The following is a 48,991-nucleotide window of genomic DNA, read 5'->3' as shown; positions in this document are numbered from 1 at the left end:
CAGGGGGAGTAGGGGGAGTAGGGGAAGATAAGGGAGAAGAGTTTTCCCCTCTGCCCCCTGCCTCTTTTCAATCCCCAATCCCCATTTACCGTTGGTCAATAGGGATATAAGTAACTTCGTGCCGACCGTTGTAAACCTGGGTAGGACGGAAAATTCGGTTTTCTGCTAGTTGTTCTTTCCAGTGGGCTAACCAACCAGCAACGCGAGCGATCGCAAATATTGGCGTAAACAAGTCTGTGGGAATTCCCATCTTCCTATACACCAAACCAGAGTAAAAGTCAATATTGGGATAAATCCCTTTGCTACCCAGTTTTTCCTCTACCACGCGTTCCATCTCTAGGGCAATATCATAGAACTTGTCATGCCCAAACTTTTCAAACAGCTGTTCTGCTAGACCTTGTAAGATTGTGGCTCGTGGGTCTTTCACTTTATACACACGATGTCCAAAGCCCATAATCTTAGATTTAGTTTCCAGACAATGCTCTATGTAAGGACGGACATTCTCTACAGAGCCAATTTTTTCCAACATCTGAATTACTTCTTCATTGGCTCCACCATGCAAGGGCCCTCCCAAAGTTCCCACGGCACTAGCAACCACAGCGTAAGGATCAGTCAAGGTGGAAGCTGTCACCCTGGCACTGAAAGTGGAAGCATTCATTGTATGCTCGACCTGAAGTATCAAGCAGATATCAAAAACTCGCGCCATCAGAGGATCGGGTTCTTTCTCATCGAGCATGTATAGAAAGTTGGCGGAGTAGTCTAAGTCATCACGGGGACGTATCGGGTCATTGCCTTTTCGCATCAGTTGGAAAGCAGCTACCATCGTGGGAATGGTTGCTATCAGGCGCACCACTGAATCTCGAATGTAGGCAGCATTATGTAAATCCCGGAGCGAATAAAACAAGCCTAAAGCAGCAGCAGAGGCTTGCAGCGCATCCATTGGGTGACCGCTTTCTGGAAAGCATTTCATCATGTCCCGAATGCGGTATTTTATCCGCCGGTGGTAACGAACTTCATGCTCAAATGCTTTCAATTCTTCGTTGCTTGGCAGTTCGCCCCAGATTAAGAGATAAGCAGTTTCTAGGAATGTACTTTTCTCTGCTAGTTCCTCAATCCGGATGCCACGATATTCTAGTATTCCCTTTTGCCCATCAACATAGCTGATACTTGATTGGGCGGCGGGAATGCCTTCTAAACCAGGCTTGTATTCGCACACCATCATGGCACCACCATTCGCTTTGTGAAATATCTGATCAAGCTAACTTACCAGAAATTATTGTCGCTATAACAGTAGCCCTTCTAACAACAATTGGAAATGTTGAAAAACTGTTATAACAGGTACTTAGGTGGTGTCAACCAAAACATCTGACTCCGACCTAGAGGAGAACCTGTTTCTGGTAGTTTTATCCCAATCATACCTGCTTTTTTCAAGACTAAGCTTGCTTTGACTTCCCCCCATAGGAGAATTTCTGCCCAATTGGTCAAATCAGGTTCGTGTCCAACCAGCGCCAGTTGGGTATTTTGGGAATAATTTCTTGGCTCTAACCAGTCTTTTAGCCAACTAGAAATTTGACCCTGGTGGGCGAGGTAGCTAGATTCCTCTAACTGGGAGCTTAATTTTTCTGCTATAAGAATGTCAGCCGTTTGGCGGGCCCGCACTAAGGGGCTGGTAAGAATCAAATCAAAGCTTAATCCCAATTTAACAAGTTTCTGAGCAACTTTCTCAGTTTTTTGCCGTCCTTCTTTAGTAAGGCTGCGCTCCTCATCCTTGATGCCTAATCCCTTGTCTTCGGCGATGCCATGACGAATTAAATATAGTTCCATACTTTGAGTTCTGTTAGCGCAGCGGGGCGTAGCCCGTGCTTAGTTAGGATTTACGTCTAGTGTGAATTAACCTATCCTAATCTTAATCATTATTACGTATTCGTTGATCTGGCATCTGTCCGGTGCAATGCGGCGTTAGATGTTTTAAGGTGTTATGGATATGGCAACAGGTTTAAACCTTGAATAAATTTGTAATCCCGTTGGTTTTTTGTGATAAACGGGTAATTCCACACTATTGCTGTAGCTGCAATGAGACTATCAGGAATGGCCAAATTATGACTGAGCCGATAAGACCGCAATAAATCAACTGCTGTGTCAGATACAGCCTGGTCAATTTTGATGATGTAAAACTGCTTGATTTTTTAACGCCAACTTACTTACTTTGACAGTCAGAATTTCTATATTCTTGCTCAGAACAGCCGTAGGTATCTAACTCATGCTTGATGTCACGAGAATTCAAGGCACAGCTACTGAGCAAGGTAGTCACTGTAAACCCTAACAAAGGCAAAATTAAAGCGGTGGTTAATTTTATCATCAAACTTATAAGTAATATTTTTTAGGTTTTTTGAACTTGACTTTTTCTTGTTGGTCAATACAGAGTAATTCAAATTTGAGTTGCATATTTCTACCTATCTTAGGAAGGCTACTTCTACACAAATTAGATTACCCACTTATTAAACCTAATTTAAAGGTATATTTACTTAATTTATCAGATAATTCCAAGTTTTTAATTTTGTATAGTATACAAAAATTTTCTCCATATTTATCCAATTACGGTTATTCCCCAGCGTTAGGATAAAAGTCTAAGTCTAAAATCTCATCAACAGAAAACGGACAGACGATCGCAAAGTTATCCTCTGATAAACCCGTTTCCACTATTGCCTCTCGCCGCGCTCTTTGATAGGTAGTATTTATCCACTCAGCATCATTAAAAAAACGCCGTAAGCTAGGACTTTCTTGCAGCAATTCATCTATATTCAGTCGCTCACGGGTAAATGGTCACTTGCCAACTCTGACTACGACGTTCTGGTTGATACTTCCACTTCAACAAATGCGACAACACCAACCGCAACGCACTTTGCAACGCTCGTTGTTGGCTTTTACCCAAGTCTACCACTTCCTCAATTAAGTGTTCTAAATCCAGCGTCTCCCAGTGGTGCGTTGGCGTAGCCCGTCGTAGACATCGCAAAAGCTCCGCTGTCTGCTCTACCCAAGCACAAAAATCTTGCTCATACAGAGTTTGTAACATTTGCAGTTCTATAGACTTCATGGCGCTCCTTGTTCGCAAATAAAATAGGTAGGCGCGAGTTAATTTTATTTGTGTCTACCTACTTAACATTAAGCACGAACTACATCCTCAATCAGTTCAGCCTCTGCGAAAAGACCAATATTTCCCGACTTTTCTAAAAAGTCGGGAAATATGTTTATCACAAATGATTTAGGGATGCTATCTGACCAAACACTTTGACTGCTGCATGAGTTAGGAGTTCTCCCCATCTCCTTCTTTCTCTATTCTGCCTGAATCGGGTTGTCTCTAGGATTAACTAACCTCAGCAGTTTTTGCTTAATTTGAGCGTCGAATACTTCCCATTTCATTTTCGCGTATGCGGAATTTTCGTTGCTGCCAGATAAGAAGCCCATTGGAATTTCAAAGCCACCTGCGCTTGTTCTTCCACCGCCGAAAAAGCGCCCTGTGCTATCTTGCCCAAAGGCTTCTTTGATGAATTCATCGGGGTCAAGGGTAAGTTTGCTAGTTCTCAGGGAGCCGATGACTATTTCTAGTTCTTCGTCTTCATCGTGAACAATGCCGTAAACTACGGCGGTGTGAACGTTTTCTTCGGTGACGAGAAAATCAGCCGCTTGAGGGATGGCGTCACGGTCTTCGTAGCGTAGGTAACCAACACCAGCGATGGAAAAGTTATTTTGGACGATGCGATTTTTAAGCGATCGCTCGATCACATCCATTACCCGCTTGGAACGATTCGCCTGTAAAATGGCGTTTAGCAGTTGAGCGTCATAAAATCGGCTTAAATACGCAGCTGCCATAAAATCTTCTTCTTGCGCTTGCATGAGCCGATTTGTATCTGATCGCAACCCATGCATCAAGGCAGTAGCGCATTTGACGTGTTGATTTATGCTGCTATCTAATGCCAATAATCCCGTTTGCAGATATTGAGTAAAAATTGTTGCCGTCGCTCTTACATAAGGACGGATATCCTCAAACTCTGATTGCAGATCGCCTTGGATACTGTGATGGTCGATGAGGACTACTAGGGGAATTCCAGCCTGCTGCACTGCTGACAGTAGTTGTGAAGTGGTTCCCTGGTTATCAATTAATACAAAACCTTGGTAACATGACAAATCCTTGGTTTTCAAGGTTTGCGGCGTCCAACGTTGGATAGGTAAATTAGTCAATTTTACCAAGGCAATATTTTCTTGATGGCTTAACGCGCCAGCATAAATGATTTCACATTTTATATCATATTGCTGGGCAATTAGCTGATAAGCCCAGGCACAGGAAAGGGCATCAGGATCAGGAAAATCTTGCAGAATTACGATCTGGCGATCGTGTCGGTGTGCCAGAAGCGTTTTTTGCAGTTCTTCTGACTTTTGTTGTGCCAGGGAATTACCACGCTGACTGAGATATATAGCTCCTTCACCTACCGATGGCGGTAATGACGGAGTTTTAAACGAAACTTCCACTGGCGCTTTCTCTATTTCAGGTTCCTCTGGCTTTGGCTCTGTGGTCGATGACAAACTCTCAAACTGAGTAACGGGAGAATTCAAGTACATAGGGAACTTTTTTAAAGTGTGAGGCTCCTTTAATTCAGAAATACTACAATCAGCCATTCACTGAATTCAGCCACATTATTTTGATCTTCGCAAAAATATCAGGACATTGCACTATACATCTAAGTATATTTTTATTCGTCACACCAGAGCTCAACAATGAACTAAATTCCACTAGATGAGGTATAACTGCTGGAAACAAGGAACTCTAGCATATTGGGCTGTATTTGATAGCATAAATCTGCTTGAGGAGCTTTTTTTCTCTTGCGTAAATTCAATTAGCAGAATTTTAATCTTACTTAGGGTATACTTTATATCTTATACTTTCGGGTTAGTCCTTGATATTTTAAATACTCTTATACTCAATAATCTCATTATTGTGACTATTGAGCAATTAACAATTATTTTTATTGAACAATGCGTGTTTTTTCCCCTTTAAAAATTTTGATAATTTAGAGCGAAACCTAGTACCGCAAGGCAAAAGTCAAAAGTCAAAAGTTTTGTATATCAAGGCTTTTGCAAGTTTTAAAATGGTAGCTTGATTTAGGCCGCGCTGTACTAGTGCAAGAAGGCAGATCGCTTTTAGCGTCTCCCCTTGGGAGAAGCCAGGGAGGAAACAAGCCTCATATATAAATGTAGAGGCTTGAGCGTTGGCGCATTGCGCCTCTTTAGGAGACACGATCACATTTGTTGCAACCGATATAGCCATCAATTTTTTAACAACCGATAACTAAATCTATTGCCACTGTCCCAAAGCAAAAAGGTATTTCTTGTTTATCTTTTGCTCCTCTGCTTTTTCCTCAAAGACCTATAACATACTTTTGCCACTCTGTATGCAGTCCACTCTTAAGATGTTTGCTGACCTCGAAATAGAGGCTGCTATAAGGTTGGCGAGGAGGATGACGTAAAGGCATGTGAGCTTCATGGGGAGTCCGACAGCCTTTTTTAACATTGCAACGCACACAAGCAGTCACAATGTTCTCCCAGCTATCGCCCCCGCCGCGTGATCGCGGTATTACATGGTCTAGGGTCAACTCATCCCCTGTATAACCACAGTATTGACACGCATGACCGTCACGGTACAATATATTTCGGCGAGTCAGAGGAATTTCTTTATAAGGAACACGCACGTAATGACGTAACCTGATTACGGTCGGCAACGGAAAATCCGAGTATAGGAATTTCCCGTTGTGTTCCACGCGTTCTGCTTTGCCCTTAATTAAAAGAACCACAGCACGACGCCAACTCGTTATATTGAGAGGTTCGTAAGAGGCGTTTAAGACTAAAACCTTCCCCATTTATCTGCGCTCAGGGTATTAGCTTTACATAAATGTTAACACAAATACATCCTACTAGGGAGATGAGAATAAATTATACTTTCGTGATAATTCGGCAATTAAGTTATGAGTTAGAAGTTGAGAAGTGGGGAGCGTCTCTGCCTTTGATCCCAACTGATAATTCTTAATTTTTACTTTACTACCGCAATATCTTGTATCAATTCCAATATGAAGGTTACACTTCCTATTTAATCTGATCTCGCTTTAGTAAGCGTGTATAGATAACTTGGAAGTTTAGCCGTGGTGGCATAGGAGTCAGTACAAATGTTAAGTCGCAAACAAATCCCTGGTGTAGTTCCTAATCAGCAGTGCGACACCTACGCGTGGTTTTCGCAACGAGCCTGGGTAGAAATTGACTTAGGGGCGTTGTCGTACAATGTACAGCAATTGGTGCAGTTTTTATCGCCGCGTACTGAGTTGATGGCAGTAGTAAAAGCTGATGCTTATGGACATGGAGCGGTAACAGTCGCCCAAACTGCAATAGAATCGGGAGCTAGTTGGCTGGGAGTCGCTACAGTTCCAGAAGCGATTCAATTGCGAGAAGGCGGGATTCAAGCGCCCATTTTGATTTTAGGAGCAACTCATACACCAGAGCAGATTCATGCGATCGCACATTGGAAACTTCAGCCCACACTCTGTAGCCCTAAACAAGCTTTAGTATTTTCCGATATCCTAGAATCCATGAATTATGGTTCTCCAGTGCCCGTACACATCAAATTAGACACGGGAATGTCTAGGTTGGGAACTAATTGGCAGCAAGCTGGTGAATTTGTGCAATTAGTGCAGCGCTTACCACATCTATCTATTGCCAGTATTTATTCTCATTTGGCAACAGCAGATGATCCTGATACTACGGCAATGGAAGAACAGCATAGACGATTTGAGGAAGCGATCGCTCAAATCAAAGCAATGGGAATTGAACCACCTTGCTTGCACTTGGCAAACTCAGCTGCTGCACTTACAAATCCGGCATTGCACTACGACATTGTGCGAATAGGTTTAGCTGTTTATGGACTCTACCCAGCAACCCATTTACAAAACGCGATTGATCTCAAGTCGGTTTTGCAACTTAAGGCAAGAGTCACCCAAGTTAAAACAATTGCCCCAGGAACAGCTGTTAGTTACGGGCATAAATTTATTGCCCCGCGTGAACTTTGCCTCGCCGTCGTAGGAATTGGCTACGCTGACGGTGTGCCTCGTAATCTTTCCAACAAAATGCAGGTGTTAATTCGCGGTCAGCGAGTTTCGCAAATCGGGGCAATTACAATGGATCAGTTGATGCTGGATGTGAGTGCTATACCCAATATCCAAGAAGGGGAAGTAGTCACCTTGCTAGGGGAACAGGGAAAAGAAAAAATTTCAGCAGACGATTGGGCAGAACAACTAAACACTATTTCTTGGGAAATTCTCTGTGGGTTTAAGCATCGTCTGCCTCGTGTTGCGGTTATGTAATTGGGCATGGAGAAGAAGCAGAGGGGCAGGGAGCAGGGAGCAGAGGGGAAAGAGGTAATTTTTTATTCTCCCCCTTGCCCCCAGCAATAAGTAGTTCTTTATCTACCCCTGCTTCCCCTGCTTCCTCATTCCCTATTCCCAAAAATAATTTCTTATGGTATGATAGTAAGCTGATGCGGATGTGGCGGAATTGGCAGACGCGCTAGATTTAGGTTCTAGTTCCGAAAGGAGTGAAGGTTCAAGTCCTTTCATCCGCACTATTAATAAATTGAATTGCCTTATCTAGGCTGGTGCTTAAACTTGAGTTGAAATTTCAAGGTTAATTGCCAGCATATTTAAATATTGCATTGCCTAAATAGGACTTACACATCAGAAATCCTGCCCTTAAAAAGCTTGTCATTAGCAGAGTTCTGTTCAAATATAAAAAATATGGATTTAATAACCTACTATTTTCGTAGGTAAAGTGCGTTATGTCCCTAACGTACCATTTCGAGTGCTTTCGCTGCGTTAAGCTGTCGCTACAAAAGATAAGTTTTGTATTCCGTTGTATCTACGTTTTTAAGTGTGAATATTAAAAGATCAATTTATTATTATCAATAAATCAGTATTATTACTGTGGTCAAGTTGAAGTTACTCGACGCAAAGTAGCTTCATATACTGCTTATCTGATTAAAGACTAAATCTAACTTCAGTGTAAATACAGAAGTTCAAATATATCACTATCTACAAAATCAGTATTATTCCCGTGGTCAGATTGGGGTTACTCAATGGAAAGTGGCTTCATCTAGTCTTGACATTTTTATGTCTTAATTGTCCAAAGATGTCTGTAAATCTCAGTAACAGTAAGTAAATTAATAATAATTTACGAATTTACTGAGATTTGATCATTTCAAAATAATGCTGTCTTCGTTGAGTTTCACCACTAAATCTAGAAATAAGCTGATGTACTTGAAAATCCAAAAGTTTGATGCTTTTTACTTGATCTCAATTATGGAATAACTCTGTACGAATTTAGCTTACACGTATCGAATTTAACTGAAGTAAAAGCAAAATGAGCACAACTCCTATAGGTAGCTACAGGTTGTTCCAGAAACTACATCCGCTATCTCTGTTGGCACAATTAACTAGTCGGCGTGCTACAGGGTGCTTAAATATATTTACTGGAATAGTTTCTTGGTCAATTTATCTAGAGGACGGTAAACTTACTTATGCCTCCTATTCAGATAAACTGTTTGAGCGGCTTGACAGTCACTTGCGGCGCTTGAGCCAGCAAATTCCTGCTCTTAACAGCGCCGCTCGTGTGCAGATGCGGCTGATGTTTGAGACGAAGAATGAACACCAATCAATACCAAATGCAGATTACCAAGCTATTTGTTGGTTAGTAAATCAGGATTATATTACTTCTGTGCAAGCAGCAAGCCTGATAGACGAATTAGCAAAGGAAGTACTGGAATCATTTCTATGTTTAAAAGAAGGTAGCTATGAATTCAGCCCAGAAAGCTCTTTGGATGAATTACCAAAGTTCTGTCGCCTGGATTTGCGATTACTTGTTGAACACTGTCAAAAGCAATTACGAAATCGGCAAAATATCCAGTCATCAGTTCCGGCTGGTGGGGGTTCCCAAGTTTTGTCTAAAATACAACCGTCTCAAGTTCAGCCACAACTGCAAATAAAACTTGGCCAAAAGTTACCGATACCAATCAATTTTGATATTCCTGAAAACAAGAAAAATACTCAGCTACCTGCTGGTAAAAAACTATATACAATTGCCTGCATTGACGACAGCCAAACAGTTTTGAATTCTATTAAACACTTTTTGGATGAAAACACATTTTCAGTTGTGATGATCAACGATCCTGTAAAGGCTTTAATGCAAATTCTTCGGAGTAAACCCGACCTGATATTGCTAGATGTTGAAATGCCAAGTTTAGATGGTTACGAGCTATGTTCTTTATTACGGAAACATTCAGCTTTTAAACATACGCCTATTATTATGGTGACTGGTAGAACAGGATTTATCGACAGGGCAAAGGCAAAAATAGTCAGATCATCAGGATATTTGACTAAGCCTTTTACACAATCAGAACTGCTAAAAATGGTTTTCAAACATCTTAGTTAATTTAGGAGTCAGAATTCAGGAGTCAGAATTCAGGAGTCAGAAGAAATGAGACAGCCAGCGAAGACATTTCAAAATTTGATAGTTTGGCAGAAAGCACATCAATTTATTTTATTAGTGTACCCATTTACTGCTCGCTTTCATAAATCAGAAATATATGGGCTTACCTCTCAATTTAGACGGGCAGCAATTTATGTACCAGCAAATATAGCAGAGGGATTTAAGAAAAAAGAATTAGCAGATAAAAGACGTTTTTTAAACATTGTACAAGGTTCTTTAGAAGAATGTCGTTATTATCTAATTCTTTCAAATGATTTGGAATATGGTGTGACTTCGGAATTAAAACTTAAAATTTAATAAGTTAGTAAACTACTGAAAAGTTATGCTAATTCCATTCTAAATTCTGATTCTTGACTCCTGAATTCTAATATGTTTAATTTATTTTTTTAGGAGATTTAATAGTGAGTCTGACTTTACTTGGCACAATTCTGATTGTAGAAGATTCTCCCAGTGAATTGGAATTGATGAGCCATTATCTGAAAGAAAGTGGTTACAACGTAATTAAAGCAAGTGGTGCAAAAGAGGGTTTAGAAAAAGCTGTATTAGAAAAACCAGATGCGATTGTTACTGATGTAGTAATGCCAGAAATGAGCGGATTTGAATTGTGTCGTTATCTGAGAAGAAATCCGATTACTGCAAAAGTGCCAATTGTAATTTGTAGTTCTAAAAACCAAGAAATTGACCGTTTATGGGCGATGAGACAAGGTGCAGATGCTTACATAACTAAACCTTACACCCGCGAACTTCTGCTAAGTACTATTAAATCAGTGGTAATTTAAATCAATGACTAGTATAAACATTACACTTCCTTCAAAAGAAACCCAAAATAATTTAGCAGACGGTTATCTGAAGTTTCAGCTAAATCAACAGACTGCTGCTGTTTTATCAATGAAACATACGCAAGAAGCAATTATTGTACCAATTGAATTTGTAACCTCAATGCCTAATATGCCTTCCTGTATATTAGGATTAATGAATTGGCGGAGTCGGATAATTTGGGTTGTTGATTTGCCAAGAATGCTTAATTTAGAATCCCTAGATTATCGACTGCGACAGTACAGTGTGATCGTTATCCTGGTGGAATCATTGGCGTTGGGTTTAGTTGTGCAAGAAATAAAAGGTACGACTAAGTTTATCCCTGATGATATTCATTCTCCTATCGGACAAGTAGCATCCAGTTTAGTTCCTTATTTATGTGGGTGCGTTGTGCAACAAGAAGAAATATTACTGGTATTAGATGCTCAGGCAATTGTGCAGTCTTCTATTCTCCGCAGTGATTAGGGTGTATTACTAAAAAGGATTTTTAGTGTTCTTATTCACATAGTTAGGAGAATTACTTTTATGTTTAATAAAACCAATACAAATCAAGGTAGTGGCGCTCAAAAACGAGCATCATTGATTTCATCCAAAAAAATAAATGGTAGTGTCATAAAGTTACCAGCTAAGACTACTAGTGAAACGGCTAATAATTCTTTACTAAATCAGGCTATTGCCTCTTTTACAAAATTCGGATTGGCTAAGAAAGCGACTATTTTAGCGATCGCAATCGGTACAATACCAGTATTGGGCATCGGCGCGATCGCTTTTAGCTTTGCCAACAAATCAATTACTAAGCAAATTACCCAGTCTCAACAAGCTGAAGCCATTGGCTTAAGTGATAAAGTTAACCGTTTCATGTTGGGGCGCTACGGTGATATTCAGGTAATATCAAGTTTACTTTTTTTGACAAGTCCCCAGGCTAGTGTAAGTATCACTAATCAAGATAAACAAGCAATCTTAGATGGAGTTATCGAAGCCTACAAAGCTTATGACAGCGTTGCTGTTTTTAATCGCCAAGGTAAATTGATTGTCCAATCCACAGGCGAACCCCTAGACAACCAAAAAGACCGTACCTACTTTCAAGAGGCTTTACAAAAAGATACTCCTATCATCAGTAAACCTGAAGCAGCAAAAAATACTGATGTAGTGAGTATTTATATAGCTGCACCTGTGAAAGAGATAAGGACGGGTCAAACCATTGGTGTGGTAAGGGCACGTATGCCCGTAAAATCTTTAGAAGAAGTCATCAAAAACTACGTAGTCAATGGGCAACAATACCATTTGCTCGATGCTTCGGGAACAGTTTTCTTGAGTCCACAAAAGGAATTGTTAGGGAAAGAGGCAAAGGGAGAGTATTCTAGTTTACCTAAACTGGTAGCAGCTAATAAGGTAGATAGTTTTATAGAAGTTCCCAAAACTTACAAAAAAGAAGAACTAGTCAGCTACGTACCAGCCACTAAGTTAGATGGCTTACCAGATTTAAACTGGCAAGTACTTTTATCAACAGACACAGCAATTGTATTTGAGCCGCAAAGACAATTGTTGTGGATTATAGGCATTGGCACAGCAGTTACAGCATTGATTGTGGCTGCGATCGCATCTCGGTTAGCTAAACTTACTACACAGCCAATTTTAAATGCGACTGCGGCATTAGCAAAGCTTGGTCAAGGTAAATTTAATACCCGTCTGGAAATCGAAAGAGAAGACGAATTAGGAGTATTGAGTGCAAACATCAACCAGATGGCCGAACAATTGCAGGTCTTAGTTAAAGAACAAGAACTGGACGTTGAAGGGGCAAAATTACTAACAGATATTACCCTACGAATTCGGAAAATTCTCAAAACTGAAGATATTTATCAAGCAGCAGTAAAAGAAGTTCAGCGATCGCTAAAAACAGACCGGGTAATCATTTATAGTCTAAATCAAAATACTGGGAATGGCGTTGTCGTTGCTGAATCGGTAACTGATAATTGGCCGGAAATGCTTGGAGTGAAAATTGACGATCCTTATTTTCGGGAACGTTATGTAGAAACTGCTCAGTATGGACAGGTGCAAGCAATTGCAAACATTCATCAAGACCAAAGCTTGAAAAATGCCGTCGGTTACGTCCAACTTTTGGAAAAATTTGCTGTCAAAGGTAATTTGATCGTATCAATTCTTGCCCAAGGACAGCTTTTATCCTTATTAATTGCTCATCAGTGCGAAACTCCTCGTGTTTGGCAACAGCCGGAAATTGACTTGTTTCAACAGATAGCAACTCAAATCGGCTATGCCTTAGAACAAGCCAAGTTATTAGAAGAGATACAATCTAGGAATGTTGCAATAATCGGTTCTGGCGACGAAATGCATCAACAAGAAACACTGCAACAGCAACTTTTACAACTGCTCAATGAGGTAGAAGGTGCAGCCAGAGGCGACTTGACAGTACGTGCAGACGTGACAGCTGGGGAAATAGGCACTGTTGCCGACTTTTTCAACTCCATTGTAGAAAGCCTGCGGGATATTGTTACCCAAGTTCAAGAAGCTGCCACCCACGTTAATACTGCCATTGGCTCTAACGAAGGAGCCATCCGCCACTTAGCAGAGGAAGCACTCACCCAAGCTGCCGAAATCAATCGCACCCTCGATGCTGTTGACCAAATGACCCTATCCATGAAAGGTGTAGCCGAAAGTGCCGAAAAAGCTGCTTTCGTTGCCAATCATGCGGCTCACACCGCTACTAAGAGTGGACACGCGATGGATTTAACAGTACAAAACATCCTGTCTTTGCGGAAAACTGTGGGTGAAACTGCTAAGAAAGTGAAACGTTTGGGAGAATCTTCGCAACAAATTTCTCGCGTGGTTTCCTTGATTAACCAAATTGCTATTCAAACTAATTTACTAGCCATTAACGCCGGTATTGAAGCAGCGCGTGCGGGTGAAGAAGGTCAAGGTTTTGCCGTAGTGGTTGAAGAAGTCGGTGAACTAGCAGTTAGAAGTGCCGCAGCAACCCAAGAAATTGAACAAATTGTTGAAAACATTCAACGAGAAACCAGTGAAGTGGTACTAGCGATGGAAATAGGCACTACCCAAGTGGTAGAAGGAACTCGAATTGTAGAGGAGGCTAAACAAAGTCTGAGTGAAATTTTGGATGTATCGCGTGAAATTGACTCCTTAGTGCAATCGATTTCCACTGCAACTGCATCTCAGGTTGAAACATCACAAAGTGTTAGCCAATTGATGAAAGATATCGCTGCTGTATCACAACGCACCAGCGATTCTTCTCGTCAAGTTTCCGAATCTCTGCAACAAACTGTAGAGATTTCCCATCAGTTACAAGAGACTGTCGAGGCTTTCAAAGTTAGTTAAATTTGTCATTTGTCATTTGTCATTTGTCCTTTGCTATTTGCTAGTGATCAATGACGAATGACTTTTGTTATTTGTCGGTTGTCATTTGTCCTTTGTCCTTTTACCAATGACTAATGACTAATGACCCTTCGGGTGACGCTCGTGCCTCGCTAACGCTGCGCTAACGCCAGTTGCTCATGGGGGAAACCCCCAAGACCGCACTGGCTCACCAATGAGCAATGACTAAGGACAAAAACTATGTTACAAGACAAAGAACTAGAAATCCAGATGCAGTTTCTGGAAGAAGCAACTGATTACTTAAATACCTTAGAAGGAGTATTACTAGAAATCGATACTAGTAACCGCATTGATTTGGATAAAATTAATGCTGCACTCCGAGCCGCTCATTCTATCAAAGGTGGCGCGGGGATGATGGGATTTAGATCCCTAAGTGATTTAGCTCATCGTCTGGAAGATTCTTTTAAAGTTTTAAAAACTAAAAAAAATTCTCTCGAAATTGATACTCAGTTGCAAAGTTTATTGCTATCTGGAGTTGACTGGCTGCGTCAGATTGTAGAATTGCTTGCAGAAGGAAATGTTGTCGAAGATCAGTGGTTAGCAACCTTTTGTTATCCAATTTTTGATGAGTTGCACGATCGCTTGGGTGACCCCACCCCTGAAGATGCCTCAACTATGCTATCCCCAGAAGATGGCCAAGACGTTATCCCCTTGTTATTTGGCACAGAAGTAGAAGAGTGTTTGCAACGCCTAGAATCTATATTGGCAGATAGCAAACAGCCCGGATTGCATGAAGAAGTTGTCATAATGGCAGCAGAATTGGGCGGTTTGGGTGAAATGCTCCAGTTGGTAGCTTTTACCAAGCTTTGTGAGTCAGTAACGCAGCAATTGGAAACTGTTACTAGTTCGCGCATTCCCGAAATTGCCCGGTTAGCATTGCAAGCATGGCGGCGATCGCAAGCTTTGGTGCTGACAAATCAATTAGATAACTTGCCTACAGAACTTGACTTAAATACTAGTTATACGCAATCTCAGCCACTATTACCAGCAGAAATAATACCACATATCGCCACAGACACAGAAGTAGTCTCAACATCTGTTTGGCAACCAGAAAACACTAAAGAAAATTGGATTAATCATGAAGCAATCGCTGCTAGTTTTACATTTGTAGATGTAGAATTTGCCGATGATGTTAATGCTGTCAATGTCACAGAGCATAATACAATATTCTCTAAAGAAAATAATCCTCCAGATGCCAAATTGGGCGAAGGTAAAGGGGAGCATGGCGTTGCTAAAGAGCGGGAAACTCATGAAAATAGCGTCCGAGTTCCCAGCAAACAACTAGAGCAAATTAATGATTTATTTGGCGAACTGATTGTTCAGCGAAATGGGTTAAATTCGCAACTAGAAAGATTACGCAAACTCGTTCGGAACTTAAATCAGCGAGTCCAAGTTCTCGACCGCGAAAACCAGGAATTACGTATCGCTTATGACAAAATTTCTACTCAATCTGAGGTGCAGGTGCAAGTTGAAAATAGCCAACAAACACAAGGCATAGAGAGAGAATTTGATACTTTAGAAATGGATCGTTATAACGATTTAAACCTGCGATCGCAGGAAGTTATGGAAACCATTGTTCAGGTACAAGAAGTAACAACTGACGTTCAACTCAGTGTAGATGATACAGACCAAATTGCTCGTAAAATAAATAAAACATCCAAACAGTTACAAACAAAGCTAAATCACATCCGAATGAGGCCTCTGTCTGATTTAATTGAACGTTTTCCCAGAGCCTTACGCGATTTAAATGTAGAGTATGGGAAAAATGTCCAGTTAAAAATTGAAGGTGGCAACACTTTAATTGAACGTAGCATTTTAGAAGCATTAAACGAACCTTTAATGCATCTCTTAAGAAACGCTTTCGATCATGGTATCGAAGACTCTAGCACCCGCCGCCTTTTGGGTAAACCAGAACAAGGATTGATTGAAATTACAGCTACTCACCGCAGCAATCGCACCCTGATTACTATCCGTGATGATGGTTGGGGCATTTCTCTAGAGAAAATTCGCACCCGCGCTTTAGCTATGGGATTGGATGCTTCTCTACTCGCTAATGCTAGTGATGAAGAACTGTTATCACTAATTTTTGAACCAGGTTTTACCACCTCCGAGCAAGTCACAGCATTATCTGGTCGCGGTGTCGGTATGGATGTGGTTCGTAACAACCTCAAACTGATTCGAGGAGATGTGAAAGTTGATACGGAACCAGGAGTTGGTACTACCTTCACCTTATCACTACCATTCACCCTTTCCGTTGCACGAGTTTTGCTGGTAGAAATCAACAAAATGCTATTGGCATTTCCCACAGATGTCATTTCAGAAATATCCTTACTCCAAGACGAGCGAGTTTTCCAAATGGCAGGTAGCGAAGTCCTAAATTGGCAAGGAAACATGCTACCACTGATTCGCTTGACTCAATATTTAGAGTTTAATTGTCTGCGCTATGATCGCTCAGAGTTAGAAACTCCGGCAGCAATTAATGCAAACAGCGTCTTAGTAGTCAAAGGTAATAATCAGCCAGTAGCGATCCAAATAGACCGTTGCTGGGGTGAACAGGAAGTTGCTATTCGCCAAGTGGAGGGAAATATACCTTTACCTGAAGGCTTCAGCAACTGCACAATTCTCGGTGATGGTCGAGTAGTGCCATTAGTCAATGTTAATGAGTTGCTGTATTGGATTGCTACAAATCGGCGGACTCCTAAAGGTACTCAATTACCATCAGCAAGGTTAAAGACACCATTCCTCATATTTGATGAAGACAAAATATCAGCAGCTTCTGTTAAACAGAAAGGCACAATTTTGATTGTAGATGACTCAATTAATGTTCGCCGCTTTTTAGCGCTGACCCTTGAAAAAGGAGGGTATCAAGTAGAGCAAGCTAAAGATGGTCAAGATGCCTTAGAAAAACTACATAGTGGATTGAGAGTAGAGGCGGTTATTTGTGATATTGAAATGCCTCGCCTTGATGGTTATGGCTTTTTAGGTAAGGTAAATTCAGACGTTGATACAAAAAATATTCCAGTTGCAATGCTGACTTCTCGTAGTAGTAATAAACATCGACAACTAGCTATGCAATTGGGGGCGCGGGCTTACTTTTCTAAGCCTTACAACGAGCAAGAATTACTCCAAACGCTGGAGGAAATAATTCGTACTGTAGCAGAAAAGGGCGCGTCTAATTGATAATTCATAATTAGTTTGATATATTTTCGTAGGGTGCGTTGGCCTTTGGCGTAACGCACCGTTTGTTTTATAGTATCTTGGCCACTAGAAGTCGCGGCTACACAGACAAAATAAAAAACTGGGTTATGTTATATCATTTCTTTATGAAGCTGCGCTGAATTTTTTAACCTTGCTTTTTCTCCTCTGTGTTCTCTGTGTCTCTGGGGTTCGTTCCTTTCTAAATTTGGTACATCTTTATACAAAATTAGTATTAGGAAAAATTCTACAGGATAATCAGCATCACATTGCGGTAGTCAAAGCTTTAAGTGGTTATTGGTCATTAGATGATAAATACTATAATTTAGCCTGGAAATGTGCCCAGAATATACATTACCAGGATTTTTATAAAGCTTGGCATCAGCATAATTTTGTTACTCGTGCAATGCAAAGCTTAAAGAAAATCCTTTTTACAAGAATAATTTAAGTACTTTTGCGGCAGCGACGTTACAAATATTTGTCCGTTAGTAACAACAGCTTGTCCATTCCTTATCAACACAGAAGTTGTCGTTACCACAGCTTGTCCGTTCGTTACCAACACAACTTGTTTCGTTCAGAACGCTTGTCTGTTGGTAACGAAAACTTGTGCGATCGTTAACAACACAAGTTGTTTCGTTCAGAACGTTTGTCTGTTCGTTAATAACACAAGTTGTTTCGTTCAGAATGCTTGTCTGTTCGTTAACAACACAAGTTGTTTCGTTCAGAACGCTTATGCAATCATTACTACAGCTTAAGCAAAACTTATCAATTAAGTTGTTTCGTAACGAATGCTTATCTATTTGTAGCAACGCTTATGCTTTCGTTAACAACGCTTAAGCAAAACTTATATAAATAAGTCGGCACGATAAAAGCAAACTGTGTGAAGAAAAGTAAACTTGTTGTTTTAGATTCTCCAAGTCCGCTTGCATTTTGGCTAAGTCTGGAGTTTCTTGAAGTTCTTCAGGCATGTAAGAACGAATCCATCCCATGATCAATTCTGAGGCTGTCTTGCCCTCAGCATTAGCTTTCTTCATAAAAGCTTCCTTTGTCTCATCGTTCACTCTAACAATTATCTGATTGCTCAATTTTGTTGTCTACCGCTTTGCCATACTACTTTCTGCTGAAAACTTTCAATCTGTAATAACTCTATTTACCTTAATTGTGGCGAATTTTGAAGATTTTGTAGTAACGCTATTGCTTTAATAGTAACTAGACAAGCGAAAACCAATTTCAAATGTTGGAGCTACAACAGATTAATCGGATGTATTCAGAGCCAAGCAGCTAAGGCAAACATTTCTATAGAACAAGGCCCACAACCTATTCGAGATAGTCCTCAAGAAAAAGCGCCAGATTTAGCGATCGCTGCTTACCATATTCGTCAAAAATTAGTGAAAAACGACATTAATTTGTGAACGGCGACATCTAATTTGTGAATATACACTCAAGTCCACTTATCGCTTTACTTATAACTTTTAAAGTGGCTCAGGTCGGAGTTGAACCAACGACCCCAGGCTTATGAGTCCCGTGCTCTAACCAACTGAGCTACTGAGCCATGTCTTTCCAAATCATTAACTAATATAGCATATAAATTTGCTCAAGGCTAACCTTTTTTGCAATTTTTTACAGCTTTCATCCCTTTTGAGGCAATAGAAAGGAAAAGAGGGAGTTTACCTCCCTCAACTAACAAGGCAATAATTTCGTTACAGATAGCCAGGAATTACACGCGTTGGGGTAGGAAGGCTATTGGGTTAACAGCTTCTTTACCTCCTGGATGAATTTCAAAGTGGCTGTGTGGGCCAGTGCTGTGACCAGTAGTACCCATTAAAGCAATTGTTTCTCCTTGATGCACTTGCTGACCAGGTTGTACCAGAATTTTGCTGTTATGAGCATAGCGAGTCGTGCTGCCATCAGGATGGCGGATTTCAACGAGGTTGCCGTAGCCACCGTTGTTCCAGCCAGCTTTTTCTATCGTACCCTCAGCTGAGGCAACAACTGGTGTGCCAGTGGAGTTAGCAATATCAATTCCTTTGTGCGGTCTTCCCCAGCGCATACCAAAGCCAGAAGTGAGAGTGCCCTTTGCTGGCCAGGTGTAAGCTAAGGTTGAAGTAGATGGAGGAGGCGTTAGTTCATCAATGGGTCTGGGCAGATATTGGTCAACTGCTGCCAAAGGTGGTATTACCTGTGGAGAAACAGTCCTTCCCCGCATCATTCCTAAGGAGTCAGAAGCATTTACTCTTACTGAAGGTGTTGCAACCTTTACGGCTACTGGAGTGCGAGAGGGAGTCCATTTACTAGCAGACCCTAGATTAGGTAAGAACTCTGGGTTTACTACCTCACTAGGGCGTACAGAAGTACGGAATTGGGGCTTAATTGGCTGAACGCTATAGTTACTCCGAATCGGTGTAGGAACTGGAATTTGGATTGCTACACTATTGGGTCGAGCCGCATTGGGTACAGTGAAATTATTAGGGGTAGAAATAGGAGCGAGCATTGCAGCACTATTAGTTTCAGAAGCTGCTGTTGACACAACTGAGTTCCCAGACTGTTGAGTGCGATATTTCTGCTGTAACCTCTGAATTTCCGCTTGTAAGCTCCGCAAACGGTCATTGTTGTTATTGTTGACCCTTGCTACCCTATTTGTTGGTGCTTTAAACTGTTGCATTTCGGCAAAAGTTTGTGGCACTTGATTTTCACCACCGACGCCATAAGAAGTAGGGGTAGGGGCTGTTTCTAAGTCGGTCGCACTATTTGCCTGAATCTGAACAGTTACCGGTGTAGGGACGGTAATGTTACTGTTGTCGGCAATAGCTGGTGATTGTGAACTAGGTAAATATGAGTTGGCACTACCAATAATTATAGGGGAGTTGTCTACTTTCGGAGCTTTGCTGGACTCTACAAAAGTAGTACTCGCTACAGTGGGGTTACTTGCTACAGTTGCCTCAATTTGAACAGCAGGAATAATTAGTTGTTGACTAATTTTCAGTTCATTTGGATTATTGAGGTTATTTGCCTTAACTAGTTCTGATACGGAAGTGTTATATCTGCTGGCGATCGCTGCTAGTGTATCTCCAGGCTTAACTTCGTAGGCTGTTCGAGTCGAGGACGCAATAACTGTTGGTGCAACTGGTGGTTTTAGTGCAGTCGTCTGTGTCTTCTGTTTTAACTTCGATATCAAGTTCGCTTTGCTTGCATCGCCAGAAGTGTCCAACTGGGCTAATACGGTCTTCTCAACTACAGTTGTTGGCGCAGCCAACCCCATATCAGCTTGTGATAAATCTTTAGTTTCCCCAGACCGCAACTGTGCCAGACTGTTTCTTAAACGGTTCGATTTTTCTTGTAAACGATTCAGTGCGAACTCTTGTTGCGCCTTAAGTTGTGCATTTATTTCACTGTTGGCTGCGGTTGACGTTGCCACTATTTGTGGCTGGGCAGTTAGTGATGCATTTGCAATACCAGCACCATTAGCACTAGACTCAGACAGATTATTAACTGTTGGGAAACTAGTCTCAGCTAAGGTATTGTTTAATCCCTGTGCCACTTGGGGGTTCAGGTAAGTGGAATTTTTATAAACTGCTGTTCCTTGGGAAAACCTTTCTGATGCAGGAACTTGCAAAGACATTCCCTTTGCCGCGACTTGCCATTTAGCTTCAAGCCCAGGCACTTGTGAGACTGCCGTTGGTTCCACGATAACAGGATTTTCCGGCACGCTCGCTGATGAGACTGCTTGGGACTCCAGCTTTGTGGAGGCGAATTTCACCTCAGTGTCAGGAACAGCAGGAATCGTTGAAGTTGCCTTTTGGCTACCTACAGGTACTGCTGCTTGGGCTTGATCGCTTTGTCGAGTCACCAAAAGGCTGGTTGCTCCCATAGAGATTGCCAAGCCAATCATGGCGGCTTTTGTCCGCACCCGGCGGTTAACTTTTGGATTTATCACATTTAGCAGTTCTACCGGGGCATCATCGCTGCTGGGGTTATTGTTCAACACAGCTTTCACTCTCTTTTTCAATGCTCGTTTCAAAGACGACCTCCTATGATCACTAGCGCTTAACTGACCTCGATTTTTCAGTTGGATACTAGTAAATGATTTAGATCACAACGAATGATAGATCAAGATCGCATTCACCAGAGATGCTTACGCAAGATTAACCTGCTTCTCTGATTTAAACAAGTTCACACGTATTAGCAAAATTTAAATTTTGCTGTGTTTACTTGTCCGAACCACTCCTCACACCATTTAGGACGTTTTACTTTTTACCATTGTCCGCCATTGTCTTGCGTCAATCGCGGGGACTGGACAAACTATTTGCCAAGTCCATAGTCGCTGCCGAGAATTAAATTGCTGCGACTTCTGGAAAAGTGATGCCCCCCACTGTAGATATCTTCAAGATATTTCTACCCAATCAGTCTTCTCAACACGAGACTTTACGTTGATTATTCCCTAAAAAACAACCGTATGATCTATCGGCTACTTTGGGGCTACTTTATAACCTTGCTCGAACTAAAATGGCTCAAATGTTTAATGTGACTGAATTTAGCTCTTTTTACCCCCAATTTAGGATGCTTCAGATTCATCAAAATCTATCATTCAAATTTGGCAATATCCCAACTTTTATATACAAATTTCTTATAATAACCTTCCTATCCTTGTAAGTATCTTCCACTACAATTTCGGAAAAAAACTAATTTTAGGTATCTTGTTTTACATATTATTGCAGTAATCAAGAAAACTTTTACTGCCACAAATCGTTAGTTTAATAGATACCTAGAAATTTTATAAGTATGTTTACTTATGACTATGAAGGTAAATAACTATTGTAGATAGCCTAACTGACGACGGGTTTCAAATAAGCTAATTGCTACACTCACTGAAAGATTCAAGCTGCGAACCCCCGGTTGGCTCATGGGAATATACAGAGTAGCATCGCAATCTGACAGAATTGCTGGTGGTAAGCCGGTAGTTTCACTACCAAACAGCAACCAATCATCTGGTTGAAACTGAAAGCTGACGTAATTACAATTTCCACCGACACTAAAACCCAACCATCTGCCTCCACGCTGCTGATGTACGGTTTTAAAGGCTTCTAGCGATTCATGATAGTGCAGTTTAACGTAAGGCCAGTAATCCAATCCTGCTCTTTTGAGGTAGCGATCGCTAATTTCAAATCCCAAAGGCCCCACCAAATGCAACTCTGTACCCGTAGCAGCACAAGTACGGGCAATATTACCTGTATTAGGAGGAATTTGTGGGTTAACTAAAACTACCTGGGGCATTGACCGTATAATCTACGTATTGTATAAAAAAATTTCTTGTCAATGTTAAATCTACCAAAGGGTAGAGGCGATTCATAGGTTTTGTTAATAATAATCAAGCATCCTTCAGTAATTAGATTTTTAAAACGAAGCCCAAACGCTCCCAGAGCAATGTCTAAAAGGATATTTAATTAAAATCAGTAAATATTAAGTTTTGTGTAGAAAGAGAAAGGGCTTTTGTCCTTTAGGGCTAGTACCGTAAGGCAGAAGTTAACACCATCCCTTGGAGACGCTGTTCGCGTTCGGGGAATTAAAAATTAAAAATTTAGGAATTTTTCTCAATTCTTAGTTTTACATTTTCAATTTTTAATTGGAGCATACTCCTAGGTCGAAGCAAGCTACGCACAGCGTCTGGTAGAGAAGCGACGGTCAAAGGTCACGCATAATTGTATTCCGAGCTTCTTGCGCCATTAGAAATGGTATGTTTATTTCCGCGCCTACTATACTAGTAGTCTGTTAAATTAGTGGTCTATTGCATTAAATATGATGGGTGAACTTATTCTAAACTTTTCTTCCTTTGCGGGAAAAGGCTTTGCGTCTATGCGGTTCGTTTCTCAACCCCCTCAAAATTAATGAAACAGCCTACTAGCCCCTGCCAAACACACTGCCAAGGGCACGCGCCATATTTTGCGGTTGCATTGCATCCATTGCGGCGGTAGGTTCGTAGCCGCAGTGAACCATGCAATCGGCACACTTGGGATTACCACTAGCCCGGCCGTATTGACTCCAGTCAGTTTGTGCCAGTAATTCCTTGAAGGTAGAGTAATAACCTTCGTTTAGCAGATAGCAAGGTTTTTGCCAGCCGAGAACGCTATAACTTGGGCTACCCCAAGGCGTGCATTCGTAGTCCTTTTCACCAGTGAGAAAATCTAAGAACAGTGGATTGTGATTGAAGTTCCAGTTTTTTTCACCAGCTTTATAGGGAGCCAGAATTTGCCGGAAGAGGGTGCGTGTTTGTTCTCGGTGGAGAAAATGATCTTGATCTGGTGCCCACTCGTAACTGTAACCGGGAGAAATCATCATCCCGTCAGTATTTAGCGTTTCCAGAAAGTCGAAGAACTCTTGCATATCTTTGGGTTCAGTACCCTCAAAGATAGTGGTGTTAGTGGTGACACGAAAGCCTTTAGCTTTAGCGGCACGAATGGCTTTGACAGCAATATCAAAAACACCTTTGCGATCAACACACTGATCGTGCAACTCCCGCATCCCATCTAAATGCACACTAAAAGTCAGGTAAGGAGAAGGTTGAAACTTATCCAGGCTCTTTTCTAATAACAAGCCATTGGTACATAAGTAAATATATTTCTTGCGCTCAATTAATCCCTGAACAATGTCATCAATCTGGGGATGTAGAAGCGGTTCTCCCCCAGGAATTGAGACAACTGGTGCGCCACACTCTTCTACTGCGGCAAAGCACTGTTCTGGGGTAAGATTTTGCTTTAAAATTTCCTTTGGATGTTGGATTTTACCACAACCAGTACAGGCTAGATTACACCGAAAAAGAGGTTCCAACATCAATACTAAGGGGAAGCGTTTACGTCCTTTCAAACGCTGGGTAATAAGATACTTCCCAATATCCATAGCTTGTTGTAAATTAACTGCCATTCTATTACTCCTCTGTTGATGAAAACACCACGTTCTCAACCCCAAGATTTATCTGTGGGGTCTTTAATTTTGAATTTTGTTAGCGCAGCGTTAGCGAGTCCGCGAGCGTCATTTTGAATTTTGAATTCCCCAGAGGGATTAACATACCCCTGAGCAACAAACCAATCTACAGCATCCTTAAGTGCCACCTTTAACGGAGATTGAGGTAGACCTAACTCTCGTACAGCCTTGGCGGCATCGTAATACATAGGTTGTTTCGCCATCCGAACACCATCCAATGGCACTGAGGGCGATTTTCCCAAGGGTGCGAGAATGTTTTCATCAACCCAGGCAACACTAAGAGGGAGCCAAGCGGGTATTGTTCGTTGAGGCGCGCTTAGACCTGTTATATCGGCTAGTTGTTCGAGTAGTTCCTTGAGGCTTAGGTTTTGATGACCTAAGATATAGCGATCGCCTGATTTACCTCGCTGCAAAGCCAGTAAATGCCCCCATGCTACATCCCGCACATCGATAAAATTCAAACCAGTATCTAAGTAAAAGGGCATTTGCCGTCGCAAAAACCGCAGGATTATATCACCTGTCGGGGTAGGTTTGATATCCAACGAGCCAATTGGGCTGCTGGGATTGACTATAACTACCTCCTGACCTTTAGCAAAGGCTTGTATGGCTTCTTGTTCAGCGAGAAACTTAGACTTTTTGTAGTCACTCACCAACTTTTCTAAGGGACTCTGATGTGTCTCATCGACGACTTGACCAAATGATCCTACCCCAATTGCCGCTACTGAACTGGTATAAACGGTGCGCTCAATGCCAGCTTTGCGGGCTGCTGCCAACACATTGCGCGTACCCAGGACATTGTTATGGTAGAGTAACTCCCGGTCTGTTTGCCACAGTGAATAATGGGCTGCCACATGAAATAGATATTGACAACCTCTCATCTGTTGCCAGAGATTTGGATCGTTCAAATCGCCTTTGACAATTTCCACCTCCAAACCGCGTAGATTCTCCAAATTGCTGCTTGAACGGACTAGGGCTTTGACATCATATCCCTGTTGCAGCAACAACCGTACCAAGTGGGCACCAATAAAGCCCGTACCCCCAGTGACAAAAACTTGCATCAATTTCTCTCCCTCGTCTGAAATCGGGGAAACCAATCATCCAAAATGGCGTAGACTACCGGCACAACTATCAAACTGAGGATAGTTGAAGTCACCAGTCCACCTGCGATCGCTACAGCCATAGGCGATCGCAATTCCGAACCAGCACCAAAACCTAATGCGATCGGTAGCATCCCTAAAATAGTGGAGGCAGTGGTCATCATAATTGGTCTGAGGCGCACTAATCCTGTGTTGAGGATTGCCTCGGTGCGATCTAAGCCAGCGTTGCGTAACTGATTGATGTAATCCACCAGCAAAATGGCATTTTTATTTGCCAACCCCAGCAAAAACACGAAGCCGATCAGTGAAATCATGCCAAAATCGCTTTTGGTGATTAGTAACGCCAACATTGCCCCCACTAGCGCTAAAGGCAAAGAGACACCAATCACCAGAGGGTCTACCCAGCTTTTGAACAGCAAAATTAGTACAATGACAATACACAGGGCAGATAGAGCTAAAGTACTGCCAAAACTGCTAAAAACTTTTCCTTGGCTAGCAGAATCTCCTCCTAAATTTAAGGAAACATTAGGAGGTAACACCGCCTTAGCTTCAGCTACCACTTTGTCAGTAGCATCACCCAAGGATAAATCCTTGCCAAGATTAGCACTGACATAGGCCACCCGTTGATTATTCAGACGCTCGATTTGAAAAACTGTACCCTGTGGATTTGTTTCACCTGTAACTGTGACATCAGCGAATCCCGGTTGTCTCTGAATTCTCTCTTTAATTGCTTTGACTGCTTTGCTTAAGGCTTGGAGATCATTACCGCGTAAAGCTATCTGGAGGGGTTTTTGACCGCCAGAATCAACAAATTGAATATCTTCGACACTAGTAGTTACCCCAGAAAGAGTAGGTAATGAGGAGCGGAATTGGTCTTGTAGTTCCGCAGTAGTGTTTGTGCGATCTTTTTTAAGCTTTACATATAGTATCCCTTTGTTCGGCTCACCCTCACGGGAACCAACAGTGGTAAATACCGTTTCAACTGCCGATGATTTTCTTACAACCTCTTCTAATTTCTTTGCAACCTCAAGAGAATCATTTAAAGGATTGGGAATGGGGAGTGGGGAGTTGGGAGAGACGCGATTAATCGCGTCTGTACTAGGGAGTGGAGATTGGGTATTTGGGTTTATCCTCTGCCCTTCTAGTCCACTAGAAATACTCGGCAAAGGAGCCGTATAAGCAATATTAAATTCGCCGCGATCAAGTTTAGGAATAAAGCCTTTGGGAATTAGTGGAATCAGTGCTATACCTGCGATGAAGCTGAGTACAGCTAACCCGATAACTATCTTGCGGTGATTCAAAGACCAACTCAGCAAGTTTCTGTAAAATTGGGTAAACGCTACCCAGATTCTTGCTTCTCGACGCGGGGAGAGCGAGGATTTAGGTTTCAGCCAGTAGATAGCTAGAACTGGAGATAAAGTCCGAGCAACTAGCATAGAAGCAAGCATCGCGGCTGAAACAGTGATGCCGAAAGGCTTGAAAAACTGACCGATCACCCCACCCATCAAACCTATGGGCAGAAAAACCGCTACTGCTGTCAAAGTGGCGGCGGTGACTGTCAACCCAATCTCATTTGTAGCTAAAAGCGCTGCTTGGCGAGGAGTTTCCCCATCTTCTACGTGTCGCATGATGTTTTCCACATCAACGATCGCATCATCAACAATACTACCAATCACCAAAGCTAAAGCCAGCAGGGTAATTGTTTCTAGGTTAAAGCCGAAAATCGCCATGACGATAAACGTCGCCAACAAAGACGTAGGAATCGCCAAGGCAGAAATTAGGGTGGCTCGCCAATTCCACAAAAAAGGAAAAATTACTACTATTGACAACAAGACTGCTTCCATCAGCGCATCAATTGTTGACTGAGTGGCTTGACGGATATATTCTGCTTGAGTAGAAGCTAAAGTTAGTTTGACATCCTTCAGACTAGACCGCAGCCTTTGGACTTCTTTTTCAACTCGACTCACCACTTCCAAGGTGTTAGCGCTACCACGTTTGATTACCTGAAATGCGAGTGCATCTTGCCCGTTAAATCGGACTAATGTTGCCCCTGCTTGAGGGATAGATGCACTCGCATTCAATGGATTTAGGGGAGTTACAGTAGCGCCACCCAACAGTGAGACTTTTAGAACTCCTGGAAGTTTAGCGATCGCACTCACAATCTCGTCTTTCGCCAACTTTGTCAAATCTGTAAGATTCCGCGTGGGACTCTCAATGGCATAACTAATCGCGGCTGACTCATTTAAATTCAGGGGAATAATTTTAGAAGTCGCCCCTTGAGGTAGAGTCAACTGCTTGAGGGCAGTTTCAACTTCTTTGGTCGATGTTTCTAAATTCGTCCCAACGGCGAAAGAAAGGGCAACGGCTGTTTGACTAGGATAAGTGGATGAGCGAATATTCTCCAGTCCTTCTAGGGAGCGGAGGCGTTCTTCTAAAGGTTGGGTGAGCTTCGCCTCTGTATCCAGGGCAGTTGTCAGGGGGGCTGTAGCATTCACAACCACCACTGGAAATGTAATATCTGGAAACAAGGCATACTTGAGGGAACTGAAAGCCAGAACACCAGCTACTGTTACGGCAATCCAAAAACTCACTGTCAGCCACGAAAATTGAATCGCCAATTTAGAAATATTGAAGACTTCTCGTGCGGATTTGGAGTTATGAAGCTTTACCATCTTGGAAAATTATCGTGTGGGTGACACAATTATTTAGTCATGCTACAGCAATCACCTTCGGTTTGCGAGTTTTGGTTATTACTAAACAGCAATATTACTTATTGTCACTCAGATATGACCCAATCTTTAATACAAAAGGAAACTTCAAAGATGAAACTTGGTTCTGTTGAGCATAAGGAATTATTCTGCCAGAGCTTTATGGAAAGCTACAGGGAATACGAGCCTGAGAATCTGCCATGGCCAGATTTGGACGATACAGCCTTAACTTTGCTACGCAGTATTCCCTTCTGGGATAAAGCTTTGGATGCAGAGCGACAAGCCGGAGCAATAGTTAGTGGTTACGCAGTAATGGTGAATGACCCTATTTTACAAAAGACGATCGCTCTCCAAGGTAAAGAAGAATTACGCCACGCCCGCCTACTTCAAACATTAATCGACCGTTACGATATCCAAATACCAGAACGTCAACCTATTGAAGTTCCCCAAAATATTGAGCCAATCTTTACGCGCTTTGGCTTTGAAGAGTGCCTGGATACCTTCTTTGCTTATGGGCTATTTGCGATCGCTCGTGAAACTAATGTGTTTCCAGAGTCAATCTTCACAATCTTTGATCCGATCATAGACGAAGAAACACGCCATATTGTCTTTTTTGTCAACTGTACCTATACACAAATTCATCGTGTCCAGGGATTTACCCCTCTGCGGAGTATCAAAACCCTCTGGCACTACGGTAAGGCACTCAGCAATTTGATTGCCGTCTTTGGCAATGATGACCCCAGTAAGACAGGCTTCGCCGTCACCGGTACTGACATCTTTATCAAAGACCTCACAATCGAAAAATTTCTCAGCATTTGTCTATCAGAAAATCAGCGCCACATGAGCAAGTATGATCCGCAACTACTCCAACCGCAATTACTACCCAGACTTGCCAGTATCGCCCTCCGCATCCTTGAGTTAATACCCAAACGTAAACTTGAAACTGTCGAGAGGGCTAGTGCCTAATTTTTTGCCCATCACCACAATTCTGGTACCTCAGGGAGCAGAATATAAAGCTGTCTGTCGCGGATTAAGCGGCGTTACTGGTTCCATCCCAACAGTAGTAGCTATACCTGTTGGGACGAAGCCTTTACTTAAATACCTACAACAAGGACAATTTTTAGCTCCATCCAGAGTGCTGATTATGGGTATCTGTGGCAGCTTGAGCGATCGCTATACAGTTGGTGATATTGTCCTGTATCAAGATTGTGTTTATCAGGAAAAACGGCAAGAATGCGATCGCACTTTCACAGCACAATTACACTCAGCACTCAGTACAGACGCGATTAATAGCGTCTCTCCTCACTCTCCACCAAATCTAGTCAAGTCACTGACAAGCGATCGCGTAATTTGGTCTGCTGCCGAAAAACGCCGTTTAGGTGAGACTTTGGCGGCTGATGTTGTTGACATGGAAGGATTTACCGCCCTAGAGTTTTTCAATGCGGCGGGAGTTGTAGTGGCAATGCTGCGAGTAGTCAGCGACGATTGTCAGCACAATATCCCCGATCTCACACCAGCAATTAACTCTGATGGCTCCCTAAATCCTTTCCCTTTAGCAATGGGAATGCTTCGACAGCCCCTTGCTGCGACTCGGCTGATTCGAGGTTCGTTAACTGCATTAAAGGTGTTAGAGCAAGTTACAAATCGCCTCTTTTCTGGCAATAAACTGGAATAAGTATTAAGCGACTAGAAGTCGCTACTACATAAACAAAATCCACCTCCGTGGACTACACAAAATCAAAGGTTTGTTAACCTGCGGAGGCGGGTTTTGTCTCGTCTAGTCAAGCTAGTACGACTTCTAGCTGCCAGGGCTACTGCTTTTGGGAATGGAAGGGACAACCCCCTGCGGTTAATTTTTGAAGAAAAACATTATTATCAAAATAATGCTCTAAAGATTCAATCTTCAAATCATCACTCACGCGAGCAATACTAACTCCTACGATTTCTATTGTTTCCCCTGTGGGTGTATAGTCTTTATAAGAACCATTAAATGTTCCCCAATGCCGCCACTTAAAAGTAACATTAGGTGGCCCCGAAAGGACTTCTGTTAATTCCCAAAGGAAGCCATTAGGAAAAGCATTATGAAAAACCTGAAATGAAGATTCAAAGGTTTCTGTTTCAGAGCTATATTGCTCACTCTCACCCAGGAAGAGATTATAAGTGCCTTCGACTGCGACATCCTGAGCAGTGTATTGTTGTCCTCCATTAGTACTCATCTTAAACTTATCAGTAATAATCGAAAGCCACTGTTGAGGATTAGATTTATTGGAAGCTTCCATCTCAAAATTTCGGACTAAGTTTTGTGCGATTGCTTCTAAAGAACCTTCTGGATGCTGAAATTTACTCTCTTGATGAAGAAATTCATTGGTGTAAGAATAATCCGGGCGTTTTCCTTCTCGCCACTGTACTTCTTCATCATGAGCAATGACTATATCTCTATCTTGTACCCAGAGCGGTAATTCTGTAGTTTTTTCGCTACTCATACAAGTTGACTGGCTATAAACATCGTTTTTCAGAATAAAGTTTTATAGATACAAGTCAATCAAAAAATATATAAAAGTAAAAAATATTTATAATTAGCTCAATAAACTTGACTTTTTGCACAAATCCGAATAATACCAATTATCTAATAGGCTGTACAAAATTAGGCTTGGCCAGACTTGAAGCTTAACCCATATTTATCGCAAGAAGAGAAGAAAAAGGGGTCAAAAACTGGTTTTGAGCCTCAGTATGCTTTCAGAATTCAAGCCGGAATTTTATATTTGCTTTGATATCACATGAAGACAGACTAATAAATATTAATAGAATAACAATCAATCCAGTTACGTATTAATGCTGAAAATACTTATAAAATAAGTTTTACACAAACTTTATCGTTATATATATCAAGTATAAAACTAAATTGGGAAGCATAATATATAACCTGATCAGGGTTGGGTTCTATGAGAGCTAATTCCACTGGAATGTGAACTAAAAATACTTTTTTGTCAGGATAGCTCGGAACTAATTTGCCAACTATCGAACATTATTTATGAAACTCAATCACAAGCTCTACCTATACTCGTTCTTAGCTCATTTCGGATGGCTCAATAAAAGTTACACCGCTAAAATCATGTTGGTGGCATTTTTGGGCACTCACGTACCACTTTTGACCTTACTTTTGAGTTTCGTCATCTCAAACTCCTATTCTTTAGAGATGGCGGCGCGAGTTATGATTATTGCTCTGTTGGCGACGTTAGCGGGTACAGCCGCCACCCTCTATGCGCTAAACCATTTGCTCAAACCGGTCATTTTGACATCTGCTACATTGCAAAATTATCTGAACACCAAAACCCTACCTGAATTGCCCACAGAATTTGCTGATGAAGCGGGTACATTAATGGCAGATACCTCACGAACTCTTCACAAATTAGATGAGTTAATTCACTACATCACTAATTATGATGACTTGACTGGATTGCCCAATCGTGATTTATTCTGCGATCGCCTCTTTGAAATTATATCCAAACCTGAAAACAACCAGCGCCTTGTAGCTGTCTTTTTGCTAAGTATTGATGATTTCACTGGGATAAGTCATGGGTTGGAGCATGAAACAATAAATTTGTTGTTAAGAGCAGTTGCCCAGAGGTTATCAACCTGTATGGCACAAACAGATATTCTTGCCCATTTGAGCAAAGATGAATTTGCCTTTACCCGAACAGAGATTCATTCTTTTGAAAGTGTGATTAAGCTATCTCAGGTGCTGTTGAATACCCTGAGCAAACCTTTTTCTGTTGGGGGTAACTCGATTCATATCACCGCCAGCATTGGGATCGTAATTAATGGCATAAATGATCGCAATAGCATAGATCAACTCTTGCAGCAGGCTCATATAGCGCTTTACCAAGCGAAGCAGCAAGGGCGTAGCCAATACCAATTCTATTCGCCGGAAATTAATGCTCAATTACAGGAGCGACTGACATTAGAAAATGAATTACATGGGGCGCTTGAGCGCAACGAAATGATGGTTTACTATCAACCTCTGATTGATTTACATAGCGGAAAAGTTACAGCTATGGAAGCGTTGATTCGCTGGCAGCATCCTACTTTAGGTATGATTTCTCCAGCAAAATTTATTCCGATTGCAGAAGCCAATGGTGCGATCGTACCAATTGGCGAATGGGTCTTGCGAACTGCCTGCGCCCAAAACCGTGCTTGGCAGCTTGCTGGATTTACCCCAATTCGGATATCTGTGAATCTGTCAGCCCGACAGTTTGAACAACCGTATCTGGTTGAGGTCATTAACCAAATTCTTGAGGAGACTGAACTCCAAGCATCTGATCTGGAACTGGAAGTAACAGAAAGCTTCTTGATGGGTAACATTGAGCGATCGGTTAAAACCTTAAAACAATTACGAGAACTCGGTATATACTTGGCTCTAGACGACTTCGGCACTGGTTATTCCTCCTTGAACTACTTGAAGCGCTTTCCTGTGAATATACTGAAGATTGATCAGTCATTTGTGCAGGATGTCATGTCCAATCCTGATAGCGCTGCCGTCACCGATGCCATCATTGCCCTCGCAAAAAGCCTCCGGTTGAGTATCACGGCAGAGGGTGTGGAAACCCAAGAACAGCTTGACTACCTGAAAATGCAGGGATGTGACGAAGGTCAGGGTTACTACTTCAGTTGTCCTGTCCCTGCTGATATAATTGCCCCGATGTTGCAGAAAAGTTCTCAGCAGATGGAGACAATTGCACTATAGGTGGATGCCTAAGCCAGAGAGTCACCCGAATCCGCTTCGGATAAGTAATCTTCACCTTGCTTGTGGTCTGGAAAAAGGTAAAGGATGTATTCAAAACCTTTTCCTTTTCCCCTTCAGCCGTTTCACCTTAATTTTGATAGAAATGATTAGCACAGGGCATTTATTTTAAAACTGTGGAAAGCTTTGCAACCATCTGAGTACGAGATGAAACCTCAAGCTTGCGAAACATCCTTTTTAAGGCTTGCTTGACAGAGTTTTCAGTAATCCAAAGTTCAGCACTAATTTCTGCATTGGTTTGTCCTTGAGCTACCAAGGAAGCAATTTGCATTTCACGAGGCGTTAAACGCTCTGTCTGTAATAGTAATGGGTGTTGCGCTCGCGCCATTGTCACCCAAGTAGAAATGTGCAGACAAAGCGCACTCAAATCTGTGAGATTTTGTGAGTCGAATGCAGGCATTCCTTGCTCACGGGTAAAACCTACCACCCCCACTAACTTACCATTGCTGACAATTGGCCCTGCCATGACGTGCCAGTGATCAGGACGAGGACAAATCAACTGCCATGTCTTAGGTTCTACTACCAAAGCTTCATGAACAGGGACATGGCGTTCTAGCAAGTAGCGTGCAACTGGATTGTGTTGCGGTGATAATGCAATTTGCAGCGCTTTTTGGAGCTTGCTGTTAGCTAGAGGAATTTGAGCAAAGAAAAATAGCCCACATCGTGTAGCTGAAAAATACTCACTCATTTCTGCGGGTATGTGCGATCGCAATGTCTGTTCATCTTCAGCTTGAGCAATTGCATGAAATAGAGCTTGTAAGGCAATCATGATTGGCAAATTGTACTCTTTCGAGGTCTAGGCGCAGTATAACAACCAGACCTATCCTAGCTTTTGTTACATCAAACTGCTTCGCAAAGTCATTAGTCCTTAGTCATTAGTTTTTTTCGCCCATTATAAGAGCGAGGTAGGTACCAAAAAACTCTTTATCAATGACCAATGACCAATGACTAATTTGTTTGCTTTTTTTGGATTACTTAACCATGACTATAAATTCTGGCATTGATGATACACAGATATCCAGGCGTTGGATTCAAATCAGTTTTTTTATCGCAGTGGTGTTTTTCAATCTCTGTTTAGCAACCCAAGTATTCAGTGTTGGACTGGCTTACTTTTACAACTCTGATTGGTGGAACTTACATATTTGGCTCGTGCGAGGATATAGCGGACTCTCACTAATTTTGTTGATATGGGTGTTTTTGATGCCGTTTCCTCGAAGAGTCCAAAGCCTTACAGCAAGTATCCCAGTGCTGCTTGGATTGCAATTTCTCACAATTCACTTGAAGACTTCTTTTCCTTTAGCTGTCTTCCACCCACTCATCGGCTTTTCCTTATTCTCTATTTCTACAACCCTAGTTCATCGGACATCGCACATCGTATTTCCCAACCACAACCAAGACTAAATCCGAAGAGTAAACACAACTTTCAATTCTTTTAGCGCTATTACAGGAGAAATATTAAGTGTCTCAATACGCTTATCCATCCGTTCTCATTGATACTCACTGGCTTGCAAATCATCTCAACGATCCAAACATCCGCATTATCGAAGTGGGTATGAGTCCAGAGCTATACAAAAATGCTCACATACCTGGTGCTATTTTCTGGGACATCTTTACAGATTTACTATTGCCCGATTTGAAGATGAATTTGGATGCGCGAGCTTTTGAAAGGCTGATGGCACGCTCAGGCATCACCAATGATACAACAGTAATTGCCTATGGCAATTATCCTGGAACAGGAGCCTGGATTTTCTGGTTGTTGAAAGTCTTTGGGCATGAGAATGTACGAGTTCTTAATGGCGGCTACCAGAAATGGAAGTCAGAAGATCGTCCACTGGCAACTGAGTTATCCACGTTTGGTTCCACTGATTACCATGCCAAAGCTACTAATGCTCATCTGCGAGTATTACATAATGAAGTTCAAGCATCAATTGGTCGAAGTGATACCGTTTTATTGGATGTCCGAACACTTCAAGAATATTATGGTGAATGGTTTTTCGATCAGCCACCAAAAGAAGGTGAACTTACTGGACATATTCCAGGTGCAGTCCATCTTGAGCATATCTTAACTCTCAATGAGGATGGAACTTTTAAATCATTCGACGAATTGAAAAATCTTTATACCAGTAAAGGCATTATGGCTGATCGGGAAGTGTTTCCCTACTGTGCGATCGGTGGGCGTTCTGGATATACCTGGTTTGTCCTAAAGTATTTATTAGGCTATCCGAATGTTCGGAATTACGATGGCTCTTGGAATGAGTGGAGCCGCCTGCCTGATGTAACTATAGAAAGGTAGTGAGAGTTTCTTGGGATGCTCCCAATACTGCCAATAACCGCACCTTTACGGACGGACACCACTACCGTCATCAAGATTAAAAGCTCTTAACATTTCGTTACACTAAAGATATCGAGAAGGACGAAAGCAAACCTCTCGAAGCTGAAATCAAAGGTGAACGATATGAATGGCACAATTCGCGTTGGTAATCTCTTCGGAATTCCCTTCTATATCCATCCGTCATGGTTTTTAGTTCTGGGTTTAGTAACTTGGAGCTATAGCAGTGGACTGGGGGCACAATTTCCCCAATTATCTGCGGGATTAGCTTTGCTACTGGGATTGATGACAGCGCTAATGTTATTTGCCTCTGTCGTCGCCCATGAATTAGGCCACAGTTTTGTTGCAATTCGTCAAGGTATTGATGTCAAATCTATTACTCTGTTTATATTTGGCGGTTTAGCAAGCTTAGAAAAAGAATCGAAAACCCCAGGTGAAGCTTTTTGGGTAGCGATCGCTGGGCCCTTAGTTAGCTTACTACTGTGCGGTATCGTTACAGCTATTGGTGTTACTACTACTGCATCAGGGCCGTTAGCTGCAATTCTTGGTGTTTTAGCTTCTGTTAACTTGGCATTAGCCCTGTTTAACCTGATTCCTGGCTTGCCCTTAGATGGCGGAAATATACTGAAAGCCATCGTTTGGAAAATTACAGGCAATCCTTATAAAGGTGTGACCTTTGCTAGTCGAGTTGGGCAAATCTTTGGTTGGGTAGCAATTCTTTCAGGTGTACTTCCCTTAGTATTATTTGGCAGCGCAGGTAACTTCTGGAACTTGTTAGTTGGCTTCTTCTTGTTGCAAAATGCTGGTAATTCGGCTCAATTTGCCAGAGTGCAAGAAAAGCTCACAGGTTTGACTGCTGAAGATGCTGTAACTCATGATAGCCCGATTGTATCTGCTAATCTTACCCTGAGAGAGTTTGCCGATGAGCGAGTTATAAGTGGGCAAAACTGGCATCGGTTCTTAGTGACTGATGATGATGGACAATTAGTAGGTGCGATCGCAGTTGATAATTTACGAACCATCCCAACAGCACTGTGGTCAGAAACTCAAGTAAAAGAAGTCATGCGACCAATTACCGAATCTACCACAGTTCAATCCGATCAACCTCTGCTGGAAGTCATGCAGTTACTCGAACAACAAAAGCTATCTGTGCTTCCCGTGATTCGTAAGAATGGTGTTCTAGTTGGAATCTTAGAAAAAGCTGCTATTATTCAGCTACTTCAAAGCCGAACCCAACCTAACCCTGCATAGTTCAACCGATCGCGGCTAAGGATTCCCCACCATAATTAAAAATTTGGTGGGGAATCCTTGCAGATATCTTACTCTTTACTGGGAAAAAGTTTTTGAAAATTTGATGGTGGGTAATGAGCATTTCGGGATGCGTAGGTGCAGCCCGCCCCCTCCCTGGTTTTATTGAAAATTAACTCATACCACGGCTTTTTATGAAAACATCGCTTTGTTCATTTTCATAAAAAGCCGTGGGGAAATCGAATCATTGGTCATTAGTCAATAGTCATTAGCACCAATGACGAATGACTAATAACTAAATAGACGGGCGGCTGTCCCGGACACCCCTTGAAGGAGTTGGATTCCCGCCGATTTTCTTTGAGCGATGTAATTGATAATTCAACCCTGATCATCAGAAAGTCGTGTCCCTCCCTCTGTCTATGGCGTTACTCCCAATAAACTGTTCAACATTAGTACTTGGAGAACTACTCAAGGGTGACTCACCCACAAAACCTTTGGTTCCGAATAGGACATCATCCTTTGAAGGAATGCTACCGAAGGACAGAACTTGGATATTGTCAACTATTAGTGCCGAATCAACAACAGTATCGCCAACATCTACAACCCCAAAATTTAAAGTGTAGGTTCCAGTTTGAGCAATGCCAATAGAAATAGTTTGAAAACCTGTTTCTTGACTAAAATTGACAGCTGAAGTCCCCAAAAAACCGCTCGAATTAGTATCTGCTAATTCCAAAGCAAAAGGACTGATGCCAAAAAACGCAAAATCGTTGAAAGAAGATGGAGTTCCCTCATTAGTCAAGAAGTTCCAATCAAAAGTCAAGACATCGCCAGCATTGGCTGTAAAAGTCTGTTTAATTGCAGAACCTTCTGTCGCATCTCCATTGCCTAAGTTATCCAACAGACCAGATGATAAATTGAGAAATTCTTCCAAATCTGATTGCTCAACTGCACCCCCAGAAGCACTAGCACCAGTGGTAAGTAAGGCTTGAAAAGTGCCTTCGCTAGTGCCAGTTCCCAAAGCTGCGGTCTCAATTTTGGTATCACCGATAGTTCGCCAATTACTGAAAGTACCAACCTCAAAATTGCCGTTAATAACTGTCATTTACTTCTTTCCATGACTTAATGTAATTCAATGAAATCTTGTAACTAATAGTAAAATAGAATACTAATTCTGCTTACGCAATCAATCTTAGGGGGGTTGACAGCAAGCAAAAAACATATATATAACATTTTATTAGGCTGCAAGTAACCAATTAACAACTTAGACAAGCCCCCAGAGGGCAGATCAGTAAACCAAAAAGTTTTTCCCAAAGAGCGATCGTGCACGCGAGTAGCAAGCAATGGAACAGGAATGTAAGCTAAGTCCAAGATGCTTACTGTATTTGAGTTTGATCTGTCGCCCTAAGAGGCGATTTATAAAGTAAAAATTAAATTCTTGTAGGGGAGCCACTCTTGTTGCAACTGGCGTTGTGTTAAGCGCATATTTTGATATTATTTGTCAAAAAAAATATGACTCTCGCGCCTAACGCACCGTGTTATATAACGGTGCGTTAGGCTAAAGCAATAACACACCCTACAAAAGATTTAGTTTATAAATGGTTTTTAAAATATGTCTTTTCCTGTAATAAAAGTTCTTATCACAGGAAAAATGTATTCATTGCCTGAATAATCAGTGAGAATGAGGCATTGAAGAAGGTAGGAATTTTATCGTTATCACAGCAATTAGTCCTTAGCGATCAAAAACCCTTTCCCTTTTTCATTTTCCCAAGTTTGGAATTAGATGCAGTTGAGAGTAACCGATAAATTCCAACCTCTTGCCTTCTTCACCATCTCTGCGGTGAGAACACGTTGCCAAGTTAATTCTTTTGTAGTCTCATCCCAATGCCAGCGTAATAAATTAGCGGGTTGACTCTTGACAATTCCTGGTAAACCAATCGCTTTTCTCGGTGCATTAGTAGCTAGTAAAATTGCACTTTCTACGTCGCAAATTCCCGACTTCACCAAATTCTGCACTCCCACCAACAAGGGTAAAGTCGTCCCCGACAAAATGCCATCCGCCAGTCGTGCCGTACCCTTTTTAACTTCAATTTGCCGACTGTCCCAAGGATACACCCCATCGGGTAACCCCAGAGGTGAAAGGGCATCGCTGACGAGGAACAGCCCTTTTTCATAATTGCTAGCGCGAAGTAAAATTTGCAGCATCGTAGGCGAAACGTGTTCACCATCAGCAATAAAACCACACATTACATCAGGATGGGTAATTGCTGCCCCTAATAATCCTGGTTCGCGGTGATGTAATCCTGGCATGGCGTTGAAAGCATGAGTTACCATCGTTGCACCCTGCTCAAAGGCACGTTGTGCTTGGGCCTCTGTTGCCTGAGAGTGTCCTAAACTGACAGTAATTCCTAGAGAACGCAAATATGGAATTACTTCACCAGTTAAATCTAACTCCGGTGCTAAGGTGATAACTTTCACAACATGAGCATAATTACCCAAAACCCGCTTTACCTGATCAATTGTTAAGGGTAATAAATACTCTGCTGGGTGTGCGCCGCGCTTTTGGAAATTCAAAAATGGGCCTTCTAGATGTACTCCCAGAATTTTGGCATCAGCTTGTTGACTGGGGATAACTTCAGCAATAATAGCAAGCGATCGCTGAATATTTTCTACTGAAGTTGTCACAAGTGTAGGTAAAAATCCATCTACCCCAACATCCCACAAAAATCGTGAGATTTTCTGGAGTATATAAGTATTTTCAGCCGTCAATTCGGGAAATGCCAAACCCAAGGCACCGTTAATTTGCAAATCAACGCCGCCTAGAGAAATCCAGTCACCTGCTACATCTAGTAGGGACGTACATCTGTGCATACCTATCGTCCCCATTGGCAAGATTTCCTCAATTATGCCTTCTTGGTTAACCAAGAGCATCTGCAAATCTTTGTAACCAGGCACTCTAGCATTAATAATATCTACAGGATTTTGTGTTGCTTGGGTCATCACACTGACGAGAAGATAGCTAAATCTGATTTTAGATGCAACCAATATCAATAAATCAATTCAAACAACGCCAATAGATGAGATGATGATCGGCATTACTTAGCTTCCATAAGCTAGCTGAAATAATTTTGAATTTTGAATTTTGAATTATTATGACTCCCTTAGTTGGTATTATCATGGGCAGCGATTCCGATTTGCCCACCATGAAAGACGCGATCGCAGTTTGTGAAGAATTTGGTGTTGAAACCGAAGTGGCGCTCGTTTCTGCTCATCGTACCCCAGAACGCATGGTGCAATATGCTCAATTTGCACACCAACGCGGTATTAAGGTAATTATTGCTGGTGCTGGTGGTGCTGCCCATCTGCCGGGAATGGTAGCGTCTTTAACTCCACTTCCTGTTATTGGTGTTCCTGTACCTACCCGTAACTTACAAGGCGTTGATTCTTTGTATTCTATTTTACAAATGCCTGCGGGTATTCCTGTAGCAACAGTGGCGATCGGTAATGCCAAAAATGCCGGACTTTTAGCAGTACAAATCCTCGCAACTCATCAACCAGAATTGTTAGAAAGAGTGCAGCAATATCGCCAAACCATATCTGAATCAGTAATTGCAAAGCAAGCAAAACTAGAAGAATTAGGCTATGAGCAATATTTACAACAAATGTTTTAAGATAATTCGTAATTTACGCCATGTGCAACTTATTCTTAAAACCCCGCTTCCATTCCTCTCCCGGTTGGCGTCAGCCTGCCGTTAGGCAAGCAAAAAGAGGCTTTAATGTATTTTACCAATGACGAATGACAAATGACAAATAACAAATGACTAACCAAACTATTCGTGTTATTGCCCATATTATTGCTTTGCCTAACAAAGTAGAAGAACTAAAAGCTGTACTGTTGGAACTCATTGAGCCAACCCGTCAGGAAGCAGGTGCGATCAAGTATGAGCTTTTGCAAAACCAGTACGACCCAACAGACTTTACTTTTGTAGAAGAGTGGACTTCTCATGAAGCCCTAAATACTCATCTAGATTCACCCCATCTCCAAGCGGGAGCAGCCAAACTAAAAGGTTTAGTGGCTGCTGCACCAGATATCCGCCAATACCATCTTTTGGCATAGTGTCATATTGCTAACTTGAAGCAGATTCTTTATTTTTGGGGATCATTTTGGAATATCTCAGTTTTAAATTTTAAGATTGAAGCGATCGCTCCAGAATCAAGGCAGCATTCTGAAGTATCTTGATGCTGAGGCCTTAGTCAAAAATTGAGAGCTGCAACATCCATGTGTCAACTGCTCGGAATGAATTGCAATGTTCCAACGGATATTTGCTTTTCTTTTGAAGGGTTTTCTGCACGGGGAGGAAAAACGGATGATCATAAAGATGGTTGGGGCATTGCTTTCTTTGAAGGAAAGGGATGTCGAATGTTTTTAGATGCCCAGCCTTCTGTTGCTTCTCCGGTAGCGGAGTTTGTGCGGAGTTATCCCATCCACTCAACCCATGTCATAGCCCATATCCGTAAAGCTACTCAGGGTGAAGTTGCCTTACACAACTGCCATCCTTTCCGCAGAGAATTGTGGGGTCAGTATTGGGTGTTTGCCCACAATGGTAATTTGCCAAATTTTGACCCAGAAAAATTGGGCTTTTATCAAGCCGTAGGTGATACAGATAGTGAAAAAGCATTCTGTATGATGCTAGAAACATTGCGATCACGCTTTCCTCAGGGTAAGCCTGACATAAAGGAACTGTACCTTGTGCTGCAAGAAATTACTGCTGTAATTGCAAAATTGGGTATATTTAATTACTTATTATCAGATGGAGTCCACTTTTTTGCTTATTGCTCAACCAAACTTAGCTACATTGTCCGCCAAGCGCCCTTTGCAGCTGCCCATTTAATTGACCAAGACATGACCGTAGATTTCCGGGAGGTGACTACAGAACGCGATCGCGTCGCTGTCATTGCCACCACCCCCCTGACTGACAACGAAGTTTGGACACAAATCCAACCAGGAGAATTACTAGTTTTTCAGGATGGATTACCTCTGAAATATGCATTCAGTTAAGAATCTGATCCTGTTGGCTAATTCAAAAATTAACCAGAATTTTTACCCATTTAGATACTTTCTAGATGGGTTTTGTTTTTCGTACTTTTCATCTTGAGTAATTTACATTTGTTTTCAGGTAATAGACTCGATATTTAGGGGCACATGCCACGTTCCTAGTCTCTGACTAAAAATGCGCTCTGTAAGGCAAACCCTTACTTTATCGCCACAGAACCGCAAGAAAAAACATTTTCTTCTTATACCTGTAAATGAGCTTATATAAAAGGTTTCATCTTCAGTTTACACGCCTGGAAAATTTTATCTACAACTGTTGTAAATTACCAAAATATACATTTTTATACCAACTTAGGTGGACTAATTTTCATAATAAATACCGCTTTATTTGGTATAAAAATTTATCCTTTACACTAAATTTTATCTATATTATTATAGTTAAAAAAAAGCTACACCTCTTTTCAAATAAGAATTTTACATATCTGTTTATTACTGTAAGCATCATTTAAAAAAATGTATTCCTAACAACATAAAAATAAAATTTTTAATGACTGTTACCCAACTACTCTTTCTAATTGCAATCTTCTTTATAACAAGTGTAATAAGTGTCATTACAGGAAGCACTTCTTTAATTACCGTCCCTGTAATGTTGCAATTGAGTATTGAACCGCGTATTGCTCTTGCCACTAATATGTTGGCATTAACCTTTATGAGTGTTGGTGGTACATTGCCTTTTATTGGTAAAAAGGCAATGTACCACAGTCATTTGCCAATAATGATTTTTCTAACGCTTTTAGGCTCAATCATCGGTGCATTACTTGTTTTAGTTGTACCTTCAAAATCGATGCCTCTTATTATCTCGATTTTGATGATTTTGGTTGCCGTGTTTTCAATCACGAATCGGAATGCTGGAATCGTTTCAAGAATAGGAAAACCATCACCAATAGCAGAAATTGGTGGATATCTGGCAACTTTTGTGCTTGGTATTTATGGTGGTTTCTTTAGTGGTGGCTATGTCACCATGCTCACAGCAGCTTATGTCAGCCTATTTCGGATGACATTTGTTCAGGCGGTAGCAAACACAAAGTTTATCAACATTTTTTCTTCCCTAATTGCCACCATTATTTTCTTTATACAAAGAATAGTTGATTACAAACTAGGTATTATTTTGAGTATTACTATGTTCATTGGAGGAATTGTCGGATCACGGGTTGCCCTCAGACTAAGCAACCTCTGGTTACGGCGTATATTTCTCACTACAGTAATTGTTCTTGCACTCAAGACATTATTTGATTTTGTTGCATATTCACCAAAAATCTAAATACTTAACAAGCTGTTCATAAAAATTGCACTCATGAACAGCTGTTGAATACAAATCTAAATCAAAAAGGCTATATTAGCGTTGCCCACTTTGTATTTTGTCGAAGATTGCGCCGTCGTCAAAAAACTTCTTCTGAAGAGTATCCCAGCCTCCCAAACTCTGAACGTTGTAAAGCTTAGAAATCTTAGGAAATTTATTCTGTACTTCCTTTGTTACAGTAGAGTTAACAGGTCGAAAACCAACTTTGGCAAACTCACGTTGAGCTTCCGGTGTAAAAAGGAACTTGACGAAACCTTCCGAAACCTCGCGGGTACGGTGCTTGTCAACAATCTTATCCACAACTGCTACTGGGGCATCTATAGAAATGTTTACCTGGGGAACCACATAAGAAGGTGAACTTTTTCCTTGTTGTGCTGCTAAGATAATCTCGTTTTCGTAGTTAAGCAGAACATCCCCTTGACCTTTTTTGTAAAAGACATCGCTTGATTCCCGCGCATCTTTAGGTAACACAGGGACATTGCGAAAGACTTGGCTAACATAGTTAAGAGCTTGGGCTTCACTTCCACCATTTTTGATTATTGCACCCCACAAAGCCAGAAAGTTCCACCGTGCGCCTCCTGAAGTCTTGGGATTGGCTGTAATCACCTTGACTCCTGGTTTGATTAAATCACTCCAAGTCTGGATCTTTTTCGGATTACCTTCACGAGTTTCTAGAGCAACTACTGAGTGAGTCACAATTGAGTTATTTGGTGCTTCCTTCTCCCAACCTGGTTGAATCAGTCCGGCTTTTTCAATTTTTTTGGTATCCAAAGCCAGCGCCAAAGCTACAACATCTGCTTCTAATCCGTCAATTACTGCACGGGTTTGAGAGCCAGAACCACCATAGCTTTCCCGAATCACTACATTTTGACCTTTTTCGCGTTTCCATTTCGCTACAAATTCAGGAATGATTTTTTGGTAAGCAGCCTTGGTGACTGCGTAGGAAACCAGAGTTATTTCAACTGTCTTACCGCCTTGACTAATCAATTGAGGCTTTTGGTTAACAGAAATAGTTTTATCAGCACTCCCCGCAGCATAAGCAGGGATAAGGACACTTAAGCTCAAACCAGTTGCTAATAATAACGCAGAGGTTCTAGTTGAGGCAGGCTTTAATTGCAGAAATAGCTGTCTGGCTGGGCGGGAAACTTGTAACTTTTTGGCTTGCAGATGTGTCATGGAAACTGGATGTTGTGTAGTTGCTTGATTAAACAACGGTAATTTGATATAATTACCGTTGTTTGTCTTTAGAAAGAGATTATCAGATTAATTCTCGAAATTCAAATTTTTATACTAAAAATCTTTATTTACACTCGGAAAACTCGTACTAAAAACATGTAATACCGATTATCTGTAAATTTGTATAGAACCAGTTTCTTAAGCCTATTGTCTTACCAGGGTTGATTTTATACAGCTTTGGAAAGAATTAGTATAAAGTATCTGACTACTCTTTCATTGGAGCATCAGAGCAGGGGGAAATAATCAATACCAAATTCCCTAGCAAGTTGCTTGATCGGAAAAACTGCTGCGATCGCAATTTGATAGTTGAAAATAAAAGCATTTCTAATTCCTCACAGAACTGGTAAAATCACCATGTTCTTGATAAAGAATGTGATGTTTTGTGGTGTTTGCAACTAGATACATAGAATTATCCAGTATGATAAACACTATATAACTGTATTCCCATCAGTTATCTGTAGATTTAGCGGAGGAAATAGAATGAGTTTGTGGCAACGCCCACTGAAAAGGTTACAAGCGATCGCTGAACATAGAACATATAGGTTCAGACTAAATTCGCTCAAAAGCTTTGTATCGCTCTTTTTAGTAGGGACTGTTTTGAGTGTGGCGCTTGCCGCCTGCTCCGGTGGAACTACGAGTAATTCTGCCTCTGAAACCCCTAGTGCTACTCCTGTGGCTGCAAGCAAAGATAATGTTGAACTAACTCTGGTTTCTTTTGCAGTTACTAAAGCAGCTCACGAAGCAATTATTCCTAAATTTGTAGAACAGTGGAAGAAAGATCATAACCAAACTGTCACCTTCAAACAAAGCTATGGCGGATCTGGTTCCCAAACTCGCGCCGTTATCGATGGTTTGGAAGCAGATGTTGTCCACTTGGCACTAGCTGGAGACACCTCAAAGATTGAGAAGGCTGGATTAATTCAATCAGGATGGGAAAAAGAAGTTCCTAATAATGGTATTGTCTCCAAATCGGTGGCAGCATTAGTCACTCGTCCAGGAAATCCTAAAAACATCAAGACTTGGCAAGATTTGTCTAAAGAAGGTATAAAACTAATTACTGCTGATCCTAAAACATCAGGAGTTGCTCGCTGGAATTTCTTAGCTCTTTGGAATTCAGTGATTAAAACTGGTGGAGATGATGCTAAAGCGACTGAATTTGTTACCAAAGTGTACAAAAATGTGCCCTTATTGACTAAAGATGCCCGTGAAGCTACTGATGCATTTTTCAAGCAGGGTCAAGGTGATGCCCTGATTAACTATGAAAATGAGATTATCTTGGCAGAACAAAAGGGTGAAAAGTTGACTGCGATTATCCCTGATGTCAATATATCTATCGATAATCCCATCGCAGTGGTAGATAAAAATGTTGATAAGCACGGTACGCGTGAAGTTGCCGAAGGTTTTGTCAAATATCTATATACTCCAGAGGCTCAACAGGAGTTTGCAAGATTGGGATTCCGACCAGTGGATGATACTTTGACCCTAAGTAAGGAAGTTGCAGACAAATTTCCTAAAGTGAAAACTTTGGGTACAGTTGCAGACTTCGGTGGTTGGGATGGAATCAATAAGAAGTTCTTCGCAGATGGAGCGATTTTTGACCAGATTCAAGCCAAGAAAAAGTAATTAGTCATTAGTCAATGATTGGTGTCAGTAGAAATAAACGACCGACTACTAACAAAAAACTTCGGCGTTGGTGAATCGAGGTATGAATGTGGATATAGAGACGTTGCATTGCAACGTCTCTAGAAAGATTTTAAAATGACGAAAAATTATTTTTCATATCCCAATCAGCAACGCCAAAACTTCTTGTGAATTTTAGATTTTGAATTTTTGACTATGACAATTGTATCTCCGTCTCTGAAAGTTGAACGCAAAACACCGTTTTGGAAGAAATTGGGGCGGGTTCCTTGGACTTGGCGAATCACTATAGGATACCTGACAGTGATGTTGTTTATCCCCATAATTGCCATGTTCTTGAAAGCAAGTACAGAACCTCCGGCGAGATTTTGGGCGATCGCAACCAGTGATGTGGCATTAGCAACATATAATGTCACTTTTTTTACAGCAATTTTTGCTGCCCTGCTTAATGGCGTATTTGGTACTCTAATTGCCTGGGTTTTGGTTCGCTACGACTTTCCCTTCAAACGCTTGATTGACGCCACAGTGGATTTACCCTTTGCACTACCAACTTCGGTAGCAGGGTTAACACTGGCAACAGTTTATAGCGATAATGGCTGGATAGGTTCGCTACTAGCACCACTGGGAATTAAGGTATCCTTTACCCGCACGGGAGTAGCGGTGGCAATGATATTTATCTCACTACCTTTTATCGTGAGAACTGTGCAACCCGTGCTTCAGGAAATGGAACATGAAATTGAAGAAGCCTCTTGGTGTCTGGGTGCTTCTCAATGGCAGACATTTTGGAAAGTGATTTTGCCACCCTTATTTCCGACCATTTTAACTGGCGTTGCCTTGGGTTTCTCCCGTGCAGTTGGGGAATATGGTTCGACTGTGATTATCTCTTCCAATACGCCCTATCAAGATTTGATCGCACCTGTGTTGATTTTCCAACGGTTAGAGCAGTATGACTATTCTGGTGCAACAGTAATTGGCATAGTTTTACTATCAATTTCGTTGGTACTGCTATTAGCAATTAATTTCTTACAAGCATGGGCAAGGCGATATGACAGTAGATAAACCAAGTTTTCACTCATCTGCATCTGATACAGATACAGCCAAGCCGAAAGAGCAGAAGAGTTGGGTGCCAATAGTTTTAATCGGTATAGCGATCGCCTATTTAGCCCTAGTTCAATACATCCCGGCAATTAACGTTTTTATCCAAGCCTTCAGCAAGGGAGTTGGGCCATTTCTATCCAACCTGACGCGGCCGGCTTTTCTCCATGCAGCTTGGCTAACGCTATTGCTGGCTGTGATTTCTCTACCTTTAAATACGGTATTTGGTTTATGTGCAGCTTGGGCGATCGCTCGTCATAAATTTCCTGGACGCGCCGTAGTTTTGAGCATTATTGATCTGCCCTTTTCCATCTCGCCCGTAGTTGCAGGATTGATGATTGTACTACTTTACGGACGCAATGGGTGGTTTGGCCCTTGGCTTCAGGCTCATGATATCAAGATAATCTTTGCCTTTCCAGGTATGGTATTGGCTACAGCCTTCGTGAGTATGCCCTTTGTGGCGCGGGAAGTAATTCCAGTATTAGAGGAATTTGGTAAGGATCAAGAAGAAGCTGCTAGAACTCTAGGTGCGAAAGATTGGCAGATATTTTGGCGCGTCACTCTGCCTAGTATCCGTTGGGGCTTACTCTACGGTTTAATTTTGACCAATGCCAGAGCAATGGGTGAATTTGGGGCGGTTTCGGTGGTATCTGGCAATATTGCTGACCAAACCCAGAGCTTACCACTGTTTGTAGAAGACGCTTACAAACAATATGAAACCGAAGCTGCCTTCTCTGCGGCTGTACTATTAGCGTTGCTAGCAGTAGTAACCTTAGTGCTGAAGGAGCTTTTAGAACGGAAAACCCGCATTAAAAATGTTGAATAGAAAAATCAAGAGATTATAGTTATCCTTTGAATAGGCTACAAGCAAATCATGGAACATGGTACAATCTACTTAGTACCTATTAGGAAATTACCGTTAGAGTTAAGAGTAGTTCTGTACCAATCTCTATCAGGGATTGAAATAATTCAGATATGGCTACTGACAATACGCTTACCAACAAACGGATTCGACTAAGAATTCCCAAAGATTATCACCAGGAACCTGTAATTTCTCGCCTGGTATCTGACTACGGACTGACTGTGAATATCACCGCAGCGATTTTGGGAGCAAATGCTGTCGGTGATGGTTGGTTTGATCTTGAATTACAAGGAACAGATGCACAAATTCAAAGCGGGTTAACCTATCTCCGCGACTTGGAATTGGAAGTCTGGGATGACACTAAAGCAAGTGATTGGTAAAATCAAACGCAGGTGAAATTAAATCACTTTGAGCTTACTAAAGCTTTTTTGACTCTCACGAGATAAAAATCAGAAACCAATGTTTGTGATTAGTTTTTATAAATCTAAGCGTAGGTTGGGTTTCACTTTGTTCAACCCAACCTACAAATATTTTATTTTTTCATAGTAATAAAAGAAAGTATTTAGCGATCGCTCTCTGGAGAAAAACTTTTTGGTTTACTGATATATGTGATCGCCACATCTCAAGGCGCGATCGCCTAAATCCGCAATATCCCAAATAGCGAACTGACAAGTCAGCGTGATCGCTAATCACAAAATCTCAATGCGCGATCGCTAAAAAGTGATGGTCTAGCATTTTTCCCTAATCAGTTAAGATAATCTTCATAAACAAGAGCCAGGGGGAAAAGGAACAGGGGTCATTTGCCCAAGCTTTGAGCCGACAAGCGTTGCGGAATATGGTTACTGAGTTTACGGTGAGCGCAGTCGAACTGCATAGCCGATGTGTGGAATCTTTTCTGTTCTATCCCCCTTGCTCCCTGCCTCTTTTTCAATCTACCCTTTTCCTTGGAATTATGACGCAAGATGAGTTATTGGTACTGATAGATCGCGCTGTCGCTGAGGGTTGGCGAGAGTTAGACTTGTCGGGGCAGGAGTTGACTGAGTTACCTGGAGAAATTGGTAAGCTGAAGCAGCTTGAGTCTTTGATTTTGGGAAAGAGGGTTGAAGGTTATGAATACGTAGGAAACCGCTATCTCGAAAAGGTTTCAAGCAACAATTTAAAAACGCTTCCACTCGAACTATTGGGTTTGCCTAATTTGCGTAAGTTGGATATTAGTGGTAATCCTTTAGAGAGCATTCCCGATGTGGTAACGCAAATACTGCATTTAGAGAAACTTATCTTAATTCGAGTAAAGCTAACTGAAATACCTAATGCAATCGCTAATTTAACCAATCTGACCCAGCTTCACCTCAGTGGCAACCAAATTACCCAGATTCCAGAGGCGATCACTAAATTAACCAATCTGACGCAGCTTGACCTGCATTACAACCAAATTACCCAGATTCCAGAGGCGATCGCTAAATTAATTAATCTGACGCAGCTTGACCTCAGTGGCAAGCAAATTACGCAGATTCCAGAGGCGATCGCTAATTTAACCAATCTGACCCAGCTTGACCTCAGTGGCAACCAAATTACCCAGATTCCAGAGGCGATC

Annotated in this window: 42 protein-coding genes and 2 tRNA genes; 25 read left to right on the top strand and 19 right to left on the bottom strand. The window is 41.6% G+C overall.

Annotation, left to right across the window (positions count from 1 at the left end; translation table 11 throughout):
- Window positions 1-85: 85 nt before the first annotated feature.
- From ACFE90_RS06745 to ACFE90_RS06720, 6 genes are all read right to left on the bottom strand, one after another.
- The gene (locus tag ACFE90_RS06745; RefSeq protein WP_375498923.1) at window positions 86-1,222 is read right to left on the bottom strand and encodes a citrate synthase; all 1,137 of its coding nucleotides are present in this window, start codon (window positions 1,220-1,222) and stop codon (window positions 86-88) included.
- 107 nt (window positions 1,223-1,329) lie between these two features.
- A complete protein-coding gene (gene sixA, locus ACFE90_RS06740) occupies window positions 1,330-1,824 on the bottom strand; it encodes a phosphohistidine phosphatase SixA (RefSeq protein WP_375498921.1) in 495 nt (164 codons plus the stop codon).
- A gap of 777 nt (window positions 1,825-2,601) precedes the next feature.
- The gene (locus tag ACFE90_RS06735) at window positions 2,602-2,790 is read right to left on the bottom strand and encodes a DUF29 family protein (RefSeq protein ID WP_375498919.1); all 189 of its coding nucleotides are present in this window, start codon (window positions 2,788-2,790) and stop codon (window positions 2,602-2,604) included.
- A 19-nt stretch (window positions 2,791-2,809) separates the two neighbouring features.
- Window positions 2,810-3,094: a DUF29 domain-containing protein gene (locus ACFE90_RS06730; RefSeq protein WP_375498917.1), complete on the bottom strand. Its 285-nt coding sequence runs from the start codon at window positions 3,092-3,094 to the stop codon at window positions 2,810-2,812.
- Between the two features lie 239 nt (window positions 3,095-3,333).
- Complete coding sequence (locus tag ACFE90_RS06725; RefSeq protein WP_375498915.1) at window positions 3,334-4,617, bottom strand: bifunctional oligoribonuclease/PAP phosphatase NrnA; 1,284 nt, start codon at window positions 4,615-4,617, stop codon at window positions 3,334-3,336.
- Between the two features lie 797 nt (window positions 4,618-5,414).
- Window positions 5,415-5,912 carry an HNH endonuclease gene (locus ACFE90_RS06720; protein ID WP_375498913.1) on the bottom strand — a complete coding sequence of 166 codons (498 nt, stop codon included), beginning with the start codon at window positions 5,910-5,912 and terminating at the stop codon, window positions 5,415-5,417.
- A gap of 303 nt (window positions 5,913-6,215) precedes the next feature.
- Here ACFE90_RS06720 and alr point away from each other — a divergent pair, with 303 nt between their 5' ends.
- The 9 genes from alr to ACFE90_RS06675 all read left to right on the top strand — a co-directional run bounded on the left by alr (window position 6,216) and on the right by ACFE90_RS06675 (window position 17,446).
- On the top strand, window positions 6,216-7,403 hold the full coding sequence (alr, locus tag ACFE90_RS06715) for an alanine racemase (protein ID WP_375498911.1): 1,188 nt from the start codon (window positions 6,216-6,218) through the stop codon (window positions 7,401-7,403).
- 175 nt (window positions 7,404-7,578) lie between these two features.
- Window positions 7,579-7,660, top strand: a tRNA-Leu gene (locus ACFE90_RS06710).
- A gap of 794 nt (window positions 7,661-8,454) precedes the next feature.
- Window positions 8,455-9,522, top strand: a complete 1,068-nt coding sequence (locus ACFE90_RS06705) for a response regulator (RefSeq protein ID WP_375498909.1) — start codon at window positions 8,455-8,457, stop codon at window positions 9,520-9,522.
- 45 nt (window positions 9,523-9,567) lie between these two features.
- Complete coding sequence (locus ACFE90_RS06700; RefSeq protein WP_375498907.1) at window positions 9,568-9,876, top strand: four helix bundle protein; 309 nt, start codon at window positions 9,568-9,570, stop codon at window positions 9,874-9,876.
- 104 nt (window positions 9,877-9,980) lie between these two features.
- Window positions 9,981-10,358: a response regulator transcription factor gene (locus ACFE90_RS06695; protein ID WP_375498905.1), complete on the top strand. Its 378-nt coding sequence runs from the start codon at window positions 9,981-9,983 to the stop codon at window positions 10,356-10,358.
- A gap of 4 nt (window positions 10,359-10,362) precedes the next feature.
- On the top strand, window positions 10,363-10,860 hold the full coding sequence (locus tag ACFE90_RS06690; protein ID WP_375498903.1) for a chemotaxis protein CheW: 498 nt from the start codon (window positions 10,363-10,365) through the stop codon (window positions 10,858-10,860).
- A gap of 60 nt (window positions 10,861-10,920) precedes the next feature.
- On the top strand, window positions 10,921-13,746 hold the full coding sequence (locus ACFE90_RS06685) for a methyl-accepting chemotaxis protein (protein WP_375498901.1): 2,826 nt from the start codon (window positions 10,921-10,923) through the stop codon (window positions 13,744-13,746).
- Between the two features lie 237 nt (window positions 13,747-13,983).
- Entirely contained in the window at window positions 13,984-16,983 is a 3,000-nt protein-coding gene (locus tag ACFE90_RS06680; RefSeq protein WP_375498899.1) for a response regulator, read from the top strand.
- 169 nt (window positions 16,984-17,152) lie between these two features.
- Complete coding sequence (locus tag ACFE90_RS06675; protein WP_375498897.1) at window positions 17,153-17,446, top strand: hypothetical protein; 294 nt, start codon at window positions 17,153-17,155, stop codon at window positions 17,444-17,446.
- A 385-nt stretch (window positions 17,447-17,831) separates the two neighbouring features.
- Here ACFE90_RS06675 and ACFE90_RS06670 read toward each other — a convergent pair whose 3' ends face one another.
- From ACFE90_RS06670 to ACFE90_RS06640, 7 genes are all read right to left on the bottom strand, one after another.
- Complete coding sequence (locus tag ACFE90_RS06670; protein ID WP_375498895.1) at window positions 17,832-18,032, bottom strand: hypothetical protein; 201 nt, start codon at window positions 18,030-18,032, stop codon at window positions 17,832-17,834.
- Between the two features lie 444 nt (window positions 18,033-18,476).
- Window positions 18,477-18,550, bottom strand: a tRNA-Met gene (locus ACFE90_RS06665).
- Between the two features lie 165 nt (window positions 18,551-18,715).
- On the bottom strand, window positions 18,716-21,016 hold the full coding sequence (locus ACFE90_RS06660) for a peptidoglycan DD-metalloendopeptidase family protein (protein ID WP_375498893.1): 2,301 nt from the start codon (window positions 21,014-21,016) through the stop codon (window positions 18,716-18,718).
- Window positions 21,017-21,807: 791 nt separating this feature from the next.
- Window positions 21,808-22,269, bottom strand: coding sequence for a tRNA (cytidine(34)-2'-O)-methyltransferase (locus ACFE90_RS06655; RefSeq protein WP_375498891.1), 462 nt, complete (start codon window positions 22,267-22,269; stop codon window positions 21,808-21,810).
- Between the two features lie 624 nt (window positions 22,270-22,893).
- Window positions 22,894-23,913: an adenosyl-hopene transferase HpnH gene (hpnH, locus tag ACFE90_RS06650; protein ID WP_375498889.1), complete on the bottom strand. Its 1,020-nt coding sequence runs from the start codon at window positions 23,911-23,913 to the stop codon at window positions 22,894-22,896.
- A 35-nt stretch (window positions 23,914-23,948) separates the two neighbouring features.
- Window positions 23,949-25,031 (bottom strand): hopanoid-associated sugar epimerase, encoded by a 1,083-nt coding sequence (gene hpnA / locus ACFE90_RS06645; RefSeq protein WP_375498887.1) that lies wholly within the window; start codon window positions 25,029-25,031, stop codon window positions 23,949-23,951.
- On the bottom strand, window positions 25,031-27,742 hold the full coding sequence (locus tag ACFE90_RS06640) for an efflux RND transporter permease subunit (RefSeq protein ID WP_375498885.1): 2,712 nt from the start codon (window positions 27,740-27,742) through the stop codon (window positions 25,031-25,033). Before ACFE90_RS06640 ends, hpnA begins: the two co-directional genes overlap by 1 nt.
- On the opposite strand from ACFE90_RS06640, the gene ACFE90_RS06635 reads away from it, so the two are divergent.
- The 3 genes from ACFE90_RS06635 to ACFE90_RS06625 are packed head-to-tail and all read left to right on the top strand — an operon-like array spanning window position 27,712 to window position 29,453.
- Window positions 27,712-27,912: a hypothetical protein gene (locus ACFE90_RS06635; protein ID WP_375498927.1), complete on the top strand. Its 201-nt coding sequence runs from the start codon at window positions 27,712-27,714 to the stop codon at window positions 27,910-27,912. The two genes, ACFE90_RS06640 and ACFE90_RS06635, sit on opposite strands and share 31 nt — an antisense overlap.
- Window positions 27,893-28,744, top strand: coding sequence for a ferritin-like domain-containing protein (locus tag ACFE90_RS06630; protein WP_375498883.1), 852 nt, complete (start codon window positions 27,893-27,895; stop codon window positions 28,742-28,744). The genes ACFE90_RS06635 and ACFE90_RS06630 overlap by 20 nt, the downstream gene beginning before the upstream one ends.
- Window positions 28,737-29,453 carry a phosphorylase gene (locus ACFE90_RS06625; protein ID WP_375498881.1) on the top strand — a complete coding sequence of 239 codons (717 nt, stop codon included), beginning with the start codon at window positions 28,737-28,739 and terminating at the stop codon, window positions 29,451-29,453. The genes ACFE90_RS06630 and ACFE90_RS06625 overlap by 8 nt, the downstream gene beginning before the upstream one ends.
- 136 nt (window positions 29,454-29,589) lie before the next feature.
- On the opposite strand, the gene ACFE90_RS06620 is transcribed toward ACFE90_RS06625, so the two are convergent.
- Window positions 29,590-30,261, bottom strand: a complete 672-nt coding sequence (locus ACFE90_RS06620) for a SnoaL-like polyketide cyclase (RefSeq protein ID WP_375498879.1) — start codon at window positions 30,259-30,261, stop codon at window positions 29,590-29,592.
- A gap of 548 nt (window positions 30,262-30,809) precedes the next feature.
- Here ACFE90_RS06620 and ACFE90_RS06615 point away from each other — a divergent pair.
- Window positions 30,810-32,522, top strand: coding sequence for a putative bifunctional diguanylate cyclase/phosphodiesterase (locus ACFE90_RS06615; RefSeq protein WP_375498877.1), 1,713 nt, complete (start codon window positions 30,810-30,812; stop codon window positions 32,520-32,522).
- A gap of 160 nt (window positions 32,523-32,682) precedes the next feature.
- On the opposite strand, the gene ACFE90_RS06610 is transcribed toward ACFE90_RS06615, so the two are convergent.
- Window positions 32,683-33,348, bottom strand: coding sequence for a LuxR C-terminal-related transcriptional regulator (locus ACFE90_RS06610; RefSeq protein ID WP_375498875.1), 666 nt, complete (start codon window positions 33,346-33,348; stop codon window positions 32,683-32,685).
- A gap of 212 nt (window positions 33,349-33,560) precedes the next feature.
- Here ACFE90_RS06610 and ACFE90_RS06605 point away from each other — a divergent pair, with 212 nt between their 5' ends.
- The 3 genes from ACFE90_RS06605 (at window position 33,561) to ACFE90_RS06595 (ending at window position 36,159) form a co-directional block, all read left to right on the top strand.
- Complete coding sequence (locus tag ACFE90_RS06605; RefSeq protein WP_375498873.1) at window positions 33,561-33,980, top strand: DUF6220 domain-containing protein; 420 nt, start codon at window positions 33,561-33,563, stop codon at window positions 33,978-33,980.
- A gap of 58 nt (window positions 33,981-34,038) precedes the next feature.
- Entirely contained in the window at window positions 34,039-34,872 is an 834-nt protein-coding gene (locus ACFE90_RS06600; protein WP_375498871.1) for a sulfurtransferase, read from the top strand.
- A 162-nt stretch (window positions 34,873-35,034) separates the two neighbouring features.
- Window positions 35,035-36,159 carry a site-2 protease family protein gene (locus ACFE90_RS06595; protein WP_375498869.1) on the top strand — a complete coding sequence of 375 codons (1,125 nt, stop codon included), beginning with the start codon at window positions 35,035-35,037 and terminating at the stop codon, window positions 36,157-36,159.
- A gap of 388 nt (window positions 36,160-36,547) precedes the next feature.
- Here ACFE90_RS06595 and ACFE90_RS06590 read toward each other — a convergent pair whose 3' ends face one another.
- On the bottom strand, window positions 36,548-37,258 hold the full coding sequence (locus ACFE90_RS06590) for a hypothetical protein (protein WP_375498867.1): 711 nt from the start codon (window positions 37,256-37,258) through the stop codon (window positions 36,548-36,550).
- Between the two features lie 674 nt (window positions 37,259-37,932).
- Window positions 37,933-39,153, bottom strand: coding sequence for an N-acetylglucosamine-6-phosphate deacetylase (gene nagA / locus ACFE90_RS06585; RefSeq protein ID WP_375498865.1), 1,221 nt, complete (start codon window positions 39,151-39,153; stop codon window positions 37,933-37,935).
- A gap of 152 nt (window positions 39,154-39,305) precedes the next feature.
- Between nagA and purE the strand changes: the two genes are divergently transcribed.
- From purE to ACFE90_RS06565, 4 genes are all read left to right on the top strand, one after another.
- The gene (gene purE, locus ACFE90_RS06580; RefSeq protein ID WP_375498863.1) at window positions 39,306-39,824 is read left to right on the top strand and encodes a 5-(carboxyamino)imidazole ribonucleotide mutase; all 519 of its coding nucleotides are present in this window, start codon (window positions 39,306-39,308) and stop codon (window positions 39,822-39,824) included.
- A 146-nt stretch (window positions 39,825-39,970) separates the two neighbouring features.
- A complete protein-coding gene (locus ACFE90_RS06575) occupies window positions 39,971-40,270 on the top strand; it encodes a putative quinol monooxygenase (RefSeq protein ID WP_375498861.1) in 300 nt (99 codons plus the stop codon).
- A gap of 162 nt (window positions 40,271-40,432) precedes the next feature.
- Window positions 40,433-41,212, top strand: coding sequence for a class II glutamine amidotransferase (locus ACFE90_RS06570; protein ID WP_375498859.1), 780 nt, complete (start codon window positions 40,433-40,435; stop codon window positions 41,210-41,212).
- 541 nt (window positions 41,213-41,753) lie between these two features.
- The gene (locus ACFE90_RS06565) at window positions 41,754-42,527 is read left to right on the top strand and encodes a sulfite exporter TauE/SafE family protein (protein ID WP_375498857.1); all 774 of its coding nucleotides are present in this window, start codon (window positions 41,754-41,756) and stop codon (window positions 42,525-42,527) included.
- A 75-nt stretch (window positions 42,528-42,602) separates the two neighbouring features.
- On the opposite strand, the gene ACFE90_RS06560 is transcribed toward ACFE90_RS06565, so the two are convergent.
- On the bottom strand, window positions 42,603-43,742 hold the full coding sequence (locus ACFE90_RS06560; RefSeq protein ID WP_375498925.1) for a sulfate ABC transporter substrate-binding protein: 1,140 nt from the start codon (window positions 43,740-43,742) through the stop codon (window positions 42,603-42,605).
- Between the two features lie 540 nt (window positions 43,743-44,282).
- On the opposite strand from ACFE90_RS06560, the gene ACFE90_RS06555 reads away from it, so the two are divergent.
- From ACFE90_RS06555 to ACFE90_RS06540, 4 genes are all read left to right on the top strand, one after another.
- On the top strand, window positions 44,283-45,425 hold the full coding sequence (locus ACFE90_RS06555; RefSeq protein ID WP_375498855.1) for a sulfate ABC transporter substrate-binding protein: 1,143 nt from the start codon (window positions 44,283-44,285) through the stop codon (window positions 45,423-45,425).
- A gap of 213 nt (window positions 45,426-45,638) precedes the next feature.
- Window positions 45,639-46,499 (top strand): sulfate ABC transporter permease subunit CysT, encoded by an 861-nt coding sequence (gene cysT / locus ACFE90_RS06550; protein WP_375498853.1) that lies wholly within the window; start codon window positions 45,639-45,641, stop codon window positions 46,497-46,499.
- Window positions 46,486-47,361: a sulfate ABC transporter permease subunit CysW gene (gene cysW / locus ACFE90_RS06545; RefSeq protein ID WP_375498851.1), complete on the top strand. Its 876-nt coding sequence runs from the start codon at window positions 46,486-46,488 to the stop codon at window positions 47,359-47,361. The genes cysT and cysW overlap by 14 nt, the downstream gene beginning before the upstream one ends.
- A gap of 149 nt (window positions 47,362-47,510) precedes the next feature.
- Window positions 47,511-47,777: an NIL domain-containing protein gene (locus ACFE90_RS06540; protein ID WP_118168346.1), complete on the top strand. Its 267-nt coding sequence runs from the start codon at window positions 47,511-47,513 to the stop codon at window positions 47,775-47,777.
- 160 nt (window positions 47,778-47,937) lie between these two features.
- Here ACFE90_RS06540 and ACFE90_RS06535 read toward each other — a convergent pair whose 3' ends face one another.
- The gene (locus ACFE90_RS06535) at window positions 47,938-48,090 is read right to left on the bottom strand and encodes a hypothetical protein (protein ID WP_375498849.1); all 153 of its coding nucleotides are present in this window, start codon (window positions 48,088-48,090) and stop codon (window positions 47,938-47,940) included.
- A 259-nt stretch (window positions 48,091-48,349) separates the two neighbouring features.
- On the opposite strand from ACFE90_RS06535, the gene ACFE90_RS06530 reads away from it, so the two are divergent.
- Window positions 48,350-48,991: leucine-rich repeat domain-containing protein (locus tag ACFE90_RS06530; RefSeq protein ID WP_375498847.1), on the top strand; the 642-nt coding region annotated here is incomplete at its 3' end.

This window comes from uncultured Nostoc sp. (genome assembly GCF_964245445.1).
Taxonomy (GTDB): domain Bacteria; phylum Cyanobacteriota; class Cyanobacteriia; order Cyanobacteriales; family Nostocaceae; genus Nostoc.
This window is presented reverse-complemented; position numbering and strand designations above follow the sequence as displayed.

What these genes read in the sequence shown, in the direction of transcription:
- ACFE90_RS06745 (WP_375498923.1), bottom strand. Translation starts at nt 1,222, where the DNA reads ATGATGGTGTGCGAATACAAGCCTGGTTTAGAAGGCATTCCCGCCGCC.
- sixA (WP_375498921.1), bottom strand. Translation starts at nt 1,824, where the DNA reads ATGGAACTATATTTAATTCGTCATGGCATCGCCGAAGACAAGGGATTA.
- ACFE90_RS06730 (WP_375498917.1), bottom strand. Translation starts at nt 3,094, where the DNA reads ATGAAGTCTATAGAACTGCAAATGTTACAAACTCTGTATGAGCAAGAT.
- ACFE90_RS06725 (WP_375498915.1), bottom strand. Translation starts at nt 4,617, where the DNA reads ATGTACTTGAATTCTCCCGTTACTCAGTTTGAGAGTTTGTCATCGACC.
- ACFE90_RS06720 (WP_375498913.1), bottom strand. Translation starts at nt 5,912, where the DNA reads ATGGGGAAGGTTTTAGTCTTAAACGCCTCTTACGAACCTCTCAATATA.
- alr (WP_375498911.1), top strand. Translation starts at nt 6,216, where the DNA reads ATGTTAAGTCGCAAACAAATCCCTGGTGTAGTTCCTAATCAGCAGTGC.
- ACFE90_RS06705 (WP_375498909.1), top strand. Translation starts at nt 8,455, where the DNA reads ATGAGCACAACTCCTATAGGTAGCTACAGGTTGTTCCAGAAACTACAT.
- ACFE90_RS06700 (WP_375498907.1), top strand. Translation starts at nt 9,568, where the DNA reads ATGAGACAGCCAGCGAAGACATTTCAAAATTTGATAGTTTGGCAGAAA.
- ACFE90_RS06690 (WP_375498903.1), top strand. Translation starts at nt 10,363, where the DNA reads ATGACTAGTATAAACATTACACTTCCTTCAAAAGAAACCCAAAATAAT.
- ACFE90_RS06685 (WP_375498901.1), top strand. Translation starts at nt 10,921, where the DNA reads ATGTTTAATAAAACCAATACAAATCAAGGTAGTGGCGCTCAAAAACGA.
- ACFE90_RS06680 (WP_375498899.1), top strand. Translation starts at nt 13,984, where the DNA reads ATGTTACAAGACAAAGAACTAGAAATCCAGATGCAGTTTCTGGAAGAA.
- ACFE90_RS06670 (WP_375498895.1), bottom strand. Translation starts at nt 18,032, where the DNA reads ATGAAGAAAGCTAATGCTGAGGGCAAGACAGCCTCAGAATTGATCATG.
- ACFE90_RS06655 (WP_375498891.1), bottom strand. Translation starts at nt 22,269, where the DNA reads ATGCCCCAGGTAGTTTTAGTTAACCCACAAATTCCTCCTAATACAGGT.
- hpnH (WP_375498889.1), bottom strand. Translation starts at nt 23,913, where the DNA reads ATGGCAGTTAATTTACAACAAGCTATGGATATTGGGAAGTATCTTATT.
- hpnA (WP_375498887.1), bottom strand. Translation starts at nt 25,031, where the DNA reads ATGCAAGTTTTTGTCACTGGGGGTACGGGCTTTATTGGTGCCCACTTG.
- ACFE90_RS06640 (WP_375498885.1), bottom strand. Translation starts at nt 27,742, where the DNA reads ATGGTAAAGCTTCATAACTCCAAATCCGCACGAGAAGTCTTCAATATT.
- ACFE90_RS06630 (WP_375498883.1), top strand. Translation starts at nt 27,893, where the DNA reads ATGAAACTTGGTTCTGTTGAGCATAAGGAATTATTCTGCCAGAGCTTT.
- ACFE90_RS06620 (WP_375498879.1), bottom strand. Translation starts at nt 30,261, where the DNA reads ATGAGTAGCGAAAAAACTACAGAATTACCGCTCTGGGTACAAGATAGA.
- ACFE90_RS06615 (WP_375498877.1), top strand. Translation starts at nt 30,810, where the DNA reads ATGAAACTCAATCACAAGCTCTACCTATACTCGTTCTTAGCTCATTTC.
- ACFE90_RS06610 (WP_375498875.1), bottom strand. Translation starts at nt 33,348, where the DNA reads ATGATTGCCTTACAAGCTCTATTTCATGCAATTGCTCAAGCTGAAGAT.
- ACFE90_RS06605 (WP_375498873.1), top strand. Translation starts at nt 33,561, where the DNA reads ATGACTATAAATTCTGGCATTGATGATACACAGATATCCAGGCGTTGG.
- ACFE90_RS06595 (WP_375498869.1), top strand. Translation starts at nt 35,035, where the DNA reads ATGAATGGCACAATTCGCGTTGGTAATCTCTTCGGAATTCCCTTCTAT.
- ACFE90_RS06590 (WP_375498867.1), bottom strand. Translation starts at nt 37,258, where the DNA reads ATGACAGTTATTAACGGCAATTTTGAGGTTGGTACTTTCAGTAATTGG.
- nagA (WP_375498865.1), bottom strand. Translation starts at nt 39,153, where the DNA reads ATGACCCAAGCAACACAAAATCCTGTAGATATTATTAATGCTAGAGTG.
- purE (WP_375498863.1), top strand. Translation starts at nt 39,306, where the DNA reads ATGACTCCCTTAGTTGGTATTATCATGGGCAGCGATTCCGATTTGCCC.
- ACFE90_RS06575 (WP_375498861.1), top strand. Translation starts at nt 39,971, where the DNA reads ATGACTAACCAAACTATTCGTGTTATTGCCCATATTATTGCTTTGCCT.
- ACFE90_RS06570 (WP_375498859.1), top strand. Translation starts at nt 40,433, where the DNA reads ATGTGTCAACTGCTCGGAATGAATTGCAATGTTCCAACGGATATTTGC.
- ACFE90_RS06565 (WP_375498857.1), top strand. Translation starts at nt 41,754, where the DNA reads ATGACTGTTACCCAACTACTCTTTCTAATTGCAATCTTCTTTATAACA.
- ACFE90_RS06560 (WP_375498925.1), bottom strand. Translation starts at nt 43,742, where the DNA reads ATGACACATCTGCAAGCCAAAAAGTTACAAGTTTCCCGCCCAGCCAGA.
- ACFE90_RS06555 (WP_375498855.1), top strand. Translation starts at nt 44,283, where the DNA reads ATGAGTTTGTGGCAACGCCCACTGAAAAGGTTACAAGCGATCGCTGAA.
- cysT (WP_375498853.1), top strand. Translation starts at nt 45,639, where the DNA reads ATGACAATTGTATCTCCGTCTCTGAAAGTTGAACGCAAAACACCGTTT.
- cysW (WP_375498851.1), top strand. Translation starts at nt 46,486, where the DNA reads ATGACAGTAGATAAACCAAGTTTTCACTCATCTGCATCTGATACAGAT.
- ACFE90_RS06540 (WP_118168346.1), top strand. Translation starts at nt 47,511, where the DNA reads ATGGCTACTGACAATACGCTTACCAACAAACGGATTCGACTAAGAATT.